A 57,671-nucleotide genomic window follows, 5' to 3' on the forward strand; every position below is an offset into this window, starting at 1 on the left:
ATGCTCTGGGGGTGGATGCTGCTCATCCTGCTGTCGTTCAAGATCAAGACGACGCCGCTCGTCGGCATCGGCGAGCGGGAGCACGTGATCGAGCGGGGCGAGCGGCGCCGGCGGGTGCCGTGACGGCGGGTCACCGCATGGGGCGGCTGCTCGCCTCGGCCGAGATGGCCAGGGCCTTCACGATCGCGGTGTTGGCCGCCGTGTTCTCGGCGTTCACGATCGAGCGGATGTCGTCGCCGGTGACCCAGGCGACGATCCTCGCCGTGCTGTGCGCGATCGGCGCGGCCATCCTCTGGGTGCGAAGGGAGGAGCTGTCGCTGCTGCGACTCGCCCCCACCTCCCTTCTCGTCTTCCTCGCCTGGGCGCTCGTCAGCGTCGTCTGGACCACCGACCGGTCCGACACGCTGTTCGGCTGGATGGCGCTGTTCGGATACGGCTTCCTCGCCATCACGGTCGGGCATATCAGGGACACCCTGCAGACCGTGCGGGCGCTCGGAGACACGCTGCGCGTGCTGCTCCTCATCTCGCTCGGGCTGGAGATCCTGTCGGGCGTCCTTCTCGACATCCCGTTCACGTTCCTCGGCATCCAGGGCGACCTCGCCATCGGCGGGCCGGTGCAGGGCATCTTCGGCAGCCGCAACATGCTCGGCTTCGTCACGGTCATCGCCCTGATCACCTTCGTGATCGAATGGCGTTCCCAGTCGCTCACGTCGCGTATCGCGATCCCCTCCATCGCCCTCGCGGCCATGCTGGCCATCCTCTCGGCGTCCCCCACTGTGCTGGTCCTCGCCCTCGCCGTCGGCGTCGTCACCGTCGCGCTCACGATCGTGCGGCACGCCCCCGCAGAGCGACGCAACGTCGTGCAGTGGGTGCTCGGCGTCCTCGTCGCGCTGGCGCTGGCCGCCGCATTCGCGCTGCGGCATCCGATCATCGCGCTGATGGACGCCGGCTCCGACTTCTCCATCAGGGCGACGCTGTGGAACACGATCCTCGACTTCAGCGCGGTGAAGCCGATCCAGGGCTGGGGCTGGTTCGGCTCCTGGGCACGCGGCGAGTACCCCTTCACTTACATCAACTTCCAGCTCGACGACCACCACCAGAGCGCCCTCAACTCCTACTTCGATGTGCTGCTGCAGCTCGGCGCCGCAGGTCTGGTGCTGTTCCTGCTGCTCGGCGGAGTCGCCCTGGTGCGCTCCTGGCTCGTGGCCAGCGTGCGTCGTTCGGTCGTGTACGCCTGGACGCCCCTCATGCTCGTGACTCTGGCGGTCGAGTCCATGTTCGAGAGCTTCACGATCGTCGGGGCCGGCTGGTTCATGCTCGTCCTGTGCGCGCTGCGCGCCGGGCAGTCGCGCTCCTGGCGAGAGAACATCGACGCCGCCCAGACCGGCGTGATCCCCACCCTGCGCGCCGAGGGCTGAGTGCACCGCCGCGCCCTCGGGGGATTCCGAACTGCGCCGGGTAGGCTTGAGGTCGCTCGCGGCGTCCTGCGGGCCGAAAGCTTTCGGAGATCCCACTCGTGACCAACGTCCCCTTCGACCCGGCATCCGCGACGATCGTCATCGTCACGTTCAACCGCTCGCACCTCCTCACCGGCCTGCTCGAGAGCATCATCACGATGGATCCGAAGCCCGGCCACGTCGTGATCATCGACAACGCCTCATCCGATGACACCACCGAGGTCGTCGACTCCTTCCGTCCGCGGCTGGGCACCGAACTGGTCTATCGCCGCCTCGACACCAACACCGGCGGATCCGGCGGATTCAGCGAGGGCATGCGCACGGCGTATGAACTCGGGTCCGAATGGATCTGGATGATGGATGACGACGTCGAGGTCCTGCCGGACGGCCTGGCGAAGATGGGCAAGTGGGCGCCTCGGTTCAAGAGCATCCAGGGACGCCGCTACGACTACGACGGCAGCGAGTTCTACTGGCAGTACCGCATCGCCGAGCGGATGGGCATCCCTATCCCGTTCGCACCCTCCGGATTCGACGGCTCCGGCTTCAAGGAGATGAACAGCGGCTGCTTCGAGGGCATGTTCATCCACCGTTCGATCGTGACGCAGATCGGACTCCCCGACCCCCGGTTCTTCATCTACTGGGATGACCAGATGTACGGCTGGCTCGCTTCCCGCAAGACCACTGCCGTCATCGTCGACGAGTTCGTCCTGCGCCGCACCCGCGAGATCAAGCAGTGGGACATGGGCATCCGCCACATGAACGCCTCGAGCAACGCGTACCGCTTCTACATCATGCGCAACCGCGCATACATCAAGAAGTACTATCGCGTGCACGGCAACTACAACCCCGTGCTCTTCGGTCTCGGCACGTCGATGACGTTCGCGAAGGAGCTCATCCGGCTCTTCTTCGTCGAGCGCACGGTGCGCGGAACCAGCAACCTCTTCCGCGGGTTGAAGGAGGGCGGCCGGCTCAGCCGCGATCGCTCCTGGCAGCCCATGGCACCCCTGGAGGCATGACGATGAGCGAAGAACCGCAGCCCGAGCTCCGCTGGGCGCCGATCCCGCCCAAGCCGTCCCGCAAGGGACGCGTGTGGCTCGTGATCGGCCTCGTCGTCGCCGCTCTCCTGATCGTCGGCGTTCTGCTGTTCTTCCTCCTCCCCCGCGGCGAGAACCCTGAACCGGGTTCCTCCGCTTCTCCGAGCCCGTCGTCGAGCACGACCCCGACCCCGTCCGGATCCCCGACCGCCTCCCCGTCGCCCTCCTCGGAGCCGACGGCCCCGATCGAGACCGTGCCGCCATCGACCGACCCGAGCATCGAGGCCTTCCGCAGCAAGGTGGACGTCTGGCTGGACTCGGCACCGAACGGCCTGGACATCATCTCCCGGTCCAGCGGCCAGGACGCGCTCTCCGTCGTCGATTCCATGCGAGAGGATGCTCAGCGTCTCTCCGATGCACAGGCGCCGTCATCGATCTCGGCCCAGTGGCGGGATGCCGTCGACTCCTACGCCCAGAAGCTCTCCGAACTGCGTTCCGCGATCTCCGCCGACTCGGGCGTCTCCGCAGCGGTGGATGCCGCGCGCAGCGCGGTTCAGAATCTGAACAGCGTCCTCGGCGCCTGACCGAGGCTGCGCTCGTCAGCCGGCGTTGTAGTCCTTGTTGTAACGGTCGAGCACCTCTGCGATGGGCGCATCGAGGACGAGCGCGCCTTTGTCGAGGTAGAGCCCCCTGGTGCAGAAGCGACGCAGATCCCGCTCGTTGTGGCTGACGAAGAAGAGCGTGCGGCCCTCGGCGAGCAGCTCGTCGATGCGCTTGTAGCACTTCTCACGGAACGCCTTGTCGCCGACCGCGAGCACCTCGTCGACGAGGAGGATCGGCTCGTCGAGCTGCGACACCACGGAGAACGCGAGGCGCACCTTCATGCCGTTGGAGAGGTGCTTGTACGGCGTGTCCTCGAAGCCTGCGAGCTCCGCGAACTGGATGATCCCGTCGTACCGACGGGACACCTCATCACGGGACATGCCGTGCAGGCCTGCGGTCAAGCGCACGTTCTCACGGACGCTGAGGTCGCCGACGAAGCCGCCGGTGATCTCGATCAGGGGCGCCACTCCCCCGTTGACCGTGACCGTGCCCTCATCCGACAGGAGGACGCCGGCGACGAGGCGGAGCAGCGTGGACTTGCCCTGGCCGTTGCGGCCGACCACGCCGATCGATTCCCCCGGCTGCACGGAGAACGAGACGCCGCGCAGCGCCCAGAACTCACCGGGGCGCGACCGGCGCGCCGCCCCGGCGAACAGATCCTTGAAGCTGCGACGTCCACGACGGTTCCGTCGGAAGCGGACACCGAGGTCCTGGACTTCGATCGCCGCCGTCATCACAGCTCCTTCAGGACGGGTCGCTCGAGCCGGCGGAACACCCACGCGCCGAGAGCGAGGAACGCCAGGCTCATCCCGACGCTGATGGCGAGGGTGAACGGATTCCACTGCTCGGGGAAGAACGGCATCCGATAGAGCATGAAGATGCCGGCGAGCGGGTTGAAGGCTCCGAGGATCTGGGCGATGCCCGGCAGGTCCGTCACGTTGTAGATGATCGGCGTCGCGTAGAACATCGCACGGAGGATGAGCGCCGTGGTGCGCTCCAGATCCACGTACATGACGCACAGGGGGGCGATGAGAAGGCCGAGTCCGACGAGCAGCACGGTCTGCAGCAGCATCGCCACCGGCACCCAGAGCACGCCCCAGCCGACCTGGACGACCTGGTCGGGGTTCTTCTCCACGAGCAGGTTGACGACGACGAAGAGCACGAGGACGGGCAGCGAGAACAGGTACTCCATGCCCTTGCTCAGCACGATGCGGTTGACCCAGATCGACCGAGGGATGGCCGTCGAGCGCACGAGCCTTGCGTCTTTCTTGAACGCTCTCGTGAAGTCGGAGACGGAGGCGTTGAACCACACCCAGGGCAGCAGCGCGCTGATGAGGAACACGATGTACGGCTCTTCCCCGACATCCCGGTGGAAGACCTGAGTGAACACGAACCAGTAGATGGCGCTCATCACCAGCGGGTCGAGCACCGACCAGAGGTATCCGAGCACGCTGGTGGAGTAGCGGACCTTGAGGTCTCTGGCCGAGAGCAGCCACAGTGAATGCAGGTATCTCCGGGGCGTCCCCGGTGCCCCGACCGCAGTGTGACTCACAGTGTCGAGTCTACGAGAGGGTGTTGTTCCACAGCGACAGCGCCGAGCCGATCGCCATGTGCATGTCGAGGTACTGGTAGGTGCCGAGTCGCCCGCCGAAGTGGACGTCCTGCTCCCCCTTGGCGAGTTCACGGTAAGCCAGCAGTCCCTCGCGATCGCTGGAGGTGTTCACCGGATAGTACGGCTCGTCCTCACGCTCGGCGAAGCGGGAGAACTCCCGCATGATGACCGTCTTGTCCGAGTCGTAGACGTCCTTGCGCTCCGGATGGAAGTGCTTGAACTCGTGGATGCGGGTGTAGGGAACGTCCATGTCGGGATAGTTCATGACGCTCGTGCCCTGGAAGTCCCGGACGTTCAGGACCTCCTGCTCGAAGTCGAGCGTGCGCCAGCTGAGCGCGCCCTCGGCGTAGTCGAAGTAGCGGTCCACCGGCCCGGTGTACACGACCGGGACCTGCCCCACCGTCGCCCTCCTGTTCAGCGGCTGCGACTCGTCGAAGTAGTCGACGCCCAGCTTCACCTCGATGTCGGGGTGATCGGCCATCCGCTCGAGCCAGGCGGTGTAGCCGTCGGTCGGCAGCCCCTCCCAGGTGTCGTTGAAGTAGCGGTTGTCGTACGTGTACCGCACCGGGAGCCGGCTGATGATGTCACCGGAGAGCTTCTGCGGGTCGGTCTGCCACTGCTTGGCCGTGTAGTCGCGGAAGAACGCCTCGAACAGCGGGCGGCCGACGAGGGCGATGCCCTTCTCCTCGAAGTTCGTCGCGGTCTTCGCGTCGAACTCCCCCGCCTGCTCGCGGACGAGCGCGCGGGCCTGGTCGGGCGTGTAGGCCGACTGGAAGAACTGGTTGATCGTGCCGAGGTTCACCGGCATCGGGAACACGGTGCCCTTGTGCGTCGTGTAGACCCGGTGCACGTAGCTCGTGAACGACGTGAAGCGGTTCACGTACTCCCACACGGCGGGATTCGACGTGTGGAAGAGGTGGGCGCCGTAGCGGTGCACCTCGATCCCGGTCTCCGGCTCGGCCTCGCTGTAGGCGTTGCCGCCGATGTGGTGGCGACGGTCGATGACCGTGACCTTGCGGCCGGCTTGTGCGGCGCGCTCGGCGATGGTGAGGCCGAAGAATCCCGAGCCGACGACGAGGAGATCCATCAGTCGTTCTTCTCCGGGAACTCGGGATTGCGCACGGCGATCTGTCGTGCGAGCTGCGTGATCTGGGCGTCCTGAGCGCGACGCTTGCGAACAGTGGACAGCGCGTTCGCGACGAACACGATGAGGAACGCGTAGAGGAGGAGGTCCGTGCCGCGACCGACGCCCACCGTGTGCGCGAGGTCGTCGATCACACCCGGGAAGAGCACGGCGTACACGCCCCCGGCGAGCAGGAGCAGCAGCGTGATGGTGCGGATCGCCTGCGTGCGCGCCGAACCGCCGGGCCGGAGCAGGATGAGGCCGAAGATGACGAAGGCCCCGATCAGCAGGACCTTGATGATGATCTGATCGAACATGACCGTCCTACTTGATGAAGAGTTCGCTGAGGATGTTGACCGAGTTCCAGAGGGACTGGCCCTTCGACCGGGAGTAGTCGGTGTAGACGATGTGGACCGCCTGCTCGGCGTATCGCAGCTTGTGCTCACCGATCTGCGCCACGATCTCGCTCGCATGCGCCATGCGATTCTGGCGGATGTTGAGGGCTCGCGCCGCGACCGCGTTGAACGCACGCAACCCGTTGTGCGCGTCCGTGAGTCGGACGCCGGTGGACATGCGCTCGAACAGCACGGCCATTCGAAGCACCAGCTTCTTCAGCGCGCTGGCATTGGTGCGGTCATCGAGGAACCGCGAGCCGACGATGATGTCGTACGGCTCGGATCTCAGCCTCTCGACCATCGCGAGAGCATCCGACACCTGGTGCTGTCCGTCGGAGTCGAATGTGACGAAGTACTCGGCGCCCTTCTGGCTTCTCGCGAACTCGATGCCCGTCTGAAGGGCGGCACCCTGACCGAGATTGATCGGATGCCGCAGCACGACTGCACCGCCTGCGAGCGCCTCCGAGACCGAATCGTCCGTGCTCCCGTCGTCGATGCACACGATGTGAGGGAAGGTGGCTCGCCCCTCCTGGATGACATCGCGAACGACGGTCGCCTCGTTGTAGAGCGGGATGATCAGCCACGTATCCGCGTTGTCTGACTTTTCGAGCATGTTCCTGTCAACGTCCATTCGAATCGATTGATTCTAGCGAGGGTTCCTGGACCGGTCCCGGAGGACGCGTCCGGCAAGATCCGCATACTGCGTGGCACGCACCGACCAGTGCCAGTCGTCCATGGGCAGAGCGGTCCACCCCTGGTCGAGGAGCGCTCCTGCCGCCTCGGCCAATGCCTCGGGGGTCTTCTGCTCGACGAGTCGAACGGGCTGGCCGGCTTCGCGAAGAGTGCGCACGCCAGGCAGATCGTAGGAGACGACGCTGCCTCCCACCTCGAGCGCTTCCAGGAGAGTGATCTGAAAGCCCTCTGCAAGGATCGACGGATTGATGAGGACCGAACCGGCGAGCGCGCTGCTCACTTCGTCGACGTCCACTCGTCCGCGAAGAACCACTCGGTCCCCGAGGCCGGCTCGCGTCACGGCCTCCTCCACCGCGGGTCGGCTCACTCCGTCGCCGAGGATCTCGGCGGTGACATCCCGACCTTCGCCCCGGAGCCGGGCGACGGTCTCCACGAACACCTCGGCGCCCTTGCCGGGGACCAGGCGACCGACGAAGACGACACGGCTGCGCTGCGTGCGTTCGATCTCGGCAGACGCCGGGTCGATGGCGTTGTAGAAGACGTGAGCGTCGGCTCGGCCGGAGAGCCGCTCGACGAAGGCGACCACGTTCTCCGACACACCGAGCACCTCGTCGGCCGCCCGGAGCACCGCCTTGCCGAAGGTGTGATCCACCAGACGACTCGCGACCGTGACGACGGCACTCGACGAGACGACGTGGTCGCTCCCGTGCTCCGTGTGCAGGACTGCGGCGCCCGCACGCTTCGCCGCACGCAGCCCTACCCAGCTCATGGGGAAGAACCGCGTGTGGATCGAGACGACATCCACGTGACGCTCACGCAGAAGCCGAGCGATCCGTCGCGTCGCTCCGGGCGAAGGGAAACCGAGGATGCCCCCGACCCGCAGGTGCTCCGCCATGCGGATCACCTCGATGCCGTCCTCGTCGGCGATCCCCGTGCTCTCCGACAGCGTCACGATCAGCACATCGTGCCCCTGCTCGTGCAGTCGCCTGGCGAGGTTGCGCACGTGCAGCTCGACGCCACCGACTCGCGGTGGATAGTTGTTGACGACGAATGCGAATCTCATCTGTCCCCCTGGATGCGTCCTGATCTCGACGGCGCGAACGATGCCGCTCGTGACGGAGTCGACGCCCCCTCAGCCGCTCTCAGGGACGAGGACGGACGCCCGGATACTATGTAGAGCGTATCCGATGTGGCCGCGCTCACTCGGTCATGTCCGATCCGACCAGGAGGCGCCTTGCTGCGAGAGTCCACGAGCGCGACGGCGAGCCGTGCGCCCCTCATCGACGATCCGCGTCGTCGAGGCGACCGCTGATGGCTCTCAGTCCCGTCCTCATCCGCGCTGCGCAGTCCACGACAGGGATGGCCATACAGGGCATCGCCCGTTTCGGCTACACCCTCGTCATCGGCCGGCTCGCGGGTCCGGAGACGATGGGCGAGATCACCGCCGTCCTCTCCCTCGCGGTGTACCTGGGCCTGGTGTGGCCGGCCGGAGCCGCCACGGCCGCGACCCGTTACTACGCGACGCCCGAGCTGGCAGGTCCGGCAGCGCGTTCCATCCGACGCGCGTGGCTCCTGGGAACCGTCGCTCTGTCCGCGCTCATCGTGCCGATGACGTTGTGGGTGACCGGTGATGTCGCGCTCGGGATCTCAAGCGCCGTACTGATGTTCTCCTACAGCGCGTACATGTTCACCCGCGGCGAGCTCACCGGAGAAGACCGACTGGGGTGGGCGGTCATCGCGGATACGCTGTCATCCGTCCTCGCGATCACCGCGCTCCTGGTGACCATGCTCTTCCACCTCTCCTGGGCACTGCTCCTGCCTCTGTCGCTGGGATACCTTCTCTTCGCGGTCCTGAGCCGCTCGCGGACGAAGAGCGAGCCGTCATCGCCCGCGATCCGCTCGCAGATCTTCACGTTCACGTGGCGCACCAGCGTGGGCATGCTGGTGGGCGGAGGCCTGCTTCCGATCACCATCGTGTTCGTTCGCGGATTCGAGTCCCCTCACACGGCCGGTCTCTTCGCTGCCGCGTTGACGCTCGCCACCCCTGCGAGCATGGTCTCCCTCGCGCTGAATCAGGTCCTGATCCCGCACTTCGCTCGGCTCGATGACGTGACCCGGCGGGCGTCCCACCGCCAGATCTTCCTCCTCACCCTCGGTCTCTTCACGCTGGTCTTCGGGGCGCTCGCAGCGGCGTCGCCGTGGATCGTGGACGTGTTCTACGGAGAGAAGTACGTCGGAGCCGACGTGCCCATGCGCGCGCTCATCATCGGCGTCTTCCTCTTCTCCATCGCCGCGGTGCCCTCCGCACTGCTGCTGGCAGACGGACGCGAGCGCGCGTACGCCCGCATCTGGCTGGTATCTTTTGTCGTCGGAATGCTTCTCATGGTGACTCTGTCACCGACGCTGGGTCAATGGGGTGCGCTCATGGGTTATCTCGTGGGTGGAGGAGGCGGCGCGATCGCGATCTGCGTCTGCGCCTTCTGGCCGGTCTCCGCCCCCAGTGCCGAACGAAAGGACACGCTCGTACCATGAGCCGACCGAAACAGATCATCGGAACAATCGTCGCCGGTCTGGCGCTCATGCTCACGCTCAGCATGTGGGCGTTCTCCTCCCCGGTCGGCGCGAGCCCCGACGAGGACTTCCACCTCGCCAGCGCCTGGTGCGGAAACGGCGAACGCGAAGGTCTCTGCGAGGCCGGCCATGAGGACGAGACGAGACTCGTCCCCGACAAGGCTCTCGAAGCCAACTGCTACGCCTTCCAGCCTCAGACCAGCGCGGCATGCCAGGGGAAGGATTTCCTCGATGAGGGCTTCTCCCTCATCGAGTCCGATCGCGTCAACTCGGAGGGCCAGTACCCTTCGGGCTTCTACTTCGTGTCCTCTCTCTTCACGAGCGACAACATCGCGGTGTCCACGATCGCGATCCGGCTCGCCCACTCGGCGATCTTCACCGTGCTGGTCATGGTCACCTGGTGGCTCCTGCCCCGCAGGCTCAGGTTCACGATGTCCGCAAGCGTCCTGCTGACTCTGGTTCCTCTCGGCCTCTTCGTCATCGCATCGCCGAATCCGAGCAGCTGGGCTGTGCTGTCCACTGCAGTGCTCTTCCCCGCGCTGCTCGGCTACTTCACGACACGGGGAGCGCAGCGTGTGGGACTCGCCGTCATCTCGGCCATAGCGGCGCTCATCGGATTCTCCTCGCGAGGAGACAGCGCAGCATACGCGGCGGTCGCGATCGCGGCAGCGATGGTGCTCGCCTTCCGCCCCTCCAAGGCCTACGTTCTGCGGGCGATCGTCCCGGCCGCACTCATCGCCGCCGCAGGGATCGCGTTCCTGGCCGCCGGTCAGACCGGGCGTGCCCTCGAGGGATGGACCGATGACGCACCGGGGTCAGGCGGCCTCATGTCGATCGTGAACAATTTCCTTGCTCTCCCGAGCCTGTGGACCGGAGCGCTCGGAATGGGCTGGGGACTCGGCTGGCTCGACACCGGCATGCCCGCGATCCTCTGGGCGGCCACGCTCTTCTGCTTTGTCGGGGTGCTGTTCGCAGCCCTGCGCTGGCAGGGATGGCGCAAGCTCATCGCCCTCATCGGCACGGGCGCGTCCGTCATCGTCATTCCCCTCTACATCCTCTACACCGGCAATGCCATGGTGGGCGAGAACGTCCAGCCCCGCTACCTCCTGCCGCTTCTCACGCTCTTTCTGGCGACCGCACTGGCGCCGAGCATCCATGGCGAGACCGTTTCGGAGAACCGCCCGCCTCATGGGCCCGTCCGCCTCAACGGGATGCAGCTCTGGGTGATCGTCGCCCTGATCAGCGGCGCTCAGGCACTGGCGATCTACACGAACACCAAGCGGTACTCCGGGTCGGGAATCCTCGCCGGCAAGACGGCCTGGTGGTGGGATGCCGGACCCACTCCGCTTGCAGTGTGCGTCGTCGGTGCGCTCGCCTTCGCCGTTCTTGCGGTGCTCTGGGCCGTCGACCACACCAGAGACGGTGTCGACGCGGTTGCACCGAACACGCCCTCGCCCGCCACGTCGGTGGACGCTGCACCGACGTCACTTGTCGAAGAGCACGCCACCGTCGAGGATGGGATCGACACCTCGACGCGACCCTCGCAGCCTTCACAGGCCTGACGCATCCGCCGGAACGCACGCAGCAAGGAGACCCATGCACGTCCTCGTCACCGGCGGAGCCGGCTACATCGGATCCCACACCGTCGTCACGCTGCTGGAGGGCGGCCACGATGTCACGGTGGTGGACAACTTCTCGAACAGCTCCCCGGAGGTCTTCGACCGGATCGAGAAGATCACCGGGCGTCGCCCGGCTGCGCACACCGCAGATCTGCGGGACCAGGACGCGCTCCGCACGATCCTCACGACAGCCCGGCCGGATGCCGTCATCCACTTCGCCGGCCTCAAGGCCGTCGGTGAGAGCGTCGCACAGCCTCTGCACTACTACGCGCACAACCTCGACACCACGTTCTCGCTGCTGAGCGCGATGGACGCCGCTGACGTGCACCGCCTCGTCTTCTCCTCCTCGGCCACCGTGTACGGCGACGGGCAGGAGCCGCCGTACACAGAGGACGGCGGTCCCTTGGACTCGACGAATCCGTACGGTCAGTCCAAGGTGATGCTTGAGCGGATCCTGACGGATGTCGCGTCAGCGGATCCGCGCTGGAGCATCGCGCTCCTCCGCTACTTCAACCCGATCGGCGCGCATCCGAGCGGCCTGATCGGCGAGGACCCTCAGGGGCCGCCCAACAACCTCGCGCCCTACATCTCGCAGGTGGCCGTCGGTCGGCGGTCTCACGTGACCGTCTTCGGCGACGACTACGACACCGCGGACGGCACCGGCGAACGCGACTACATCCACGTCGTCGATCTTGCCGAGGGTCACGCAGCAGCCCTCGCGGAGATCGCGGGCAGGACCGGTGTGCGCGCGTGGAACCTGGGCACCGGAACCCCGACGTCCGTGTTCGCTCTGATCACGGCGTTCGAGAACGCCGTCGGAGAAGCCATCCCGTACGAGGTCGGGCCGCGCCGCCAAGGGGACCTCCCCCGTGCCTGGGCCGACACGTCCCGTGCCCTCGATGAGCTCGGATGGCGAGCGACGCGCTCCGTCGCCGACATGGCGCGCGACGCATGGAACTGGCAGTCGAGCAACCCCACGGGATACGGTCAGAACCCGGATCGCTGACTCAACGTCGCCGGTGGACGGTGACGTTGTATACCTGGATCTCCAGCAGTCGCTGAAGATGGAGCGCGCGACAGATCACGCGCTGCCAGATGCTCAACTGCCGCACACGCGTGCGGACCGCCCGCCGGTCATCCTCGAGACGACGGAGCTCGTCGGCCGTGCCGGCCGCTCTGCGTTCGAAACGGAGAGCGGTCATCCCGGTGTACGCCCGAGCGGGAAGCACCCCGAGACGGATCGCCACGTCGAAGGACTGCGCGTGCGCATGGACGATGTCCGAGTAGTATGCCGCGCTGCGAAGCGCATGCGACACGCTGTCTCCGCGCTGCAGCCAGTAGTAGAGCGCATCCTCGCAGGACACCACCGATGACATGCGCTCGTAGAGCGTCATGGCCACAGCGACGTCCTGTGCGTACCGCCCCGCAGGGAAGCGCACGCCGTCGAACAGGTGAGCGCGGTACATCTTGCCCCAGTTCGCCTCGCTGAAGTAGCGCAGCTCGACGCGGAGGAGCTTTCGATGCGCGAGAGAGAACACGGTCTGATACGCCCGTGCCGGATCATCGAACACCTCATACGCGCCGAACGGATCATCGGCGTGCTTGCGCATCTCGGCGACACCCTGACTCGCGCCGACGTTCTTCCATCGGCAGCAGCTCATGTCGGCTCCCGTCGACTCGATCAGCTCGACGAGCCGCTCCAGCATCCGCGGCGCCATGAGGTCGTCGTTGTCGCAGAAGGTGATCAGGTCCCCGCTGGCGGCATCCAACCCGGCGTTCTGCGCGACGGCGATGCCGCCGTTCTCCTGATGGATGACGCGGATGCGGACATCCTGCGCCGCAAGCCGATCGCACACCTCTCCCGATCCGTCCGTGGAGCCGTCGTCGACGAGTATCAGTTCCAGAGCCGAGTGCGTCTGCTCGAGAATGGAGCGGATACAGGGCTCGAGATGCTCCCCCGCGTCGTAGACCGGGACGATGATCGAGACGAGCGGGCCTGCGCCCGTCATACGATCCGCACGGATGTCGCGACAGGTCCGACGGACGTCGTGTCGCCGAGCACCTCGAACTCCGCGGCGTTCATGAGACCGTGAGATGTGGGCTCGCTGATTCCCGAGGCGTTGACGTTCACCGAGTAGTGGCCCGGGCTCAGACCATCGGTCGTGAACGTGATCTCCACGGTTCGCGACGCGTTCAAGGGGGCGAGCACGATGTCCAGGAGGTCCGTGTTCGAGGCGAGGGCGATCTGCCCGAGCGATGAGTCCACGCTGAATCCGATCGCCCACCGCTCGATGGGCCGGAGCATGTCGACCTGGACGCGGAGCGTCACGTCTTCTCCCGCCCGAAGCTCCTCGATATGACCGCCATCGCCGTCGAGGAGCTCGACCGACCGGATCTCCAGCGCCCGCGAGATCTGGTCAGGACGCGCCTGTCCGACGGTGTTCTCCGAGAGCAGCTTCCGGAACCGCTCGATGGCGGTCACGGGGATGCCGTCGTAGACGAGCTTGCCCTTGTCCATCACCACGACGCGGTCGCACAGCGATTGGATCTGATCCAGCGCGTGGCTCACGATGATGATCGTCCGCCCCTCGGCCTGGAACTCCTTGATCTTGGCGAGGCACTTCTCCTGGAACTGCTCGTCACCGACCGCGAGTACCTCGTCGACGAGAAGGATGTCGGGGTCGGTGTGCACCGCGATCGCGAAGGCGAGTCGCACGTACATGCCCGAGGAGTAGAACTTCACCTGAGTGTCGATGAAGTCGCCGACCCCGGAGAAGTCGAGGATCGCAGTGAACTGCTCATCGACCTCTTCCTTGCTGAGGCCGAGAACCGAGCCGTTGAGGTACACGTTCTCCCGACCGGTGAGGTCCGGGTGGAAACCTGCCCCCAGTTCGAGGAGAGCCGCCACCCGACCGCGCTGCTCGACGGTGCCCTCCGTGGGCTGGATGATCCCGCCCAGTACCTTGAGGAGTGTGCTCTTGCCGGAACCGTTGTGACCGATGAGTCCGATCGTGGTCCCCGCGTTGATGCCGAGACTGACGTCGCTGAGACCCCAGAAATCCTGGCGATGCTGGCGTCCCGCACGTCCCAGGGTCACGACGCGCTCCTTGAGCGAGGAGTCCTTCCGCACGGTGAACCGCTTGGAGACGTGTTCGACCCTGACCACCTCGGGCGCAGCGACCTCGATCTCAGCCATGTTGTTTCCCGTCATGCTCACAGCTCCTGCGCGAAATTGCCCTGCAGCCGCAGGAAGACCCGGTGGCTCACGAAGAGCAGCACGAGGCCGATGGCCAGCGCGACCAACATCCTCAGCATCAGATTGTCCGGCCATGCCACGGCGTCGCCGGACACCCAGAACGCGCGCTGGAATCCCAGGACGGCGAGGGTGAGGGGGTTGTTCGTGTACGCCTCGAGAAGCCACGGCACCTTCACGAGCTGTGCGACCATCTGCCAGGCGTACACGACAGGCGATGCCCAGAAGAGGATCATCGTCAGAACGTCGACCAGGTACTGCGTGTCGCGCAGGTAGACGTTGATCGCACCGCACAGAAGCGCCAGCGCGAGTCCGAACACGACGATGAGAGCCAGCGCCGGGAGGAAGTAGATGAGACCGCTGTGCAGCGGCGGCTTACCGATGGCGATGGTCGCGATCACGAGCACCACGAGCTGGACCCCGAAGTTGAACAGGGCGGCGCCCGTGCTCGCCAGCGGGAACACCTCCCGCGGGACGTACACCTTCTTCACGAGGCCGGAGTTCGCGAGGATGGAACCGGTCCCCCCCACCAGGATCTCCTGGAACAGCCCCATCGCGGTCAGTCCTGCGAACACGTAGATCGCGAAGTCGGGGATGCCGCGGGCCGCCCCGAGGAAATGCCCCAGCACGACGAAGTAGATCGCGAGCTGCATCAGCGGCCGCGCAAGCACCCAGAGGAAGCCGAGCGCCGAATCCTTGTACCTCGCCTTGAGGTCTCGTTTCACCAGGAGCGAGAGCATTTCACGGTGATCGACGAGCTCTCGGAAAGGTGCGAAGAACCCTCCTGAAGCCCCCTTCCCCACCGCTCCGATGCTCCGCATCGGTAGCGTGGCGATCCGCGCGAACCTCGCGCTGGCCGCCGACGGCGTTGCCTCAGTCATTCGTTTCATGCTCCCTTGCTGCCGGGTGTCGGCAAGAGTCTGCGCAGGATCCGCGAGGGGCGCAGTCTTCCGAGACGGCGTCGCCACGGTGCGACTCTCTCGAAGACGGCGCGGAAGCGCGGTTCCAGTTCGGGTCTGTTCATCCGCGCGTACATGTACGCGAAGTCCTCGAGACGTCCCTCGCCGAAGTCGCCGGCCGCGCGCATCCGCTCGATCTGCTGCATCGTCGTGTCCATCATCGTGCTCGACATCTGGTCGAGGTTGTACTCCAGCGCCGTGTAGCTTCTGGCGAGGTATCCGGGCGTCGCAATCGTCCGCGTGTGGTACCCGAGCTCTCCCGCGGCATACGAGGGCATGCGCTCGAGGACATGCGCCAGGCCGCCGTCCTTGTACGCGTCGGCCCCGCCGAACTCGTCATAGCTCCACTCGTGCTCGAGGAGCAGTCGCAGCGCCTCCGGGCGAGCGAAGTACATCGACCCGAATGGCGCCAACGGGGAGAGCTGATCGATCGGAACCCGGATGCCCAGCTCGGCCGCCACCTCGACGAAGCGCGGGCGGTTGTCCCACCAGGCGTGTCCCATGGTTCCGTACCCGATGTGCACCATCGGCGGATAGGCCAGGCCCAGGCCAGGCTCGCGCTGGAACAGAGCGACGACATTCGCCACGTGTCCTTCGCCGGCGAGCAGATTCTCGAACTGCTGACGCGCGAAGAGACGCCCGGGGTTGAACTCGTCCTGTGGAGTCTTCTTGGAGTGGATCTTGACGATCAGCTCGTACTCGCCGCTCAGGAGCTCTGCACGGCACGCGATGAGGAACGCGCTCTGGTCCCGGCCGTCGTTGGAGTCCACGACGCGCACATCCACGCTGCCTCGGGGCGTCCGCTCGGCCAGCGCCTGACGGATCTGCGATGCACGTCCTTCGTCGGCGGTCGTCACGATCAGGTCATAGGGGCCTGGAAGCCGGTCCAGACCGTCCAGCATCTCCGAAGCGAGCTCCGGATAGTAGATGTGCGCCACCGCGAGCGTACGCAATGGCGATGTGGGGTCGTAGGCCCTGTCGTGCTCAGAGATCACGTCGAGGAGCGCGGCATCCGCGTTCAGCGTTCGCGGCTCGACGTTGCGAGCCAGATCCTGCATGAGCATCGGCATCGGGTAGCCGTATCGTGCCGCGGCTTCCAGCGTCCACCGTCCGACGACCGCGAGTCGGTCGAGATAGGGCGGCCATTGAAAGAACGGCCGCCGCTTCAGTGTCGGGCATCCGGCGTCGAGCAGCTGCTCGGCGTAGAGGACGGCATGGTTCTCGATCTTGTCGGTGATCGTGGGGAACGCCACCTCCCCCACGAAGCCGTGAGACGTGAACTTCTCGGTGAAGACAGCCTCGTGCTTCACCACCGCATCCTCGTATCCGTTCATCACGGGGAGGTTCGCCCAGTAGTCGATCCACTCCGTGCTGGAGAAGAGCTCCTTGCGGGCGACGAGCCAGTAGGACTGCAGGTGGTACGCGAGGTAGTCGCGTCCGGTGAACGGGTTCGGCTCGACCCGCAGGTGATCGGTCATGCCCCAGAAGTGCAGCTCCTGACCGTCCATGCGCTCGAACACCGGGTCGAACGGCCGTACGGGACCGAACCAGGTGTCGTTGGCGAGGATCACCTCATCGAACTCGCCGATGCCGTCCGCGACGTGATCGATCCCGTGCTTGTAACCCCAGATGTCGAACCCGGAGTTCTCCCGCTCGAGCACCTCGTCGGCAACGCCCTCGAGAGTCGCACGTCCGGCCGCGGTGAGCGCGCCGTTGGAGATCACCAGGATGCGATCGCAGAAGCGCCGGAGATCTGTGAGCGCGTACGGAACGTAGTCCTCGACCTCTCCGCGACGATCGTAGACGACGTAGATCAGCAGCCGTCGTCCCCCGGGGGGGAAGACCCCCGCCGCACGGGCAGGGTAGGTCGTGAGCTCGGCGGTCCTCATCAGAACCCTCCCCGGTAGTTGCTGATCCGACGGCGGGCGTAGCGCACGGCACGCCTGCCGAGCTTCGCGACATGGATCGCCAGATAGGCGGCCTTGTAGGCCGGGCTCGCGATGGCTGCGAGCACGGGGTGGTTCAGCGTGAGGTACATCCTGGAGAGGCCGAAGATGCCGCTTCCGCTCATCCTTCCGGCCCTCTGGATCAACTGGATCGCATCCACGGGATACCCGCGAGTCGTGGAGAAGAGCTGGTCGACCTTGTAGTCGATCGCGGTGTGACTGATCGCGGCGTGCTCAGGGGTGAGCACGGTCTGGGCGTAGAAGCCCGCGTCCCCGGCGACGTGCGCGACGACGCGCTCCTGCACGCGGGCGAAATCCTTGATGGGTCCGCTCGACGTGTAGTCGCGATAGCTCAACCGCTTCTCGGCGAGCGAGGCGAGCGCCTCGGGGCGGCACATCCACATGCCTCCGAAAGGAGCCAGGGGCGACAGGTCCTCGAGAGGAACCTGCACACCGATCCTCCGGAGGAATCGGGATGCCGTCAGACGATAGCGTCCGCCTCCCCACCCGGTGCCGATGATCGAGTATCCGATGTGCATCATCGGCGGGAAGACGACTCCCAGGTGCGGTTTGGCCGCGAACATGCCCAGGACGTTCTCGACGTAGTGAGGTGACGCGAGGAGATTCTCCGTCTGGTAGCGCGTGAAGTAGCGCACCACGTTGAGCGTCTTCTTCGCGTGCTTGCGGGCGTGGACCTTGATGAGCACGTCGTACTCGCGCTCGAGCAGGAGATCATGGCATCCGACGAAGAAGTCGGCCATGTCCCTCCCCTTGCGCGACGGCGTGACCCGAACGTCGAGACGTGCGTTGCCGAGTCTCCTCGCCTCCACGAAGCGCTCGATCCGTGCGGCCTTTCGCCCGTCGGTGGTCGTGACGACGAGGTCGAAACCCGCCGGGATGTGGGCGAGCTGATCGCACAGCTGCTCGAAGACAGGAAGGTCGCGCGCGTACACGACCGCGGCGACGCGAAGGCCCTTCACGGGAGTGCCCGGTACGACGCTCTGCTGCGGGAGTATCTCCAGCAGGCCGGCGTTCGCATTGAGGGTCCTCGGCTGCACTGTGCGCGCAAGGGCGCTGAGCGCGGCGTCGCGGTCGAGACCGTGCTTCTCCGCGATGTCGAGGATGTCGCTTCCGATGATCCCGTGGCGGTCCAGATACGAGGGGTACCAGCCGAACACGCCTCGATCCAGGAACGGATAGCCGTCCTGGATCAGGAGATCCGGCACGTGCGCGGGGGCGTTCTTCGTGGGGTACGACGACGCGGGAAAGGCGAACTCGATCCGGTGCCCTGACCCGGCGAGCACGGGGGCGATCAGCCGCTCATGCTCGGCCTCGCGAGGACGCTTCGGAAGCTCCTCCCAGAATCGCTTCCAGTCTGCGCTCTCGAAGAGCGACCGACGCGCGACGAACCACGCCCAGGGCATGGCCAGGAGCGGATGTCCCTGGTCGTCGAACGAGGCGTCGAGCTCCCCGGAGATCTCTGCGGCCTGCCAGCCGTCCCCCGGGAGGCCGTCCATGCGCTCGATCATCGCGTCGAACGAGTCGAGCGGGCCGAACCACCCGTCACCGGTGAGCACGATCTCGTCGATCTCGTCCTCGAAGGGCGCCAGCGCGTGGAGCCCCTCACGGTAGTTCCTCGGAGCGAAGCGAGGCGTCTCGACGGGCACGAGTCGGGCATCGAGGTGAGCGAGTGCCGACGCCGCGTCCACCACGCCTGGAGGCACGGTCACGATCACCGTGCTCGCGAGGGCGCGGAGCTCCTCGAGTGCAGAGACCGTTGTCGCCTCGAGAGAACGAGAGTCACCGCTGAGCGCGAAGACAACAGCTCTACGAGGAGCTGCGAGCACGCCGTTCGTCACCACTCAGCGTCCCTGGGCGAGCGCTTTGAGCAGGTACTCGCCGTACCCGCTCTTGCGAAGCGGCTCGGCACGCTCGCGGAGCTCCTCGTCGGTGAGGAAGCCCATACGCCACGCCACCTCCTCAGGACAGCCGATGGAGAGCCCCTGGCGCTTCTCGACCGTGCGGATGAAGTCGGTCGCCTCGGCGAGGGAGTCGAACGTCCCTGTGTCCAGCCACGCCGTGCCGCGCGTCAGAAGCTGCACCTTGAGCTTGCCGCGCTCGAGGTACTCGCGGTTGACATCGGTGATCTCGAGCTCTCCGCGAGGCGATGGCTTGAGGTTCTTCGCGATCTCGATCACATCGTTGTCGTAGAAGTAGAGCCCGGGCACCGCGTAGTTGCTCTTCGGCCGCTCGGGCTTCTCCTCCAAGGAGACCACCTTGCCGGCCTTGTCGAACTCCACGACGCCATAGGCCGTCGCATCATCGACCCAGTATCCGAAGACGACGCCGCCATCGAGCTCGGTGTACTGGCGGAGCTGGGTACCCATGCCCTGGCCGTAGAAGATGTTGTCGCCGAGAACGAGCGCGGCGGAGTCGGAACCGATGTGCTCCTCCCCGAGGACGAACGCCTGGGCGAGGCCGTCCGGAGAGGGCTGCGTCTTGTAGGTGATCGACACGCCGAACTTCGACCCGTCGCCGAGCAGACGCTGGAACGCCTCGGCGTCGTGCGGCGTCGTGATCATCAGGATGTCGCGGATTCCCGCGAGGATCAGCGTCGACAGCGGATAGTAGATCATCGGCTTGTCGTAAACCGGAACCAGCTGCTTTGATACGCCAAGGGTGATCGGATGCAGCCGGGAGCCTGTGCCGCCGGCGAGAATGATGCCACGCATGTTGACTAGTCTCCCTGATCGTCCCCACCTGAACAAACGCTCCGAGTCTTGCGACACGCTCCCGCTACGCTGGATCCCATGCAGAAACTGCTCGTCACCGGCGGTGCCGGATTCATCGGCTCGAACTTCGTGCACCACGTCATCGAGAACACCGACGCCCATGTCACTGTCCTCGACAAGCTGACGTACGCGGGCAACCGCGCCTCGCTCGACGGACTTCCAGACGACCGTCTGCGCTTCGTCGAAGGCGACATCGCCGATGCCGAGCTGGTCGACGGCCTGTTCGCCGATGTCGATGCGGTCGTGCACTACGCCGCGGAGTCGCACAACGACAACTCGCTGCACGACCCGAGGCCCTTCCTCGACACGAACATCATCGGCACGTACACGCTCCTGGAGGCTGCACGTCGTCACGATCGCCGCTTCCACCACATCTCGACCGATGAGGTGTACGGCGATCTCGAACTCGACGACCCCGAGCGGTTCACCGAGTCGACCCCGTACAACCCCTCATCCCCGTATTCGTCGACCAAGGCGGGCAGCGACCTCCTCGTCCGGGCGTGGGTCCGCTCCTTCGGCGTGCGGGCGACGATCTCGAACTGCTCGAACAACTACGGGCCCTACCAGCACGTCGAGAAGTTCATCCCGCGTCAGATCACCAACGTGATCCGCGGCATCCGCCCCAAGCTGTACGGCGCGGGGCTCAACGTGCGCGACTGGATCCACGCGGACGACCACTCCTCCGCGGTGCTGACCATCCTCGACCGGGGCGAGATCGGTGAGACGTACCTGATCGGCGCCGACGGCGAGAAGGACAACAAGTCCGTCGTCGAGCTCATCCTCACCGAGATGGGGCAGCCCGCCGACGCCTACGACCACGTCACCGATCGTGCGGGCCACGACCTCCGCTACGCGATCGACTCCACCAAGCTGCGCACGGAGCTCGGCTGGACGCCGACGTTCGGTGACTTCGAGTCCGGTCTCGCGTCGACCATCGCGTGGTACCGCGACAACGAGGCCTGGTGGGCCCCGTCGAAGGACGCGACCGAATCGTTCTACGCGTCCAAGGGCCAGTGATGACCGAGTTCGGCAAGTCGCTCTCCTTCACGGAGACGACGATCCCCGGGCTGCTCATCGCCGAGCTCCCTGTTCACGGCGACTCCCGCGGCTGGTTCAAGGAGAACTGGCAGCGCGAGAAGATGGTCGCCGCCGGCCTTCCCGACTTCGGTCCTGTCCAGAACAACATCTCGTTCAACGATGAGATCGGCACCACCCGCGGAATCCACGCGGAACCCTGGGACAAGTGGGTGTCGGTCGCGACCGGTCGCATCTTCGGCGCCTGGGTGGACCTCCGTGAGGGACCGACGTTCGGCGCGGTGTTCACCGCCGAGATCGACCCCTCTCGCGCGATCTTCGTGCCCAGAGGCGTCGGCAACTCCTACCAGACCCTCGAATCGGATACGGCGTACGCCTACCTCGTGAACGACCACTGGTCGGCGGATGCCGAGTACTCCTTCCTCAACCTCGCCGACGAGACGGCCGCCATCCAGTGGCCGATTCCGCTCTCCGAGGTGGAGATCTCCGCGAAGGATCTCGCTCATCCGCGCCTGGCCGATGTGACCCCGATCCCTCCGAAGAAGACCCTCATCGTCGGAGCGAACGGCCAGCTGGGCCTCGCCCTGCGTGACCTCTTCGGAGACTCTCCCCGTTACGACTACGCGGGACGCGACTCCATCGACCTGGCCGATCCCGCGTTCCTCTCCTCCCGGCGCTGGCGCGACTACGACACCATCGTGAATGCCGCGGCCTACACGGCTGTGGACCTCGCGGAGACGCCCGATGGCCGTGAGGACGCCTGGGCCTCGAACGTCACCGGCGTCGCCGCGCTCGCCCGTGTCGCCGCTGCGCACGGCATCACCCTCGTGCACGTCTCGAGCGACTACGTCTTCGACGGCACGAAGGACGGGGCCTATGTCGAGGACGACGCGCTACGACCACTCGGTGTCTACGGTCAGACCAAGGCCGCTGGCGACGCGATCGTGAGCACCGTTCCCCGTCACTACATCCTCCGCACGTCCTGGGTGATCGGCGAGGGAAAGAACTTCGTGAGCACCATGGCCTCGCTTGCAGAACGCGGGATCGATCCGAAGGTGGTCGACGATCAGGTGGGCCGGCTGACGTTCACGGACGACATCGCCCGTGCCGTGTCTCACCTTCTGGGCGCAGGTGCGGCCTACGGGGTCTACAACGTCACCGGATCAGGAGAGCCCCTCTCCTGGGCCGATGTCGCGCGGCGCGTCTACGCGCTCGTCGGCAGCGATCCCTCGCGGGTCACCGGGGTGAGCACCGAGGACTACTTCGCGTCCGCGACCACGCCGATCGCTCCCCGTCCACGCAACAGCACGCTGGACCTCACGAAGCTCGGGGCGACGGGGTACGTCACGGAAGACGTCGTCGACGGTCTCGAACGATATCTCGCCCGCGGCTGAGCATCGAACACTCTCTCGCGGCAGACCGGCTTCATGCCGAACGGCCGGAGGATCGTGTTCTGCGCTCCTCCGGCCGTCGCTATTTGACGACGACGGACCGGCAACCGAGAAGCGTGTGTGAACCCGCCCCGTTGTTGATTCCGAACACGCACACCTGGTGTGTGCCAGGGCTCATGTCGATCTTCTGAGAGAAGCCGTGCCGGGTACCGGTTCCGGGATAGGCCGCAGCGACATCCGCACGCTCCAGGTCGGCGACGTACGGGACCCCGACCCCGTCGACGTACATGTGCACGGCGATGGGATCAGTCGTGTCCGGGTCGAGGGTCCAGCCCGCCACGATCGCCGATCCCTGGCCGCCGATGAGCGCCTCGAAGTTGCCGATGGGAGCGCGTCCGAGATCTCCGGAGGGCGAGCCGACCGTCACGTCACGGCACCCGAGCAGAGTGTGAGGTCCCGGCCCCGTGTTGATCGCGTAGGCGCAGACCGTGCTCTTTCCCTGAGGGAGGGTCGCGGTGATATCGAAGCCGTGCGCGGCCCCGTACGCGGGGAAAGCCCCCGCGATGTCGGAGCGAGTCCTGTCCGCGACGTAGGCCGTACCGGAGGAGCCGACGTACACGTGCACCGGGATCGATGCCTTGGTGTCGGGGTCCAGTGCCCAACCGGCCAGGTTGACCGTGTTCGACGTCACGCGGAAGAGCTCCAGGGACCCCACGGGAGAACGCCCGAGCTCGGGCAGCGGCGGCACGACATTCACGTCACGGCATCCCAGAAGGGTATGCACCGATCCCTTGGTGTTGATCGCGTAGATGCAGAGGGACGACTTCCCTGTGGGAAGTTTGATCGTCTCATCGAATCCATGGTTGTCGCCGTAGCCCGGATACCCGCTGCCGACATCCGTTCTCTTCTTGTCAGCCGTGTACTCCGTGCCACTCGCGCCGACATATGCATGAACCTTGATGGGCTTGCGGGTGTCAGGGTCGAGAGCCCAGCCGCCGATGCGAGCCGTGTCGCCGTCGACCTGCACGCTCTCCAGCGATCCGATCGGCGTGCGGCCCTTCTCGGGCATGTCGGCGACTGCGACGTCTCGGCACCCGAGAGACGTGTTGCCGCCCTGGGCGTTGTTCATGGCGTACGCGCAGACCGTGGCGTTGTCGGTGCTCACCACGAAGGTCGCATCGAATCCGTGCTTGTCCCCGTATCCCGGGAAAGCACTGGCGATGTCCTGACGCGACTTGTTCGCGTCGAATGCCTGTCCCACTCCGGCGACGTAGAAGTGGACCTTGATCGGATCGGCGGTGTCGGGATCGAGAGCCCACCCCGCCGCGGTCACCGTTCCGTCCTTCGACGTGAGCGCTTCGAAGGAGCCGACGGGGGGCCGCCCCTTCTCCTCGATCACCGCGCCCTTCACCTCGACCGTCCGACATCCGAGGACGGTCGTGCTCCCCGGACCGAGATTCATGGCGTAGACGCAGACCTCATGACTGCCCTTGGTCGCGGGCACAGAAAGACTGAAGCCGTGCTTGGAACCGTTTCTCGGGTAGGCGTTCCCGATATCCGCCCGTTCGCGGTCCGCCTTCGTCGCCTGGCCGACGCCGTCCACGTACACATGAACGTCGATCGGCTCGGCCGTGTCGGGGTCCAGCGCCCATCCGGCGACGTCGATGCTCGACACCTGGGGTGAGACCTGTTCCAACGCGCCTATGGGCGGCCCCGTCAGAGCGACCATTCGTTTGCAGCCCATCGTGCGGTTCTTGCCGGCACCGATGTTGATGGCATAGACGCACACGTCGTACTCACCCGCAGAAGGTGGCTTCACCTCCGCCATGAATCCGTGTCTGCTGCCGAAGTTCGGATAGATCCGTCCGATATCCGCGCGCTCGAGGTTCGCCTGGAACGGGAACCCGGCGGCTCCGACGTAGACGTGGATCGCGACCGGGTCCGTCGAGTTGGGGTCGATCGCCCAACCGGCAGCGACGATCACTCCGGGTCTGGTCTCGAAGATCTCGAGTCCCCCGAAGGGGTCGTCTTTCGATACCCCCTGCGTCGAACCGAACCAGTCGGTGAAGTAGTTGTAGAAATTCCGGTTACCGTAGGCGGAGCATCCGTCGCCTTCGCCGTAGCCGGCGCGGAGGGCGGCCGCGTTGGGCTGATACGGGGTGTAGTAGTACAGCGCCGATGTCGCCTTGTTCGCGACGAAGACCGGTGCGCTGCCGCAGTTCCTCTCCGGGTACGGGCTGAAGAGGATGTTCCACGTCTTGCCCGGGGCGTAGTACGTGAAGTATCTGCCTTCCATGTAGATCTGCATCTGACGGGCCGCCCCGTAGATCTGGTGGAAGAAACCGACGAACTTCGGGTCACACGGGATGCCGCCGTCAGGGCAGCCCTGTCCGAGCGCAGCTCGGAACCTCTTCCCGCTCGGCCATGTGTGCGTGACCAGGCCCTGTTCCTTCTGGAGCATCACGATGAGAACCTGCGGGTTGATCCCGCAGCTCTGAGAAACGCGGTAGATGATCGTCGCCGCGCTCTCGTTCGGCGCACCGGTGTAGCCCGAGCAGTAGGAATCGGCCGGCCGATTGACGGTGGACATCCTGAAGTCCTTGAGGCAGACGATCGGCTGCCCCTCCTCATCGATCCCTCCGAGGCAGCGACTGACCTTGCTGTTGAAGAACGACTGGATCTGCGCCTCGGTCATGGCGTTCTTGTCGGTGAACACGGCATCGCTGATCAGATTGCCCGGATCGAACCCGTCGAGAGTCATCGGCTTGATACCCGACAGCGCCCCTGTCGTCGGGACGGAAGCGGATGGCGCTGCGACCGCGGCCCCTGTGGGGACGAGCACTCCGAGCACGAGAGCGGCGACGGCGATGAGACTCGCCATGGTTCGTCGGGGCACGAAGAAGCGATGCGGACGCGGGGCCTGTCCAGTCATGCGCTCAAGTCTGACGGAAGATTCCCAGGAAAGGGCATCTGACACGCATGATCACGCGGAACAGCGGCCCTCAGAGATCGGCGTGCAGTCCCCACACACGCTCGGCCGAACTCGCCCAGGAGAAGGATCGGGATCGGTCGGCGCCGAGCACGCTGAGCCGCCTCGCACCCGAGCCGAGTGCATCTGCGACGGCCTCCGGGATCTCCGACTCGGCGACGACCGCTCCCCCGTCGGCGATCACGTCGCGGTGCACGCCGCTGGCCACGGCGATGACGGGCACGCCGAGCGTCATCGCCTCGACGACGCGCCAGGGCCAGGCGGTCTCGTCGGCGGTCGCGACGAAGGCAGCGGCACCCGCGAAGATCGCGGCTCGGTCCTCCACTGCGAGGGCTCCACGGATGTGGGCGCGGGACTCGGACAGTCCTGCCGCGGCAGCAAGCTCCGCGAGACGCGGCTCTGAACCCTCTGGCACGTCGAGCACCACGGCGTCCGCATCGACGGCGGCCGCCGCGGCGAACCCCGCCGTCAGCGACGAGGCCGTCCCCGTGAGCACGATGTACCGGGCGGGGAGCGAGAGCGCTGCGCGCCGTGCCGACGCATCGAGCGGGACGACGAGCGCCCGTGGGGCGGCTCCGGGGATGACCCTGATGCGATCACCGAGCTTGCTGAGCGCCGCGAGCCGCTCGGCGACCGCGTGCGAGGGGACGACGACGGCGTCCGCGTGCTTCACGGCCCTGCGCAGCATCCCGCGCTGCCAGACGACCGTCGACTTCGACAGCGTCTCGGGCGCCTCCCAGGCACGCAGGTCCCACAGCGTCACCGTGGTCTGGTCGTTGTCGTGCACGCGATCGTGCCGGACGAGCGGAGCCATGAGGGATGCCGAGTGGATGAGGCCTCCGCCGACGCCGGGCGCGAGTCCCATCTGCCACGACGCCGCGAGTTCGCGGCGCGCGAGGCCGAGCGTGCGCACGTCGGCCATGCCGGCGATGGACACGGTCGATCCCGACGGCACGATCGCCTCCACCCCGCACCCGGAGGGCGCGGTCTCGACCAGACCGGCCGCGAGATCGAGCGCCGCGGAGGCGTGGTCGGCATCGGCGACGTGCACGAGTTGATCCAGAACCACACGCAGCCGAGCACCCATGCCCCCAGGGTAATCGCGGTGCCGCCGGGAACCTGGGAGCCCGGCCCGCATGGCCGCCGATTCCCGGCATCCGCTCACGCGCACAGGCGCCTTCGTGCTTGAATGCTCGCATGAGCGACGGGCGTCTTCCGGTACGTCGCCGGTGGCTCCGTTGGACCATCGGCGTTCTCGTGACCCTCCTCCTCCTGGCCGTCGGCTGGGTGACCGTGCGGGGAATCGGGGCCGTGAACGACCTGCAGCAGGTCGCCGCCTCATCCGGTCAGCTGAAGAAGGCGATCGGCGACGGCGACCTCGAGAAGGCGGCGACCGTCTCCCAGCGCATCGCCCACCACGCCGGGTCCGCCCACGACCTCACCTCCGACCCGGTCTGGCATGCCTTCGGATTCGTCCCGTGGATCGGCCCCAACTTCACCGCGGTGAGCGACGTCGCGGAGATCGCCGATGACATCGCGACAGACGCGCTGAACCCCGTGCTGAAAGCGGCAGGGGATCTCGATCTCGCGAGCCTGGGGTTCTCGAACGGGACCATCGATCTGACGCCATTCGCCAAGATCGAGCCGTCGCTCGCGGATGCCGACGCGACGCTCGCCTCGGCCGTGACGAGGGCACGCCAGATCGACGCCGACGCGACGCTCCCTCCCCTCGCGGACGCGGTCCGCAAGCTGCGCACCACCGTCACGCAGGCGGCGACCGTCGTGGGGTCGCTGCACGGCGCGTCAGCGCTCCTGCCGAGCATGCTCGGCGGTGAAGGACCGCGCAACTATGTGATCGCGATGCAGAACAACGCCGAGGTCCGCTCCTCCGGCGGCATCATCGGCGCCATCGCGCTCCTGCACGCCGAGGGCGGGAGGATCACCCTGAGCCAGCAGGCGTCGACGCGCGACTTCCCCGCGCTCGATGCCTCGCTCTCCCTCAGCGAGTCGACCGTCGCACTGTTCGAGGATCGCCCGGGGCGCTACCTGCAGAACATCACCAACATCCCCGACTTCACCGAGGCCGCGCCGCTCATCGCCGCCCGCTGGCAGGGACGCTTCGGCACCACGGTGGACGGGGTGATCGCGGTCGACGCCGTGATGACGAAGAACCTCCTCGCCGTGACCGGCCCGATCGCGTTCGGGCCCTTCACCGCCGACAAGGACAACGTCGTCAGCCTGCTGCTCTCCGAGATCTACGCCGCCGTGCCGGACCCCGCCGTGCAGGACGAGGTGTTCGCCCAGGCCGCGACCGCGCTGTTCGGCGCGACGCTCTCGGGAGCGGCTCCGAAGGATCTCGTCGGAGCTCTCGCCACCTCCGCCGACCAGGGCCGCATCCGCGTGTGGAGCGCCCACGAGGACGAGGAGAGGATCCTCGCCTCGTCGTCGCTGGGCGGTGCGCTCCCGGTCGACGGCCCCAACGGGACATACGTCGGGGTGCTCTTCAACGACACCACCGGCGGCAAGATGGACTACTACACGGATGCCGAGATCACCACGTCGATCGGCTCGTGCCAGGGGCGTCCGACCACACGCGTGCAGGTGACGTGGACCAACGGCGCGCCAGCGGATGCGGCGACAGCGCTGCCTCCCTATGTGACGGCGGACGGCTTCTACGGCGTCGCCGCAGGATCGGTGCGGACGCTGATCACCGTCTACGGGCCCGAGGGGGCGACACCGTCGCGCATCCACCGCGACGGCAAGGAGGACCCCGTGCAGACCGCCACCCTCGGCACACGGTCCGCCGTGCAGCACGAGGTGCTCCTCGCACCCGGCGAGTCGACGACGATCACGGTCGAGTTCCAGGGCGACGGCGCGGGCGCGCGCCTCACCGAGGTGACCCACACCCCTCTCGTGAGGGACCCCGCGATCCATCGTGAGGAACTGCGCTGCGCCTCGTGACATTGCCATGCAGATGATGTAGTGTCGTCTGCACTGGGGAATATCTGGGCCCTATCATCCTGTCGTGGGGACAGGAAGGGCCCACGCAGTCGAATGCAGGGGTGTGTTCGGTTGCGATTCCGCGTGAATTTCTGGGGAGAATCATGCTGAAGAAACTGGCTGCCATCAGCCTTACCGTTGGCGCACTCGTGCTCACCGCACCGGTCGCCGCCAATGCCGCAACGGCCGCGTCCGATTCGTACGCGAAGCCGCCGAGCGTGAGCGTCGACGATCCGATCGTCGACATCTGCGAGGTCTCGACCATCGTCTTCGGCGCCGGCTACTTCCAGCCGTCCGAGCACGTGGGCGTGTCGGTGTCCGGACTCAACGCCGCCGATTCGGCGGTCTCGGGCAACACCGCTGCCGCAGACGGCAGCCTCGTCCTGACGTTCCGTCCGCCGTCCAACGGCGAGGGCTCCTACGGAGTCTCGTTCTCCGGCTCGCGCTCGTACACCGCGACCATCACGGTCTCGCACGGGCACGATGCCGCAACGAGCTGCGACCACGATCCGACGGTCGCATCCGCCGGCAGCGAGCTTCCGCTCACCGGTGGTATGGAGCTCGCTCTGACGGGCGGCAGCGTGTCGCCGTGGATCCTCGGCGGCGGAGCAGCAGCTCTCGTCGCAGGTGGAGCGCTCGTCGCCGTGGGAGTCTCCCGCCGCAAGAGCGCCTAGATCTGATCGCCGCCCTGTGCGGTGATCGACTGGACGACGGTGATCCCTCCCCCTCCGATCACCGTCGTCTGGTAAATCCGGTGGTTCACCGGAGGCCCACGACCGCCCCCTTCACTCTCAGGTGGCGGCCGTGGGCTTTTTCATGCCCGCGTTGCACGAGATGACCCGCCGGTATCAGCTCGGGCCGCAGCCCGCGTCTCATGGGGTCGGCGTCGGAGTCTCCGTCGGCGGGTGCAGCGCATCCTGGATCATCTGGTGGATGGAACCGAAGTCGATGCCCTTCTCAGGCACGCCGTTGTCAGGAGTCAGCTCGATCGTCCTGACCTGCTGCTCCTTCGCCTTCGTCATGAGATCGAAGAACTCGGGCAGCTTGTCCTGGGGCAGGTCGGTGTGCACCAGGGCGGTACCCGCCGCCGCGACCTCATTGAAGCGCGTGAGCACGGTCTGCGGCGTGAACTGCGCCAGAATCGCCTCCTGCAGCTGTCGCTGCCGGAGCATGCGGTCCCAGTCGCTCGTCGTGTACCGCGAGCGGGCGTACCACTGGGCCGTATCGCCGTCCATGGTCTGCTCGCCCGGCTCGATCCAGCCGATCGCCCAGGAGTCCACGTCGTGGGCGCCGGAACCGGGGGGCGGCCCGCCCTTCGGTAGACGCTCGGCGACGGTGATCTTCACTCCACCCAGCGCATCCACGAGGTTCGCGAACCCCTTCATGTCGAGGAAGACGTAGTACGGGATCTTGATGCCGAGGATGCCCTCAGCGGCATCCTTCGTCGCCTCGATCTCGGGGTTGGAACCCTGCGCCGTCGCGTTCGGGTAGAGGCTCGCGCCCTCGTCCTTGCGGCACACCTGCACGGCGTTCGTGAGCTGGTTGATGCCAGGACCCCATCCGCACTTCGAGTCGTTGTGCCCCTCGAAGTAGTTGCGGTAGTCGAAGCCGACGAGCTCCGGATCACGCATCGGGCTGTCTTCGGCGAACGGGAAGTTCGGCATGTCTCGCGGGATGCCGGTGATGGTCACCGCACCGGTGGTCGCGTTCACCGAGACGACCGAGATGCTGTCGAAGCGCATCGAGTCGCGTCCTTCGCCGCTGTCGGCGCCGAGCAGGAGGATGTTGTAGTAGCCGTCGCTGGCGGGGAGACTCGGGCCGCTGCTGCCGAAGATGGTCGAGATCGTGCTGCGCACCGTGCCCACATAGGAGGCGGCCACACCGGTGACCGAACCGACGAGCCCGAGCAGCAGCAGCGTGACGACAGGAAGCGCGAACTTCGACAGCCCCGGGATCTTCACGAGCCGCACGAGTCTCAGCGTGTCGAAGGTGAGGACGATCCACAGGATGACGTAGCCGACGAGCAGCACCTGCACCACGGTCAGGACGACAGCGGAGAACCATCCGGCGCCGATCGTGAGCCACAGCAGCGTGGGCCGCGCGAAGAGCGCGAGGCCCGCCGCGACGATGACCAGGAACCAGGCAGTGAGAGTGGCCCCCAGACCGAAGCGGCCCAGTCGTCGGCTACCCGCCAGGAGCTGGGCGGACCCGGGCAGCAGGACGTTGAGAGCGACGAGCCACCAGCCGCGCTTGATCATGGTCCCGGAGTCGGACACGTCGGGATGCCGCAGCGGGCGCGTCTCGATCAGCGGACGCCCGGCTGCACGCGGCGCGGCCAGCGTCACAGAGACTCCTTCAGCCGTTCGTTCTTGTCCTCGACCTGCGACTCGAGGTCCCGCGCATAGGCCTCGACCCGATCCGCGAGGTCAGCATCAGACGTGCCGAGGATGCGGGCGGCGAGCAGCCCCGCGTTCTTCGCCCCTCCGATGGACACCGTGGCGACGGGGATGCCCGCCGGCATCTGCACGATCGACAGCAGCGAGTCCATGCCGTCGAGATAGGCGAGAGGCACGGGCACCCCGACCACGGGCAGCGGCGTCATCGAGGCGAGCATCCCTGGCAGATGGGCGGCTCCCCCGGCTCCCGCGATGATGACGCGGAGACCACGGCCGCGGGCCTCTCGCGCGTAGGACATGAGCTTGTCGGGGGTCCGGTGGGCGGAGACCACCTCCACCTCGTGCGGGATCCCGAAGTCGGTGAGCGCCTGAGAGGCGTCGCTCATCACCCGCCAGTCGGAGTCGGAGCCCATGACGACGCCGACGAGAGGAGCGGTGGAGGAGTGCAGTGGCTCAGTCACCAGATCAGGCTAAGGTCTCGCGCTGTGAGAACCCCCCAGCGGCACACCTCGACGCGCACTGTCGTCGAGCGGGCGACCGCTCAGACGAAGTGCGCCGCTGCGGCGCGGGCCACATAGACCGCGTCGTCGAGATCGTCACCCGACACGTTCACGTGACCCACCTTGCGCCCAGGGCGGGGCGCCTTGCCGTAGGTGTGGATCTTCGCCGACGGATGCTCTGTCATGGCGGCGGCGAACCGCTCGTCGAGCGTCCCCTCGGAAGGGCCCCCGAGGATGTTCACCATGACCGACCAGGCGGCCCGCGGCGAGGTATCGCCGAGCGGCAGGTCGGCGACGGCACGCAGGTGCTGTTCGAACTGCCCGGTGACGGCGCCGTCCTGGCTCCAGTGTCCGCTGTTGTGCGGACGCATCGCGAGCTCGTTCACGAGGATGCGCTCGTCGTCGGTCTCGAACAGCTCGACGGCGAGCATCCCGGTCACTCCGAGGCCTTCGGCGATCGCACGCCCGATCTCCTCCGCGACCTGGACGAGCCTGTCGGGTGCGGCAGGCGCCGGAGCGATGACCTCGGCGCAGACGCCGTCGCGCTGCACCGTCTCGACGACCGGGTACGCGACGATCTGCCCGCCGGGTCGCCGAGCGACCTGCTGCGCGAGTTCGCGGACGAAGCCGACGAGCTCCTCGACCAGCAGCGCCTCCCCCTCTGCCAGCGCATCGAACCAGTCCTGCGCCTCGTCGGCGGCGCGCACCACTCGTACGCCCTTGCCGTCGTAGCCGCCGCGCGGGGTCTTCACGACCCCCTTACCGTCGTGGGAATCGAGGAAGGTCTTCAGCTCATCGGCATCCCGCACGGCTGCCCATTCGGGCTGCGGCACGCCGAGCTCTGCCAGACGCGCCCGCATGACGAGCTTGTCCTGGGCGAACTGGAGGGCATCGGGACCCGGGTGCACGGAGACGCCCTCCGCCACGAGCGCGCGCAGCACATCCTGCGGGACGTGTTCATGGTCGAAGGTGATCACATCGACGTCCTTCGCGAAGGCCCGCACCGCGTCCAGATCACGGTAGTCGCCCACCGCTGTCGCGGCGAGCTGGGCGGACATGCCGTCGCCCTCTGCGAGCACCCGCAGGTCGAGCCCGAGCTCGACCGCCGGAGCGATCATCATCCTGGCCAGCTGGCCTCCACCGATCACGCCTACACGCAGCGCCATGTGCCGCCTCCATTCGTCATGACCATTCTCCCGCACCGGTGCGGGAGCGGGTGACACGGTCTCTCAACCGACCGAGACTGCACGGCTTCGTCGGCGGCAGAGACGACTCAGATGCCGAAGGGCGTCTCGGCGCCGGACTGCGCGTCTCTGTGGGCGAGGATCTGACTGACCTCGATCTGGTCGGCCAGGGTCTCGTGGACCAGCGTGACGTTGGGCACGTTCGCCAGACGCAGCGGAGCGTCGACGCCGTTGGTGAGCGTGATCGTCCCTGCGCCCCACATGCGCTGCAGCACCCCGCGCCGAACGCCGATCGAGTATCCGCGTGCATGAGACATCTCGCGCCGGTTCCTGGACCCCACGCCGTTGTTGACGATCACCCTGCGCGTGGTCATCGTGACGGTCCGCGAGTGCCAGATCACGTAGGGAACGATGACCAGAAGAACGATGAGCAGCCCGGCCGCCGTCAGCAGCATCCAGTCCTCGAAGGGCGCAGGGAGATTCCCGTAGAAGTACGCCGTGGCGCCGCACGTCGCGATCAGGACCAGCGCCGACCAGAACAGCCGTCGCGCCTGACCACGGAACTTCGCGATGAGGAGCTCTTCCGTGGGCACGCCGGGAGGCGGCATCGTCGGGCGGCCTCCGAGAGTCACGGGCTGGGTCACCCCTCCATTGTGCATGCACCGACCGACAACGGCGCCCGCACTCCGGGCGTGTCAGTCTCGGGCGGGGCGGACGTGGACGACGTCACCGGCCGAGACGGCGTGCTCGACGCCGTCCGCCAGGACCATGAGGCGCCCGTCGTCGTCAAGCGAGAGCGCGGTGCCCTGGAGCGTCCTGTCGCCGGGCAGCGACACCGTCACCTCAGCGCCGATGGTCGCACAGCGAGCGCTCGCGGCGGAGTGGAGTCCGCTGGAGACGGCGTCTCCCGCGTCGATCAGCGCCGTCAGGAGCCGGTCGAGGCCGCGCAGATAGTCGGCGATCAGCCGATCGGCATCGGCCTCCGCGCCGAGCACCGCGAACGACGTCGCGGTGGGGACGGGGAGGTCGGACGCTGCCATCCCCGTGTTGACACCGGTTCCGACGATCACCGCTTCGGTCACGGCTTCGGCGAGGATGCCGCAGATCTTGCCTCCGTCGACCAGGATGTCGTTCGGCCACTTCACGGCGACGTCGTGTCCGGGCAACTGCGCGGCGATCGCATCTGACATCGCCACCCCCGCCGCCAGAGGAATCCATCCCCTCGCCTCGGGACGCTGCGGAAGCTCGCGAAGAAGCACGGAGACGGCGATCGCCGCGCCGGGAGGGGCGATCCAGCTGCGGTCGAGGCGGCCCCTGCCGGCGGTCTGGTTGTCGGTCGCGATCGCGGAGAGATGAGGCCAGCCTCCGGCATCCGCGGACTGAGCCCTCAGGTCGGCGTTCGTCGACCCCGTCTCGGAGAGGACACGCAGCCGCGAGGCGACGGCTTCGGTGAGCGGGAGCTGCACGCTCATTCGTCCACGTCGTCTTCGTCGCCCTCTTCGTCGTCATCGTCCTCATCGGGGCGGACCGCGCCCATCTCGTGGGCGTGCCAGCGCTCCCACTTCTGCATGAGCTGCTCGACGGCGGCGTGGAACTTCTCCGTGGCGACTCCCTGGGTGGTATCGCCGAAGTAGTGCTGCACCCACATGCGCAGACGCGCGATCGCCGCCTCGTCGGCATGGACGCGCTCGACCTCGGCGACGATGTCTCGCGCGGCATCCGCGGTCAGCCACTCGCAGTCGGAGAGGTAGCCGTTCGTGTCCACGGACGCCTGCTCGTCGACCGGACGGGTGATCATGAGGGGCTTGCCCACAGCGAGGCGGTCGTAGACCATGGCGGAGATGTCGACGATCGCGACGTCGGCGGCCGCGAGCTGCCAGCCGAGCTCCGGGCCGTCGTCGTACACGTGCTGGGCTGTCGCGTCGGCGGCATTGGCCGCCGCGATCGCTGCGACGATGCGACGATGCGCGGCGCCGTACCCGTCGTCGATGACGCCGCTCCGCGGGTGGGGGCGGTAGAGCACGCGATGACGGCCGGTGGCGAGCAGCGCGCCGACGAGAGCCTCACCGTGCGACGCGATCGAGCCGTAGTGCGCACTCGGGCGGTCGCCCTCCCAGGTCGGCGCGTAGAGCACGACGGTGCGCTCATCGGGCGTGTACGGCAGTGCCCCGGAGTAGTGATCCGCCTGCGGGCGCCCGATCTCGATCGTGCGCCGGTCGATGTCGTAGTCCCACAGCGTCCGGCTGAGTCGGTCTCTCGCCGCCTGCCCCGCGACGAACGCGTAGTCGTACGCCTTGTACTGATTCGTCGTCATGTACATCTTGTCGGACTCGCCGTGGTTGATGAAGACGTGCCAGCGCCGGCCGTAGCGGAACATCTGGAAGTTGCGCGTGTTCTGATTCACGTACAGCACGATCCGGATGTCCTGATCGGCGATGTACCTCTCGAGGTCTCGCACCGTCGGCACGAAGGCGACGGGAGGAGCGTCCTCGTCGAGGAGCTTCTCGGCGCCCGTGGCGACCCGGGACAGCACGACGACGGGCCAGCGCTTCGCGAGCTCGGCCAGCGGACGGTACCACTGACGCATCTGGTACATGTTCACGGCGCCGTCTGCGAAGTACACGGCGACCTTGAAGTGCCCGGAAGGGTGCGGGCCGTCCTCTGCGAGGCGTCGACGCACGCGCTGCACGGCCGAGCGTGAGCGGAGTGCGCGTCTGAGCAGTCGGTAGGCCTTCTTCGCGTCGGACACTGCACCCATCCCTCCAGAGTACCGAGTCGGGGTCGCGCGCTCGGCTCCTCGGCGGCTCCCGAGAGGGATAGAGATGGTTCCGTTATCCGAGAATCCGGTTCCATGTCGATCCGCGGACGCGCCGACGTCACCGCCGCCCTCGGTCAGCGAACCCCCGATCGCGTCATGACATGATCATCATGTGCCTGACCACGTAACCACCGAGCATCCCGACGGGGTGTCCTTCGTCATGCCGGTGCTCAACGAGCGGGCCTACCTCGAGCACGCCGTGGCCTCCGTCCTGCAGCAGCGGCTCGACATCCCCGCCGAGCTCGTGCTCGCGCTCGGCCCCTCCACCGACGGGACGACGGAGCTCGCGCAGCGGCTCGCGAGTGAGGACTCCCGCATCCGTCTCGTCGAGAACCCGGCAGCGCACATCCCGGTGGGACTGAATGCGGCCATCCGGGCCAGCAGGTACGCGACGATCATCAGAGTCGACGCGCACTCCGAGCTCTCCCCCGGCTATGCCGCCCGCGCCATCGACACGCTGGATCGCACCGACTCCGCGAACGTCGGCGGCGTCATGCACGCCGAGGGGCGCACGCCCTTCCAGAGGTCCGTGGCCCGCCTCTACAACTCCCCCGTCGGCCTCGGCGGCGGCGCCTATCACGGCGGATCCCAGGAGGGCGAAGCCGAATCCGCGTATCTCGGCGTCATGCGGCGATCGGTGCTCGAGGAGGTCGGCCTCTTCGACGAGTCGATCAGGCGGGGCGAGGACTGGGAGCTCAACCTCCGCATCCGCCAGGCCGGACACCGCGTGTGGTTCGATCCCGAGCTGTCGGTGACATACTGGCCGCGCGAGAACTGGCTGCGACTGGCCCGGCAGTTCCGCGCCACCGGTGCGTGGCGCGGCGAGCTCGTGCGCAGGTTCGGTCGGCGCAACGGCATCCGCTTCTTCGCTCCGCCTGCGCTGGTGCTGCTCGTCGCTCTCGCCCTCATCGTCGGCGTGCTGCAGGCGACCGGCGTCCTCTCCGGCGTGGTGTCGCTCGTCGCATCCCTCGTCTACCTGCCGCTCGCGATCTACATCCTGCTCGACGTCGCGGTCGCCCTCGCTCCCGGAGGCGGCGGCATCCGACAGCGGCTCTGGACGCTGCTCGTCATGCCGACCATGCACCTCTCGTGGGGGCTCGGCTTCCTCGGCGGCGTGCTGCGCGGTGCGGGCGACACCGTGGACGCGTCACGGCTGGGCACGAGGAACACCCCGCTGCCCTGACACGGATCAGCGGGTGACGTAGCCCTGGTCGAGGATGCGCGACACGACGCGCTCGGCGGCGTGGCCGTCATCCCTGGTGTTGAACTGGGCACGCCAGGCCGCGTAGCGCTCCGCGTAGGCGGACTCGTGCCCCTGGTCGGCGAGGGCGGCGGCCAGCTCCTCCTGGGTGTGGACCAGCGGCCCCGGCGCCCTCTCCTCGAGATCGAAGTAGAACCCCCGGAGCTGACCCCGGTAATGGTCGAGGTCGGGAACCAGGAAGTACATCGGCTTGCCCGTGACGCTGAAGTCGAACATGACCGAGGAGTAGTCGGTGATCAGCGCGTCAGCGGCGAGGAGGAGCTGCGACGTCTCGGGGAATCCGGTCACGTCGATGACCCGCGCTCCGGCGTGATCGCGTCCGGTGTCGATGGTGCGCGAGTGCCCTCGGACGAGCACGACGGCATCCGCCTGGGCGGCGAGGGCCTCGGGGTCGATGAAGTCGACCATCTCCCGGCGGTCATCCCGCCAGGTGGGCGCGTAGAGGAGCACGCGTTCCCCCTCGGCGATGCCGAGGGCCGTGCGCACGAGCGCAGGATCGCCGGAGACGAGCGCGTCATTGCGGGGGTAGCCCTCCACCCAGATCGGCCGACCGAAGAACGCGTAGGCCTTGCGGAGGATCCGCTCGGAGTAAGTGTTCTGAGCGAGCAGCACGTCCCAGCGGCGCGACTCCTTCACCACGGCCGCCATGCGCCGAGGGTCGAACCCGGGGCGATGCAGCGCCAGCCTCTTCAGCGGGGTGCCGTGCCATGTCTGGAGGACTCGCTGGCCCGCCTTACGGGCGAAGCGCCGACGCAGCCAGTCGTTCACCACCAGCAGACGTGCGGCCGCCCTGGCTCTCCACCACTCCGGGCTGCCTTCGACGACGGCGATGGCGCCGTCGGGAACGGCGACGGAGAGATCGACGACGCTCCAGTACCGGGTGACCCCCGGCGCCAGCGCGGCGAGCGCCCTGTCGATCGCCTGCGGGTTGCAGCCGACCGTCTTGCCGTAGAAGCTCTCGAAGAACACCGCGTTCTCGGTGCCACCCGCCTGCGCCACGTAGCGCTCCTCGAGGGTCGACTGCCCTTCCGCGGTCTCGTAAACCGGATCGATCGGAGCGCCGATCACCACTGCGCCCGCGTGCACCGCGATCCGGAGCCCCGCGAGCAGGGTCGACGGTATCTCCACGGCACCGAGGTCAGCGCCGTCGATCCGCAGCTCGTACTCACCGGCCGGGAGCGGCAGAGGCGCGCCACCCCATCTCGATGCGCGCAGCGGGAAGACCGCCTTCCAGGTCTTGCCGCCGCCGGTGAGGCGCGCGTCGACGCGCGCACGGGCGCCGAGGAGCGTCGCGCTCGCCGGGCGAGCGCCTGCACCCGAGATGATCAGCTCTTCGGCCGACTCATCGATCCGGGCCGTGGTCATACTGCTCCCTTCGGCGCGGGGACTCCCCGCGCGCGGATCACGTCGTAGACCCGCTGTGTGTTGCGTCCGTCGCGGAACGCATGCATCTGAGCGCTGAGCGTAGCGGAACGCGCGGACCTCTCGGCGAACACGCCCTCGTCAGACAGCAGCGGCTCCAGCTGCGCGATCAGCTCATCCCAGCTGCGTGCGAAGTCCTTCCCTGCGACCTCGGCGAACCCTCCGTAGAACCCTCGGGTCCGTGCGTACTCCTCGGCATCCGGCCCGAGGAAGAGCACCGGGGTCGCGAGCAGCCCCACGTCGTAGGCGAGGGACGAGTAGTCGGTCACGAGCACGTCGACCGCGGGGAGTGCGGGGGTGACGTCGGCGAGGACGCCGGCCCCCAGCATCCGCACTCTCCTGCTGGGCAGAGGCGACGCGTACCCGCCCTCCCCGAGCGGATGCGAGCGCACCAGCAGCACGGAGTCGGTTCTCTCGAGAGTCCTGATGATGTCGATCCACTGCGCGGCGCTCGGCACCGCCGGATCTGCCGCGCCGTCGCGCCAGGTCGGGGCGTACAGGATGGTCCTGGCTCCGTCGGGCAGCTCGCCGACGGCGCTCACGAGCAGCGCGGATGCCGCGGCTCGACGCTCGTCGGCGGTCCCTATGGAGAGCACGTCCACCCGGGGCTCGCCGGTGACGACGACCCGGGCGTCACCGATCCCGAACGCGGACTCCAGCCGACCGCGCGAGCGGTGCGAGGCGGCGGGCAGCACGCGGATGCGCTGAGCGGCGCCGCGGTAGAGGAGACCGACCACCCGGCGCAGCAACGACGCTCCAGGGATGTTCGGCACCTGGGTCGTGGCCGGCGAGTCGAGCCCGATGCGCTTGAGCGGGATGCCGTGCCACAGCTGCACGACGAACGCGCCGGCGTTCGCGTAGCGGTTCACGTCGCCGAGGCCGTGGGTGACCACGAGCACCCCGGCCCGCGCGGTGGCCCACCATCCGCGGAGTCCGCCCTTGGGGACCGTGCGGATGCCGAGCGCTGCCGCCTCGCGCTCCTCGCGCTCGGACGAGGTCAGCCACAGCGTGTCGTGCCCGTTCGCCTGCGCCAGCCGCTGCAGAGCCAGCGCGCCGTCGCCGATCCCGGCTCCGCAGCCGAAGACCCAGCGCCGACCGCGCGGCACGATCAGTGTGCCGATGCGGCCGGCGGCGTACAGCGGGATCCGGAGCAGCTTGGCCGCATTGCCGGAGCCGAAAGAGAAGGACGCCACCCCGCGAGCCTATCGCGCGGGTGGCGTCCTTCTCTGTGAGGCGGGGTGCTACTTGGAGAGCGTGCCGAGCGTGACGTCGGCCTCGTACTCCTTGCCTCCGCGGACGTAGGTGACCTTCGCGTCGCTGCCGGCCGCCGCGGCCCGCACCTGGGCGGTGAGGTCGCTGGCGTTCGTGATCGGCACGCCGTTGAACGCGGTGACGATGTCATCGGCCTTCAGCCCCGCGGCACCCGCGGCGCCGCCGTCGGTGACCTCGGCGATGTAGGCGCCCGCCTGAGTGGAGCCCTCGACCGATGCCGCGTCGCGGACCGACGCGCCGAGGAGCCCGTGGGTCGCACTGCCGTCCGCGATGATCTCCTTCGAGACGCGCTCGGCGATGTTCGACGGGATGGCGAAGCCGATGCCGATGGAACCGGACTCCTCGGAGCTGCCGGAGCTCGCGATCGCCACGTTGATGCCGATCAGCTGGCCCTTGCTGTTCACCAGCGCACCGCCCGAGTTGCCGTGGTTGATCGCGGCATCCGTCTGGATCACGGCGATCGAGATCGACTCGGACGTCTGCTGGTTGGTGTTGCCCGGCAGGTCGAACTGGAACGGGCTCGACTGGCCGTCCTGAGGCGTCTGCTGATCCTGCGGCGCATCCTGCGACGACGAGTCCGGCAGAGCCGAGGACGCGATCTGGATGCTGCGGTTCAGCGCGCTGACGATGCCGGTCGTGACCGAGTTCGACAGCCCGAGCGGGGCGCCGAGCGCGACCGCGGTGTCTCCGACGTTGAGCTTCGACGAGTCGGCGAACGTGATGGGCGTGAGACCCTTGGCGTCCTTCAGCTTCACGACCGCGAGGTCGTAGATGGGGTCGGTGCCGACGACGGTGGCGTCGTAGATGCGGCCGTCCGACGTCGTGACCCTGATCGTCGGGTCGGCGACGGCCCCGCCCAGGGTGACCACGTGCGTGTTCGTCAGGACGTAGCCGTCGTCGCTGATGATGACGCCGGAGCCGCTGCCGGCCTCCTTGGAGCCGGCGACCTCGATCGTGACCACGGAGGGCAGCGCCTCGGTGGCGACGGCCGTGGTCTCGTTGACGGATCCGGGGTTGTTCACCGTGACGGTCTGCGGTCCCTCGGCCGATCCGGTCGAGGGGGTGCTGCCGAGCCCGGTGAAGATCGCGCCGCCTCCGAAGCCGGCGACGCCTCCCACGAGGGCGGCGGCCACGACGATCGCCGCGAACTTCACGCCGCTGCGCGGCTTCTGGTCCTTGGTCTTGGCGGCACCGGTGGGGTCGCCCGTCGTGAACGCCTGCGGGGCGCCGAGGGGGACGGTCGGCTGGGTGCCGTCGTGGATGCCGAACGCGGCTCCGGGCGAGGTCGCCGCGATCTGCGGCTGCGCCTGCTGGCCTCCGTAGAACTGGGGAGCCGTGGATGCTGCGGGGGCGTAGGGTCCTGCCTGCGCCGCCTGGCCGAACGGGGTCGGGGCCGACACCGCGGGGGCGACCGGGGCCGACGGAGCGACGGGAGCCGTCTGCGCCGAGGTGAACGTCGACGGGACCTCGTGTCCCTGTGCGACGGGTGCCGCCGGGGCATCCACGACGGGCGTGGAGGCGACAGCGGGCGTGTCAGCTGCGGCATCCGACGTCGAACGGTCGACGAACGGGGCGGCATCGGTGGTCGGCACGGCGTCGTTCGACGGGAGTGCCGGGTTGTCCTGGGTGTTGTCTTCGTTCATGGTGTCTGCTCCTTCAGCAACGCCCCTTCAGAGTGCCGCCCGTGTCTGTGCGTTTCTTATGTCGAAGGTGAGTTTCACCTATGGCCTTAGCCTGTTCTTCATGAGTGTCATTCCCGGCGCATGGAGGCGCACGGCAGCGGGCGCAGGACTGCTCGCATCCGACGGAGGCGTCGCGCCCACCATCTTCGCAGAGATGTCTGGACTCGCGGCGAGAACAGGGGCCATCAACCTGGGCCAGGGCTTCCCCGATGAGGACGGCCCCGCCGAGGTCCTGGAGGCTGCGAGAGCCGCGATCGCGAACGGCGCCAACCAGTATCCGCCCGGTCGCGGTGTGCCCGATCTGCTCGCGGCGATCAGCGAGCACCAGGAGCGCTTCTACGGGCTTCACGTGGACCCCGCCACCGAGGTGATCGTGACGGCGGGTGCGACGGAGGCGCTCACCGCGACCCTCCTCGCCCTCATCGACGGTCCCGGCGATGAGGTCGTCGTCTTCGAGCCGTACTACGACTCCTATGCGGCCGCTGCGGCCCTCGCCGGGGCGAAGCTCGTGACGGTGCCGCTGCGGGCGCCGGACTTCCAGCCCGATCGGGATCAGCTGGCCGCAGCGGTCTCGGATCGCACGCGGATCATCCTCGTGAACGACCCGCACAACCCCACCGGGGCGGTCTTCGGCCCCGACGTGCTCGCCGACATCGTGCGTCTGGCGCACCGGCACGACGCGATCATCGTGACCGACGAGGTGTACGAGCATCTCTCGTTCCGCTCCCCGCACACCCCGATCGCGACGCTGCCGGGAGCGGCAGAGCGCACGCTCACGATCTCCTCGGCGGGCAAGACCTTCTCGACGACGGGATGGAAGATCGGCTGGGTGCACGGCCCCGCCGCGCTCATCACGGCCGTCCTCACCGTCAAGCAGTACCTCACCTACGTGAACGGATCGCCGTTCCAGCCCGCTGTGGCCGTCGGGCTCCGTCTGCCCGACTCCTCCTTCACCGAGGCCGCGGCTGCCCTCGAGCGCAAGCACGCGATCCTCGGCGACGGTCTTCGTGCCGCCGGCTTCACGGTGCACGCGCCGCAGGGAGGCTACTTCACGGTGGCCGACGCGACGGCGCTGGGGGGAACCGATGCCGCGGCGTTCTGCCGTGCGCTTCCGGAGCGGGCGGGAGTCGCCGCCATCCCCCTCTCCGCGTTCGTCTCCGAGGGGCGCCGTGGGGACTACACGGGCCTGGTCCGCTTCGCCGCGTGCAAGCGGGTCGAGGTGCTGGAAGAGGCCGCGAGGCGGCTTTCTGCGCTCGACGCCTGAGTCAGCGCGGCACCACCCGGTAGCGCCGGACCCGCAGTGCCGGGTTCGCCGCCCGCACGCGGTCGATGGCGGAGCGCTCCACCGGGGCGACCGCGATCCCCTCCACGACGCCGATGCCCGCGAGCACCACACCCTGGGGATCGATGATCTGCGAGTGTCCGACGCCGATCGGCGCAGGGTGGTCGGCGGCGATCACGTAGGCGGTGTTCTCGATCGCCCTCGCCGCGAGCAGCGTCGTCCAGTGGTGCTCCTTGAGCGGGCCGCGCACCCACTCGGCCGGGACCACGATCGCGTCGACGCCTGCGTCCATGAGCGTCCGCGCCACCTCGGGGAAGCGCAGGTCGTAGCAGGTCATCAGCCCGAAGCGGATGCCGGCGACCTCGAACGTCGCCGCCTCCCCCACGTCACCGGCCTCCACCCAGTCCGACTCGGTCTGGCCGAAGGCATCGTAGAGATGCTGCTTGCGGTACGTCGCGAGGACGCCGTCTCCGCGGACCGCGACGACCGTGTTGCGCACTCGCCCCTCATCCGAGGCCCGCTCCGCAAAGCCCGCCACGATCGCCACGCCGTGGTCGGCGGCGAGAGCGGTGAGCGTCGAGACGAACTCCCCGTCGAGCTGCTCCGCGTTCTCCGCCAGCGAGATGTCCATCGGCTCGACGAAGTAGCCGGAGTACTCGGGGAACACGACCAGCGCCGCTCCGCGGCGCGCGGCGTCCGCCGTCATCCGTGCGATCCGCTCGAGATTCTCTTCACGGACAGCCGTGGGCGCGAACTGGCATACGGCGACGGGCACGGCTGCGGTCTCGGACATGCACCCATCCTCCCGCATCCCGGGCCGAACGGCCGGAAAAGGCGAAGGCCCCCTGATCAGATTTCCCTGATCAGGGGGCCTTCTCTTGTTGCGGGGACAGGATTTGAACCTGCGACCTCCGGGTTATGAGCCCGGCGAGCTACCGAACTGCTCCACCCCGCGGCACAAGGGATAGCCTAACACGGATTCTGAGGGTGCGCGAATCGAGGCCGCGAACACTCCCCCGAGACGCGAATGGGCGCCCCTCGCGGAGCGCCCATTCGTTCATCGGATCGGTGTCACTTGCCCGTGTCGCCGTCCAGGGCGAGCAGGGTGTTGACGGCGTCCGTCAGCCTCTTGTCGGCCTCGGCGAACGCGGTGAGGTCGCCGGCCTTCAGCGCGGCCTCACGGTCGGCGAGGGCCTGAGCTGCTGCCGAGAGAGCCTGGGCTTCCGCGTCCGACGGAGGAGGCGTCGTTCCGCCCTCGTCGGGAGGAGTCGTGCCCCCTTCCTCCGGAGTGGTCGGCGTGACCTGCCCGTCACCACCCGCCGCCCCGGCCTCGCCGCCGAACAGGGCATCCAGCGCCGCTGTCAGCGTGTCCTCGAAGGCGACGTTGCCGCCGAAGGCGACCAGCACCTTCCGGAGCTTCGGAACCTGGGTGTTGTCGGCGGACTGCACGTAGACCGGCTGCACGTACAGCAGGCCGCCCCCGACCGGCAGCGTCAGCAGGTTGCCGTACGCGACCTCCGACTTTCCGATCGTCAGGACGTTCAGCTTCTCGGCGACGACCGGGTCGGAGTCGAAGGTGTTCTGCACCTGGCCAGGACCGGGCACGGTGGTGTCGTCGGTGATCTCGAGCAATCGCAGAGTGCCGTAGCCGTCCGCCCTCTTGCCCTTGTCGCCGCCGGCATCCGAGTCGACCGCCAGATAGCCCATCAGCACGTCTCGCGAGCTGCTCGACCCCGAGGAGGCGGGGATGAACGTGGAGAACATCGAGAACCGCGGCGAATCCTGCCCCGGCATCTTCATGCTCAGGTAGTACGGCGGCTGGAGCATCTCCTTGCTCCGCGGGTCCTTCGGAGTCTGCCAGCGGTTGTCGAGCTGCGCGAAGGAGCCTGCGTCGTCGATGTGGTAGATCCCGAGGATGTCGCGCTGCACCTTGAACAGATCGGTCGGGTAGCGCACGTGGCTCATCAGGTCGCCGGACATCTCGCTGATCGGCTTCAGCGTGGACGGGTAGACCTTCTGCCAGGTCTGCAGCACCGGATCGCTCTTGTCCCACGCGTAGAGGGTCACGTGACCGTCGTACGCGTCGACCGTGGCCTTGACCGAGTTGCGGATGTAGTTGATCTCGTCGATCGCGAGCGACGGCGTCGGCGTGCTCGAGTCCGCGATCGCCTTGGAGAGGCTCACGCTGGTCGAGTACGGGTACGAGGCGCTGGTCGTGTAGCCGTCGACGATCCACACCACGCGTCCGTCCACGACGCTCGGGTACGGGTCGCTGTCGAGCTCGAGGTAGGGGGCGACCTTCTGCACGCGGGTCTTCGGGTCGCGGTCGTAGAGGATCTGAGACTTCTCGTTGACGAGGTTCGAGAACAGGATCTGCTCGGACTGGAACTTCAGCGCGTACAGCAGCTTCGTGAACGTGTCGCCGATCGCCGGCCCCCCGTTCCCGTCGAAGGTCGTCGTCGTGTTGGCATCGCCCTCCGCACCACGCGGGTAGTCGATCTCGACCGGGTCGGTGCCCTTGGGGGCGCCGACGATCGAGTACTCCGGCGAGTTCTCACCGAAGTAGATCCGCGGCTCGTACTTCTCCGAGTCGGTGAGGTCTCCCGAGGTGGGCATGCCGCGCTCGATGAACACCGGCTCGCCCGACGCGGTGCGCTGGTTGCCCGCCATCGCGAGCAGCCCGTAGCCGTGGGTGTACACCGCGACGCGGTTGTTCCAGGTGTCGCTGTCGCCGAGGTTCGCCATGTCGAGATCGCGGACGGCGACCACCGTGTCCTGGGCGACGCCGTTGACCTGGTACCGGTCGACGTCGAGCGTCTGCGGGAACTGGTAGTAGTCGCGCGCCTGGTCCTGCTGGCGGATGACGTCGTTGACGATCTTCGGGTCGATGATGCGGATGGAGGCGGTGGTGTCGGCGTCCTCGCGGAGCTGGCCGGCCTCGGCATCCGTCTTCGCGGTGAAGGGGGTCACCTCGACGTCCGCGACGCCGTAGGCCTCCTTCGTGCCGTCGATGTTGCGCTGGTAGAACTGCGACTGGTACGCGTTCTGATTCGGCTTGACCTGGAACGTCGTGACGATCCACGGGTATCCGACGCCCACGACGAGAGACGCGACGAGCAGCAGCGCGGTACCGGCGAGCGGGAAGCGCCAGCGTCCGATGATGGCGGTGACGAAGAACAGCACGGACACCACAGCCGCGACCACCGCGAGGATGGCGAGTCCGGGGATCGTCGCGTTGACGCCCGTGTAGGCCGCTCCGGTGATGCGGTCGTCAGGAGCGACGAGGGTCTTGTACCGGTCGAGCCAGAGGCTCGCCGCCTGCACGAGCAGGTAGAGGCCCGCGATGACGGCGAGCTGGATGCGCGCGGGCTTGGAGATGCGCAGCTCGCCCTGACCGATGCGCACGGAGCCGTAGAGGTACGACACCAGCGCGGTGACCAGGAGGCAGAGCAGGAGGACGGCCGAGACGAACGCGAGGAGGATCGTGTAGAACGGCATCGCGAACATGTAGAAGCCGGTGTCGAGGCCGAACTGCGGGTCGACCGCGTCGGTCGCCACGCCGTTCGCCCACAGCCACACGGTCTTCCACTGGCTGGCGGCGGAGAAGCCGGCGAACAGGCCGAAGAAGATCGGCATGCCCCACATCGCGAGGCGCCGGAGCGGCTCGATGACCTCCTGGTAGCGGTCGAGCTGAGAGCTCAGCCGCACGTAGACCGGTCGCAGCCGGTAGGCGAGCTGGATCGCGACGAACAGGGGCGCCGCCATGCCCAGGAAGCCGATGACGAACATGAGCACGGTGGCGAACCACTGCGTCGTCAGCACGGTCGTGAATCCCAGCTGGTCGAACCAGAGGAACTCGGTGTACAGCGACGCGAAGACGAAGAAGCCCGCGATCAGCGCGGCGATGATCACCAGCGAGATCCCGACGATTCGTCGTGAGGTTCGAGGCGTGGCCGGATTCGGAGAAGAGGTCGAGGTCACCGTCCCATCCTAGGCATGCCTTACTATGCGGCGGCTCTCTGTCCGATCACGGAGAGGTCACGGGCGCTGCGCGATCATTTCGTGCAGGTGGGCAGGGCGTCGACGTCTCCCCCGTCGGCGATGACCTCGAGAGCACTCAGGGACTCCTCCAGCGTCGAGGTGCTGATCACGGTCAGCCCCGACGGCACGTGGCCCACCACGTCGGCACAGTTCGACTCGGGAGCCAGGAAGTAGTCGGCGCCGGCATCCCGCGCTCCGTAGAGCTTCTGGCGGATGCCACCGATCGGACCGACCGTGCCGGCGGCGTCGATCGTGCCCGTGCCGGCGACGTCCTTGCCGCCGTTGAGCTCGCCGGGGGTGAGCGTGTCGATGATCCCGAGCGCGAACATCATTCCGGCGCTCGGCCCTCCGACGTTGTCGAGCTGGATCGTCACGTCGATCGGGAAGTGGTACTCGGTGCGCAGCGAGACACCGATCAGCCAGGTCGTGACGTCGCCCTCGGTGTGCTTCTGCGGAGTGACCTCCACCTGCTTCTCCTCGCCGCCTCTGAGCACGGTCAAGGAGACGGGGGCACCGGCGGCATCCTGCACGGCCTTGCGCAGCTGCGTGATCGAGGTCACCTCGACGCCGCCGATGGCGCTGATCACGTCGTCGGCCTGGAGCACTCCGTCGGCGGGCGAGTCCGCCGCGGGCTCGACCACGGTCACCTGCGCGCCCGTGTCGTAGCCCAGCTCGCCGAGAGCCGCCGCCGTCGCCTCGTGCTGCGAATCGACCATCATCGCGGAGTTGCGCTCATCGCGCTGCTCGGTCGTGACGCCCTCGGGGAAGACGGAGTCGAGGGGCACGACCGCGCGCGAGGAGTCCGACCAGGCGAGCGCGAGCTCGAACCAGCTGGGCGTGCGCTCGCGGTTGCCGACGACCTGGACGGTCGTGAGGTCCAGGCTGCCGGCGGTCTCGAAGGTCTCCGCGCCCTTGACGCTGATGAGCGGCACCTTCTCGCCGTCGGCCCCTGCGGCGGTCCCCAGCGTGTTGTACACAGGACCGGGTCGCTGGATCACGTACGGCGAGGGCAGGAACGTGAGCACGGCGAGGGAGATCAGTGCGACGATCAGCGCCCATACGCCCAGTCCGAGCTTCACAGACCGGGTTCGATCCACAGCAATCCTCCGTCGTTCGCGAGCGGCGTACAGCGAACGGGACCGTGCACCTGTCTCGGTGACTAGCGTAGATCCCACGGCTATAGGCGTGCTGAGAGGGCGAGCGAGATGTCAGACAACGATCCGACCCCAGAGGACTTCCAGGAGTTCCTCCGAAGAATGATGTCCGGCCAGGGCGGTGGAGACATCGACCCTGAGGAGCTGCGCAACGCCCTCGGCGGCATGGAGGGTCTTCAGCTCGACCCGGCGATGATGCAGACGATCATGTCCCAGCTGCAGGGCGCCTTCAACGGCGACCCCTGGGAGAACGCGCTGCGTCAGGCCCTGCACATCGCGAACCGCGACGGCCTCGGCATCACCGACGGCTCCCGCACGTCTCTCGTCGACTCGTTCGCCCTGGCGAACCTGTGGCTCGGCGAGGTCACGACGATCTCCGAGCTGTCGGAGGCCCCCAAGGCCATGACCCGCGGTGAGTGGGTCGAGGCGACCCTGCCCGTGTGGAAGGAGATCGCCGACCCCGTGTCGACGAGCATCGCCGATGCGCTGACCGGCGCCCTCGACACCCAGGTCCCCGAGGAGATGCGCGGCATCGTGCAGGGCGCGGGAAAGCTCATGCGGGGTCTCGGCGGCTCGGTGTTCGCCGCGCAGTTCGGTCAGGTGCTGGGCAACCTGTCGCTCGAGGTCGTCTCCGGAGGGGACGTCGGCATCCCCGTGCTCCCTGCGGGGACGGCGGCGGTCATCCCGCAGAACCTCACCGCCTTCGGCGAGGGCCTGGAGATCCCCGAGGATCAGATCGCCCTGTACCTCGCCACGCGCGAGCTCGCCTACGCCCGCCTGTACCGGCACGCGAAGTGGCTGCACCTGCACGTCATGGCGCAGATCACCGATTTCGCCCGCGGAGTGTCCGTCGACATGGACGCCCTCGAAGACGTCGCCAGCCGCCTGGACCCGTCCAACCCCGAGGAGCTGCGGGCCGCCATCGAGGGCGGCGCCCTGCTGCCCGCGCAGACGGAGGCGCAGCGCGAGGCTCTGGCCCGCCTGGAGAACCTCGTGGCGACGATCGACGGATGGGTCGACGTCGTCACGGCGCAGGCGACCTCCCGGCTGCCCGACGGCGCACGCATCGCCGAGGCTGCGCGGCGACGTCGCGCGGTGGGCGGTCCCGCCGAAGACGCTCTCGGCGCCCTGGTCGGGCTCAAGCTCCGTCCGCGCCGCCTTCGCGAGGCCTCCGCCATGTGGCAGGCGGTGACGGATGCCGTCGGGACGGCCGCCCGCGACGCGCTGTGGGACTACCCGGACCTCATGCCGACCGCCGAGGACATCGACGACCCGAGCGCCCTCGTGTCACGACTGCAGGCGCTCGCCCGTGGCGAGCAGCCAGAGGCCGACGAGTTCGACGAGGCGCTCGCACGCCTCCTCGACGGCGATGACTTCTCCGACAGCGGGCCGGACGCCGGTGCGGAAGACGACGAGCCCGGCCCCGGAGACGAACGACCCGTCTGACCGCCGGCGGATGCCTCCGCCACCCTCCACGGACGAGTTGTCCACCGATGAGTCCGGCCCGCCCCACGGCGGCGCCGGACTCTTCAGAATCGGGGCATGCCTCCGCTGACCTCGAAGACGATCACCCGCCTCGACCCCGCGCTGCCGCTGCTGTGGCGCGACGGGGAGACCCTGCAGTTCGGCGTCGACGGGGACGTCAGGGTGCGAGTCGACGCCCCCTGGGTCGAGCTGCTTCTGGCGCGTATGGCGAACGGCTTCCGGCGCGTGTCGTTCGACGTCATCGCCCACGGTGCCGGTGCTCCCCACCGGCAGGCCAGAGCGCTGCTGGCGCGGGTGGAACCGTTGCTCGTCGACGAGGAGGTCTCGTTCCGAGCGGCATGGGTGGAGAGCATCGATCACGTCGACGGACGCTCCGAGTACCGGATGAGGGAGGCTCTCGCCGACGAGGGCGTCTCCCTGGGGCGCCGCGAGAGCCGTGAGGATGTCGGCGTGATCCTCGTGCAGGGTGCCGCCGCTGCGCTCCAGTTCGCCCGCTACCTGCGCGAGGACACGACGCACCTGCCGGTCGCGTTCGAGCGCGGCAGGACGACGGTGGGGCCCCTCGTGATCCCGGGACGGTCGGCCTGCCTGGCCTGTCGAGACGGCCACGAGCGCGATCGTGACCCCGCGTGGCCGCGGCTGCACACCCAGCTGATCGGTCGCGGCGCCGGCCCGATCTCCGCCGCGCGCGTCGCGGAGGCCGCGACGCTGGCCGCCCGCCTGCTCTCCGACGCGGCGGAGGTGGGGACGTACGCGGAGGTCAGCGCGACGCGCGGCCGATCGTGGCGCTCGGTGTCGTTTCACGAAGATTGCCGGTGCCGCGTGCCGTCGTCCCGATCTCTGCGAGGAACCTCGACGGCGCCCGTTCGCCTCGGCCGGCCGAGCGAGACCAGGACAGCGACAGCGTTCGCGCGGCCCGCGTGACGCCGACGTACGCGAGTCGGCGCTCCTCGTCGATCGCCTCGAAGCCCGTCGCATACGAGATCGGCAGCGATCCCTCGGCCCAGCCCGCGAGGTGCACGTGGGGCCATTCGAGGCCCTTCGCGGCGTGCAGGGTCGACAGCGTCACCGTGCGCATGGTCGGCTCGTGCTGGTCCTTGGCCCTGGCCATCAGCGCGTCGCTGAAGCCGCGCAGCGTCGCGTCGGGGCCCGCCTCTTCCGCAAGACGGAGGATCGCGCGCCTGGCCTCCCAGCCGTCGCGCTGCGCACCGCCCGCCGCGGGCGGCTCCTCCGTGAGGCCGAGCTCGCGGAGCACCCGCTGCACCCCGGCGAGGAAGGAGTGCTCGGTCGGGGCCACAGCGGCAGCCCGGAGTGCGAGGATCGCCTGACGCACTTCGGGCATGTTGAAGAAGCGGGTGCCGCCGAGCACGCTCGTCGCGATGCCCTCCGCGGCGAGCGCCTGTTGGAGCACGGCGGACTGCGCGTGTGCGCGGTAGAGCACGGCGATGTCGGCGGGGGAAGCCCCCGCCTCGATCCGCGCGGAGATCGCCGCGGCGATGCCCGCCGCCTCCTCCCCCTCCGTGTCGAAGGCCGTGACCGTCGGCGGATCCGCGCTGAACGAATCGCGCGCGGGGACCAGCTCGAGTGCGCCAGGACGCCCGTGCATGAGGGCGTTTGCTGCTTCGAGGATGGGCGCCTGCGATCGGTAGTTCGTCTCCAGGCGCACGACGGTGGCATCGGGATGACGGCGCTCGAACTCCAGGAGGAACCGCTGCTCGGCGCCAGCGAACGAGTAGATCGTCTGGCTCGCGTCGCCGACGACGCAGATGTCGCGCCGGTCTCCGAGCCACAGCTCCAGCAGCCGGTTCTGCAGGGGCGACACGTCCTGGTACTCGTCGACGGTGAAGTGCCGGTACTGCTCGTGCACGGACGCCGCGACCCGCGGCTCGGCCTCGAGCATGCCCGCACAGGCGAGGAGCACGTCCTCGAAGTCGAGCTGGTGACGTTCGTCCTTCAGCGCCTCGTAGGCCCGTTGCAGCTCGACCAGCTGCGTGGCGTCGACGCCGCTCACCGTGCGGCCGAGCGCGGCATGCTGGTCGATCGAGAGCATCGAGACCTTGCGCCACTCGATCTCCGACGCGATGTCCCTGAGCGTCGCCGTGCTGGGGCGCAGCCGCATGGCGTCGGCCGCCTGTCCGAGCATCCGGACCTTGTTGTCGATGATGCCCGGCGCGGGCGCTCCGGCGAGCGTGGGCCAGAAGAAGTTGAGCTGCGCGAGCGCGGCGGCGTGGAAGGTGCGCGCCGCGACGCCCTCGACGCCGAGGGCCCGCAGTCGGCCCCGCAGCTCGCCGGCGGCCTTCGCGGTGAAGGTCACGGCCATCACCCGCGAGGGCGAGTACGCCCCGGTGTCGACGCCGTGCGCGATGCGGTGCGTGATCACGCGGGTCTTTCCCGTGCCGGCCCCGGCGAGCACCGCGACAGGCCCCCGCAGGACGGATGCCGCCTGCCTCTGCCTTTCGTCGAGTGCCTCCAGCGCGCTCACGCGCGCTCCTCGTACCAGGCGATGATCAGCGCGCGGGCGATGGAGGCCGGCCCCGGCAGACCCACCGGGCCCTCTCCGGCGAGCGCGGAGCCGATCTCTGCGCGGGAGAACCAGCGCACGTCGATGATCTCCTCGCCGTCTGGGCGCGCCTCGTTCTCGTCCACCACGACGGCGCGGAAGCCGAGCATGAGGGAACGAGGGAACGGCCACGGCTGCGAGGAGACGTAGCGCAGCGACGACAGCCGCACGCCGGACTCCTCCTCGATCTCCCGATGAACGGTGGACTCCAGCGACTCCCCCGCCTCGGTGAACCCCGCGAAGCAGGAGTACATGCGTCCGGCCCAGTTGGCGTTGGCGCCCAGCAGCAGGCGCTCGCCGTCAGCGCTCTCGACCGCGACGATCACGGCCGGATCGGTGCGCGGGAAGTGCTCGCGTCCGCACTGCAGGCACCGGCGGGACCAGCCCGCCTGACTCAGCTCGGTGCCTCCACCGCACGCGGGGCAGAACGGCGCGTCGCGCAGCCACCCGCCGAGGGCGAGCGCCTCGATGAGGAGTTCGGTGTCGTCGGCGCCGAGACTCGCACCGAGATCGCGGAGTCCCAGCCAGGTCTCGTCCGGCGCCGCGTCGATCGTGTCGGCCTCAGGCCCGAGAGCCGCGAGCAGGATGGCGGCGCCCTCAGAGCTGCGCCCCAGGAGAGCCCAGGTCGCATCCGCGATCGTCGACGGTGCGACGAGGAGCAGACCGTCGCGGTCGACGCGCACCCGCCCCTCACGCACGGCGACCACCCGGGTCGTCTCCTCCGCACGCAGTCTCTCGATGACGTCCGGCTCCGCGCGGAGATCGGCTGCGCGGTCGATGGGCGTGTGCGGAATGGTCATCGACTCCCTCTCTCACGGGCGTGGCGGGGGCGGAACAGCCCCTGAGCCGACCTACCCTGGGGGTATGGGACGCTCTCCTTTCACTCTAGCCGCGGCAGTGACGGCCGCACTGCCCGGAGCGGAGGTGACGGGCGCACGCGCTCTGACCGCCGATGGCGACGGACGGTTCGACTCCGCGGTCGCCTCGCTGCGCGACGGCCGTGAGCTCGCGATCCGGGTCGCCGACGACGACGAGGCCGCGACGGAGCTGGCCGCCGAAGCCCTCGCACTGCGCGCGCTGACCGCCGGCGCCCGCGCGATGCTGCCGTTCCGCGCCCCCGAGTACATCGGCGAGACCCGTCTCGACGATGCCAGGGCGCTGGTGACCGAACTCCTCCCGGGTTTCCAGATCGAAGCAGCGCACGTCCCCGCCGGGCGCGGCGCTGCGGAGTCGATGGGCGCCGCGATCGCCGCAGTGCACGCCATGCCGACCTCGGTCGTGCGCGGCGCCGGCCTCCTCACCCGCACCTCTCAGGAGAGCCGCGACGAGATCGAACGGCTCGTCGATGCGGCGGCGGCGACCGGCCGTGTACCCGCGCGGCTGACGGTCCGCTGGCGTGAGGCTGTCGCCGACGACGATCTCTGGCGCTTCGAGTCCACCGTGACCCTCGGCGGCGTGCAGTCCACCTCCTTCCTCTTCGACGACGATGCGGAGCGGGGCCCCGAGGTCTCCGGCATCGTGGGGTGGCATGCCCTGTCCGTCGGAGACCCTGCCGTCGACCTGGCATGGCTCTCGACGGCGCCCGATGCCGCGGCCGATGTGCAGGCCGCATACGCCCGCGCGGCCGACCGGACGCCGGATGCCGCACTCGAGGTCAGAGGGCGACTGCTCGCAGAACTGGAGTTCGCCCGCTGGCTCGTGCACGGCGACTCCCTGCGCCGCCCCGACATCGTCGACGACGCGGCCGCTCTTCTCGAGGCTCTGGCCGACGGCCTGCACGCCGATGACCTCACGGTGATCACGGCCCGCAACGAGGGCGTCGACTCCGCCATGGACGCGCTGGACCGCGTGCCCGAGAGCACGGTCGCCGCGGTCGACACCTCGATGCAGACCGATGCCTACAACCCCGACGAGCTCTGGCGCGATGAGGACCTCGACTCCGAGACATCGGAGGCCGCGCACCGTGCCGAGGTAGGCAGCCTGGAGACCGAGGACCTCTCCGCCGTGCGTTCGGTCTCGGCGCAGGCGGACGACGAAGGACGAACCTCCACCGCCCCGCACGACTCCGACGTGCAGCGCGAGCGCGCCGCGACCGAGGGTGAGCCGGAGGACGAGGCTCAGCGTGCTGCGCGCGCCGCACTCCAGCGCTGGAAGAGCTCCGACTCCGAGTAGACGCGGTCGCCCCTGATCACCAGGTCGTCCGCCACGTAATAGAGCGCGACGTCGATCTCCTCCAGAGGCACGCCGAATCGGCGATGGTAGGCCAGCCGGTACAGGGCGAGCTGCAGCATCCGCTCCTCGCGCTCCTCCGCCGTGCGCGGCGCCTTGCCCGTCTTCCAGTCGACGATCTCGATGCGGCCACCGCGATCCTCGCGCCGGTACACCGCGTCGAGCTTGCAGATGACAATATGTCGTGGTTCTGCCAGGGTCGCCGACGCCGAACCGGCGCCCGAGCCCAGCGCGAAGTCGATCTCGATCTCGACGGCGATGGGCTGCAGCGCACCCCATTCGCTGCGTTCGAAGGTCTCCTGCAACGCCGTCAGATCGGCAGCATCCGCTGACGACACGTCTCCGGGCCCCGCCGCGGCATCGTCCTCATCCAGCTCCCAGAGCGCCTCATCGACCCGCGTCCCGATCCCGACCAGCTCGCTCCGATGCTCGACCCACGCGTGGAACAGGGTGCCGAGACGCGTCTGCCGGTACGGCCGTTCGGGCATCGGCCTCACGATCGACGACAGCGTGCCCCCGAAGTCCGTCACGTAGTCCTTGAACTTCGACGCCGGCACGCGCGTCGGAGGCGCGGCATCCGTTCCGCGCAGTCGAGCGGCACGCTCCGCGAGCAGCCGCGCCAGTTCGGGCGTGGGCTCCGGGTCGCTCCCCGCGGCCGCGTGCACCGCGGTCGACGCGGCCTCGACGACCGGCCTCCTCGCTCCGAGGGGATCCAGCGGCCACGTGAGGGTGGCGCCCGGACCGTCGTATGGGTTGTCCTCGGGGTCGACGGGCTCGATCGGATCGGTTCCCAGCACCTCCATGGCCTCGAGCAGGTAGGGGCTCGGATCACGCGGCTTCTTCTGCCCCGCCCAGTGCGCACCGGTGAGCAGCAGATCGGTGCGCGCGCGGGTCACCGCCACGTAGGCGAGACGCCGTTCCTCCTGTTGCTGGTAGTCGCGGTACGCCGCCTTGAACACCGTGAGCGCTCCGGGGGCGTTCTTGCTGGCGCTGGTAAGCGAGGCGACGCCTGCCTTGAGCCTCTTCGCCGGATCGTCCTCGCCGGCGACGGCCTCGTCCGGATCCCAGGTGAAGCGCGGCAGCGCGTCACGGTCGCCGCGCAGCGCGAACGGAACGACCCCGAAGCCGAACCACCCCGAGGTGTCGGTCGGCCGGCTGGGCAGCTCGTCGGCGACCAGCCGCACGACCGCGACGGCATCCCACTCCAGTCCCTTGGAGCCGTGGATCGTGAGCAGCTGCACCACACCGGGTTCCGGCGGCTCCGGCCGCGGCATCAGCTCGTCCGTGCTCTCGGCCTTGTCCAACCAGGCCAGCAGGCTCCCGATGGTCCCCCGCTCGTCGGCCGCGAGGAACGCCCGCACCTCGTCGGCGAAGGCGCGCAGCTGCGTCGCCGCGACTCGAGCCGGTCCTCTGGTCTCGTTCGCGGCGAGCTCGATGTCGAGCCGCAGCTCGAGCTCGATGAGTCTGATCAACTCGGAGATCGGCTGCGATGACGCCCGGCGCAGCCGCTCGAGCATCTCCCCCGCCGCCCGGATGCGTGAGCGGCCCTCGGCGCTGATGCCGTCCAGCATCCGGTAGTCGTCACGCACGGCCCGCACGACGTCGACCGCGTCGATGATCGAGATCGCCTCGTCGGCGCCGCGCGATGAGCGCAGACGGATGCGGACCTCCTCCGGGAGCGGCCCCATCGCGGTGTCGGTCTCCGAGAGACGACGACCGAGGTCGTAGAGGGCGGCCATGTCGGCGACTCCGACGCCGAACCGCGGCCCGGTGAGCAGGCGGATCAGCGCCGAACCCGCGGTCGGGTCGTGCACCACGCGAAGGGTCGAGACGACGTCGACGACCTCGGGGGTCGAGAGCAGACCGCCGAGCCCGAGGATGCGATGCGGGATGCCGCGCGCCGCGAGAGCCGCGGCGAAGGTCTGCATGTGCTTCTTCGAGCGGAACAGGATCGCCCCGGTGTGCGGGCGCCCGGCGGCATCCTGATCGTGCGCGGCCCGGCGGTCGGCGAACCACGCGGCGACGTCGTCCGCCTCGTCGTCGACCGTGAACGCGAAGCGCACCTCGGCCCTGCCGTCTCCGGCGCCGGGGCGCGGGTCGAGCGGCGGGACGTCGAGCCCCGGGCGCTGCAGCGGCACCAGCACCTCGTTCGCGATGTCGAGGATCCGTCTGTCGTTGCGCCAGCTCGTCATCAGGCTGTAGGTCTGCGCGCCGTGACCGCCGGAGAAGGCCCCGGAGAACGCGTACAGGTTGTCGGCGCTGGCGCCGCGCCATCCGTAGATCGACTGGTGCGGGTCGCCCACCGCCATGACGGCGGAGTCCCGGAACAGCTCGGCGAGGAATCTGGTCTGGATCACCGAGGTGTCCTGATACTCGTCGAGCAGGACGACGCGGTGCTGCTCGCGGAGCTCCTCCCGTACGTCGGGCGCCGACTCGACGATGTCGTACGCGCCGCCGACCTGATCGGCGAAGTCCAGCACGCCGCGGCGCTCCTTCTCGGCGATGTAGTCGCGCACCAGACTGGCGAGCGTCGACAGGCTGAGCAGATTGGCCGTGGCCTTCCCGATGACGTCGTTGCTCGTGTAGGGCTCGAACGCACGAGCCTGTGCGACCGCGATGCGCACGGCCTCGTCGAGATCGACCCGATGATCGAGAACGTCGCCGGCGAGGCGCTGGACGGCGTCGATCACAGTGCCGACGGCGAACTCGATCTCCTCGAGCTCGGCCAGGTCGCTGCGCAGCACGACTTCGCGCGCCAGCATCCAGGATGCCGCCTGGCTGAGCATCGCGACGTCGGAGTCCCGACCGATGCGCGCGGCGTGCTCGCGCACGATGCCGTCGGCGAAGGCGTTGTACGTCGACACGCGAGGGCGGATCATCAGCTCCTCGGCTGTGCGCGGGGTGGCAGGGTCCCACCCCGTGCCGTACGACTCCGCGAGCTCGTCGAGCACGTGCCGGCGCACGAGCTCGCGCTGGCGACCAGCGACCGCCTCGTCGACGCGGCGGAGCGCGCCCGATGAGACGATCTCGGGGAGATGGGGCAGGAGACCCCGACGACCGTACTCGTCGATCACCGCGAGCCTGACGCCGATCCGCTCGGCGAGCTCTCCCGCCGCCTTGCGCGTGAACGTCAGCCCGAGGATCTCATCCCGGCGCACGTGACCGTTCGCGACGAGCCAGACGACGCGTCCCGACATGGTCTCGGTCTTGCCGCTGCCCGCGCCGGCGACGACGAGCGCGGGAGCGGGCGGCGCCTCGATCACGCGCTGCTGCGCCGCGGTGGGCGGTGGCTGCCCGAGCGCCGCAGCGATGTCGGTGGCGGAGAGGCCGAGGGTTCCGGGCCAGATCGGGGTCATGCGCTCACCGCCGGAACGGTGTGGATGCGGCAGGGCTTGACCCTGTTGCCCTGCGTGTCGGCGCAGTGCGCTTCGACCTGAGCCGTGAAACTCGACGCCGACATGCCGCGCGCGGCCTCGGACACCCGCAGGAGGAACGCCTCTCGTCCCTCGTCGTCGAGGGTGTGCTGATGCGCGATGCGGTAGTCGCTCTTGGCCAGCGTCTTCGACACGATGACGAGTCGCGCGCCGGCGAGCGCCGTGGGGTCGGCCCCGTCGATGAGTCCCTGTTGCACCGCGATCTGATAGGCCGCGAGCTGGGCGTGGGCGAGCACTCCGGAGTCGGACTCCGGGTCGTTCTTGCCGGTCTTGAGGTCGACGACGACCACCCTCTCGTTCTCCGCAGCAGCGGTGATCGGCGCCGAACCGCGCCCTCGGGCATGACTGTGGTCTCCGGAGCCGACGGGGTACGCCTCGACCCTGTCGATGAAGCCGTGGATGATCGCCTGCCCGCTCCGATCCTCCCCGACCTCGTGCACGGCGTGCTCGCCGTCGACGTCGACGGCGAAGCGGAACTC

Annotated in this window: 45 protein-coding genes and 1 tRNA gene (2 of these 46 only partly in view); 15 read left to right on the plus strand and 31 right to left on the minus strand. The window is 68.2% G+C overall.

Translation table 11 applies throughout. The features are described 5' to 3' along the window. The 4 genes from MRBLWH10_RS09710 to MRBLWH10_RS09725 form a co-directional block, all read left to right on the plus strand. Positions 1 to 123: the 3' portion of an O-antigen ligase family protein gene (locus MRBLWH10_RS09710; RefSeq protein ID WP_341942530.1), read on the plus strand. 1,293 nt of this gene lie to the left of the window's left edge; 123 of the gene's 1,416 nt are visible here — the last part of the coding sequence; the start codon falls outside the window, past its left edge; its stop codon occupies positions 121 to 123. Then, complete coding sequence (locus MRBLWH10_RS09715) at positions 120 to 1,418, plus strand: O-antigen ligase family protein (RefSeq protein ID WP_341942531.1); 1,299 nt, start codon at positions 120 to 122, stop codon at positions 1,416 to 1,418. Before MRBLWH10_RS09710 ends, MRBLWH10_RS09715 begins: the two co-directional genes overlap by 4 nt. A 98-nt stretch (positions 1,419 to 1,516) precedes the next feature. After that, positions 1,517 to 2,473 carry a glycosyltransferase family 2 protein gene (locus MRBLWH10_RS09720; RefSeq protein ID WP_105672480.1) on the plus strand — a complete coding sequence of 319 codons (957 nt, stop codon included), beginning with the start codon at positions 1,517 to 1,519 and terminating at the stop codon, positions 2,471 to 2,473. 2 nt (positions 2,474 to 2,475) lie between these two features. After that, positions 2,476 to 3,075 (plus strand): hypothetical protein, encoded by a 600-nt coding sequence (locus MRBLWH10_RS09725; RefSeq protein ID WP_341942532.1) that lies wholly within the window; start codon positions 2,476 to 2,478, stop codon positions 3,073 to 3,075. 15 nt (positions 3,076 to 3,090) lie between these two features. On the opposite strand, the gene MRBLWH10_RS09730 is transcribed toward MRBLWH10_RS09725, so the two are convergent. The 6 genes from MRBLWH10_RS09730 to MRBLWH10_RS09755 are packed head-to-tail and all read right to left on the minus strand — an operon-like array spanning position 3,091 to position 7,980. After that, positions 3,091 to 3,828, minus strand: coding sequence for an ABC transporter ATP-binding protein (locus MRBLWH10_RS09730; protein ID WP_341942533.1), 738 nt, complete (start codon positions 3,826 to 3,828; stop codon positions 3,091 to 3,093). Next, entirely contained in the window at positions 3,828 to 4,646 is an 819-nt protein-coding gene (locus MRBLWH10_RS09735; protein WP_341942534.1) for an ABC transporter permease, read from the minus strand. The genes MRBLWH10_RS09730 and MRBLWH10_RS09735 overlap by 1 nt, the downstream gene beginning before the upstream one ends. Positions 4,647 to 4,656: 10 nt before the next feature. Then, the gene (glf, locus tag MRBLWH10_RS09740) at positions 4,657 to 5,793 is read right to left on the minus strand and encodes a UDP-galactopyranose mutase (protein WP_341942535.1); all 1,137 of its coding nucleotides are present in this window, start codon (positions 5,791 to 5,793) and stop codon (positions 4,657 to 4,659) included. Next, positions 5,793 to 6,146 (minus strand): DUF2304 domain-containing protein, encoded by a 354-nt coding sequence (locus MRBLWH10_RS09745; protein WP_341942536.1) that lies wholly within the window; start codon positions 6,144 to 6,146, stop codon positions 5,793 to 5,795. The genes glf and MRBLWH10_RS09745 overlap by 1 nt, the downstream gene beginning before the upstream one ends. A gap of 7 nt (positions 6,147 to 6,153) precedes the next feature. Then, the gene (locus MRBLWH10_RS09750; protein ID WP_341942537.1) at positions 6,154 to 6,837 is read right to left on the minus strand and encodes a glycosyltransferase family 2 protein; all 684 of its coding nucleotides are present in this window, start codon (positions 6,835 to 6,837) and stop codon (positions 6,154 to 6,156) included. 33 nt (positions 6,838 to 6,870) lie between these two features. Then, entirely contained in the window at positions 6,871 to 7,980 is a 1,110-nt protein-coding gene (locus tag MRBLWH10_RS09755) for a glycosyltransferase family 4 protein (RefSeq protein ID WP_341942538.1), read from the minus strand. Between the two features lie 248 nt (positions 7,981 to 8,228). Here MRBLWH10_RS09755 and MRBLWH10_RS09760 point away from each other — a divergent pair, with 248 nt between their 5' ends. Genes MRBLWH10_RS09760 through galE form a run of 3 tightly spaced genes read left to right on the plus strand, consistent with a single transcriptional unit; the run spans position 8,229 to position 12,113 of the window. Beyond that, positions 8,229 to 9,449 (plus strand): hypothetical protein, encoded by a 1,221-nt coding sequence (locus tag MRBLWH10_RS09760; RefSeq protein WP_341942539.1) that lies wholly within the window; start codon positions 8,229 to 8,231, stop codon positions 9,447 to 9,449. Further along, positions 9,446 to 11,050, plus strand: a complete 1,605-nt coding sequence (locus MRBLWH10_RS09765; RefSeq protein ID WP_341942540.1) for a DUF2142 domain-containing protein — start codon at positions 9,446 to 9,448, stop codon at positions 11,048 to 11,050. The genes MRBLWH10_RS09760 and MRBLWH10_RS09765 overlap by 4 nt, the downstream gene beginning before the upstream one ends. A gap of 34 nt (positions 11,051 to 11,084) precedes the next feature. Then, entirely contained in the window at positions 11,085 to 12,113 is a 1,029-nt protein-coding gene (galE, locus tag MRBLWH10_RS09770; protein WP_341942541.1) for a UDP-glucose 4-epimerase GalE, read from the plus strand. 1 nt (position 12,114) lies between these two features. Here the strand turns inward: galE and MRBLWH10_RS09775 are convergent, their stop codons facing one another. The 6 genes from MRBLWH10_RS09775 to rfbA form a co-directional block, all read right to left on the minus strand. Next, positions 12,115 to 13,116 (minus strand): glycosyltransferase, encoded by a 1,002-nt coding sequence (locus tag MRBLWH10_RS09775; RefSeq protein WP_341942542.1) that lies wholly within the window; start codon positions 13,114 to 13,116, stop codon positions 12,115 to 12,117. Further along, positions 13,113 to 14,318: an ABC transporter ATP-binding protein gene (locus tag MRBLWH10_RS09780; protein ID WP_341942543.1), complete on the minus strand. Its 1,206-nt coding sequence runs from the start codon at positions 14,316 to 14,318 to the stop codon at positions 13,113 to 13,115. Before MRBLWH10_RS09780 ends, MRBLWH10_RS09775 begins: the two co-directional genes overlap by 4 nt. A gap of 2 nt (positions 14,319 to 14,320) precedes the next feature. Further along, positions 14,321 to 15,100, minus strand: coding sequence for an ABC transporter permease (locus tag MRBLWH10_RS09785; RefSeq protein WP_341942544.1), 780 nt, complete (start codon positions 15,098 to 15,100; stop codon positions 14,321 to 14,323). A 146-nt stretch (positions 15,101 to 15,246) separates the two neighbouring features. After that, positions 15,247 to 17,208 carry a rhamnan synthesis F family protein gene (locus MRBLWH10_RS09790; RefSeq protein WP_341942545.1) on the minus strand — a complete coding sequence of 654 codons (1,962 nt, stop codon included), beginning with the start codon at positions 17,206 to 17,208 and terminating at the stop codon, positions 15,247 to 15,249. Continuing rightward, entirely contained in the window at positions 17,208 to 18,995 is a 1,788-nt protein-coding gene (locus MRBLWH10_RS09795) for a rhamnan synthesis F family protein (protein WP_341942546.1), read from the minus strand. Before MRBLWH10_RS09795 ends, MRBLWH10_RS09790 begins: the two co-directional genes overlap by 1 nt. A gap of 132 nt (positions 18,996 to 19,127) precedes the next feature. Beyond that, complete coding sequence (rfbA, locus tag MRBLWH10_RS09800; RefSeq protein ID WP_341942547.1) at positions 19,128 to 19,997, minus strand: glucose-1-phosphate thymidylyltransferase RfbA; 870 nt, start codon at positions 19,995 to 19,997, stop codon at positions 19,128 to 19,130. Positions 19,998 to 20,075: 78 nt separating this feature from the next. Here rfbA and rfbB point away from each other — a divergent pair, with 78 nt between their 5' ends. Then, positions 20,076 to 21,074, plus strand: coding sequence for a dTDP-glucose 4,6-dehydratase (rfbB, locus tag MRBLWH10_RS09805; protein WP_341942548.1), 999 nt, complete (start codon positions 20,076 to 20,078; stop codon positions 21,072 to 21,074). Continuing rightward, the gene (locus MRBLWH10_RS09810; RefSeq protein ID WP_341942549.1) at positions 21,074 to 22,486 is read left to right on the plus strand and encodes a bifunctional dTDP-4-dehydrorhamnose 3,5-epimerase family protein/NAD(P)-dependent oxidoreductase; all 1,413 of its coding nucleotides are present in this window, start codon (positions 21,074 to 21,076) and stop codon (positions 22,484 to 22,486) included. Before rfbB ends, MRBLWH10_RS09810 begins: the two co-directional genes overlap by 1 nt. A 79-nt stretch (positions 22,487 to 22,565) precedes the next feature. Here the strand turns inward: MRBLWH10_RS09810 and MRBLWH10_RS09815 are convergent, their stop codons facing one another. Next, entirely contained in the window at positions 22,566 to 25,415 is a 2,850-nt protein-coding gene (locus tag MRBLWH10_RS09815) for a hypothetical protein (RefSeq protein WP_341942550.1), read from the minus strand. A gap of 70 nt (positions 25,416 to 25,485) precedes the next feature. Further along, on the minus strand, positions 25,486 to 26,559 hold the full coding sequence (locus MRBLWH10_RS09820; RefSeq protein ID WP_341942551.1) for a glycosyltransferase: 1,074 nt from the start codon (positions 26,557 to 26,559) through the stop codon (positions 25,486 to 25,488). Positions 26,560 to 26,669: 110 nt separating this feature from the next. Here MRBLWH10_RS09820 and MRBLWH10_RS09825 point away from each other — a divergent pair, with 110 nt between their 5' ends. After that, positions 26,670 to 28,433, plus strand: a complete 1,764-nt coding sequence (locus MRBLWH10_RS09825) for a DUF4012 domain-containing protein (RefSeq protein WP_341942552.1) — start codon at positions 26,670 to 26,672, stop codon at positions 28,431 to 28,433. Positions 28,434 to 28,576: 143 nt separating this feature from the next. Beyond that, positions 28,577 to 29,146, plus strand: a complete 570-nt coding sequence (locus MRBLWH10_RS09830; protein WP_341939710.1) for a hypothetical protein — start codon at positions 28,577 to 28,579, stop codon at positions 29,144 to 29,146. 198 nt (positions 29,147 to 29,344) lie between these two features. Here the strand turns inward: MRBLWH10_RS09830 and MRBLWH10_RS09835 are convergent, their stop codons facing one another. The 6 genes from MRBLWH10_RS09835 to MRBLWH10_RS09860 form a co-directional block, all read right to left on the minus strand. Next, positions 29,345 to 30,817, minus strand: coding sequence for an LCP family protein (locus MRBLWH10_RS09835; RefSeq protein ID WP_341939711.1), 1,473 nt, complete (start codon positions 30,815 to 30,817; stop codon positions 29,345 to 29,347). Then, the gene (gene purE, locus MRBLWH10_RS09840) at positions 30,814 to 31,281 is read right to left on the minus strand and encodes a 5-(carboxyamino)imidazole ribonucleotide mutase (protein WP_341942583.1); all 468 of its coding nucleotides are present in this window, start codon (positions 31,279 to 31,281) and stop codon (positions 30,814 to 30,816) included. The genes MRBLWH10_RS09835 and purE overlap by 4 nt, the downstream gene beginning before the upstream one ends. Positions 31,282 to 31,409: 128 nt before the next feature. After that, positions 31,410 to 32,534 carry a 5-(carboxyamino)imidazole ribonucleotide synthase gene (locus MRBLWH10_RS09845; RefSeq protein ID WP_341939712.1) on the minus strand — a complete coding sequence of 375 codons (1,125 nt, stop codon included), beginning with the start codon at positions 32,532 to 32,534 and terminating at the stop codon, positions 31,410 to 31,412. A gap of 107 nt (positions 32,535 to 32,641) precedes the next feature. After that, complete coding sequence (locus MRBLWH10_RS09850) at positions 32,642 to 33,160, minus strand: PH domain-containing protein (protein WP_341942584.1); 519 nt, start codon at positions 33,158 to 33,160, stop codon at positions 32,642 to 32,644. Positions 33,161 to 33,247: 87 nt separating this feature from the next. Next, positions 33,248 to 34,024 (minus strand): biotin--[acetyl-CoA-carboxylase] ligase, encoded by a 777-nt coding sequence (locus MRBLWH10_RS09855; protein WP_341939713.1) that lies wholly within the window; start codon positions 34,022 to 34,024, stop codon positions 33,248 to 33,250. After that, positions 34,021 to 35,310, minus strand: coding sequence for a CDP-glycerol glycerophosphotransferase family protein (locus MRBLWH10_RS09860; protein WP_341939714.1), 1,290 nt, complete (start codon positions 35,308 to 35,310; stop codon positions 34,021 to 34,023). The genes MRBLWH10_RS09855 and MRBLWH10_RS09860 overlap by 4 nt, the downstream gene beginning before the upstream one ends. Positions 35,311 to 35,482: 172 nt before the next feature. Between MRBLWH10_RS09860 and MRBLWH10_RS09865 the strand changes: the two genes are divergently transcribed. After that, positions 35,483 to 36,553: a glycosyltransferase family 2 protein gene (locus MRBLWH10_RS09865; RefSeq protein WP_341939715.1), complete on the plus strand. Its 1,071-nt coding sequence runs from the start codon at positions 35,483 to 35,485 to the stop codon at positions 36,551 to 36,553. Positions 36,554 to 36,559: 6 nt separating this feature from the next. Here MRBLWH10_RS09865 and MRBLWH10_RS09870 read toward each other — a convergent pair whose 3' ends face one another. Genes MRBLWH10_RS09870 through MRBLWH10_RS09880 form a run of 3 tightly spaced genes read right to left on the minus strand, consistent with a single transcriptional unit; the run spans position 36,560 to position 40,968 of the window. Next, complete coding sequence (locus MRBLWH10_RS09870; protein ID WP_341939716.1) at positions 36,560 to 37,996, minus strand: CDP-glycerol glycerophosphotransferase family protein; 1,437 nt, start codon at positions 37,994 to 37,996, stop codon at positions 36,560 to 36,562. After that, entirely contained in the window at positions 37,993 to 39,246 is a 1,254-nt protein-coding gene (locus MRBLWH10_RS09875; RefSeq protein WP_341939717.1) for a CDP-glycerol glycerophosphotransferase family protein, read from the minus strand. The genes MRBLWH10_RS09870 and MRBLWH10_RS09875 overlap by 4 nt, the downstream gene beginning before the upstream one ends. Before the next feature lie 48 nt (positions 39,247 to 39,294). Further along, positions 39,295 to 40,968, minus strand: coding sequence for a trypsin-like peptidase domain-containing protein (locus MRBLWH10_RS09880; RefSeq protein WP_341939718.1), 1,674 nt, complete (start codon positions 40,966 to 40,968; stop codon positions 39,295 to 39,297). A 100-nt stretch (positions 40,969 to 41,068) separates the two neighbouring features. On the opposite strand from MRBLWH10_RS09880, the gene MRBLWH10_RS09885 reads away from it, so the two are divergent. Continuing rightward, positions 41,069 to 42,271, plus strand: coding sequence for an aminotransferase class I/II-fold pyridoxal phosphate-dependent enzyme (locus MRBLWH10_RS09885; protein ID WP_341939719.1), 1,203 nt, complete (start codon positions 41,069 to 41,071; stop codon positions 42,269 to 42,271). A 1-nt stretch (position 42,272) separates the two neighbouring features. Here the strand turns inward: MRBLWH10_RS09885 and MRBLWH10_RS09890 are convergent, their stop codons facing one another. The 4 genes from MRBLWH10_RS09890 to MRBLWH10_RS09905 all read right to left on the minus strand — a co-directional run bounded on the left by MRBLWH10_RS09890 (position 42,273) and on the right by MRBLWH10_RS09905 (position 47,427). Beyond that, entirely contained in the window at positions 42,273 to 43,082 is an 810-nt protein-coding gene (locus MRBLWH10_RS09890) for a carbon-nitrogen hydrolase family protein (RefSeq protein WP_341939720.1), read from the minus strand. Positions 43,083 to 43,170: 88 nt separating this feature from the next. After that, a tRNA-Met gene (locus MRBLWH10_RS09895) sits at positions 43,171 to 43,244 on the minus strand. Between the two features lie 116 nt (positions 43,245 to 43,360). Beyond that, on the minus strand, positions 43,361 to 46,270 hold the full coding sequence (locus MRBLWH10_RS09900; RefSeq protein ID WP_341939721.1) for a UPF0182 family protein: 2,910 nt from the start codon (positions 46,268 to 46,270) through the stop codon (positions 43,361 to 43,363). A 74-nt stretch (positions 46,271 to 46,344) separates the two neighbouring features. Beyond that, positions 46,345 to 47,427, minus strand: coding sequence for a PDZ domain-containing protein (locus tag MRBLWH10_RS09905; RefSeq protein WP_341939722.1), 1,083 nt, complete (start codon positions 47,425 to 47,427; stop codon positions 46,345 to 46,347). Positions 47,428 to 47,535: 108 nt separating this feature from the next. Between MRBLWH10_RS09905 and MRBLWH10_RS09910 the strand changes: the two genes are divergently transcribed. Further along, on the plus strand, positions 47,536 to 48,930 hold the full coding sequence (locus MRBLWH10_RS09910; protein WP_341939723.1) for a zinc-dependent metalloprotease: 1,395 nt from the start codon (positions 47,536 to 47,538) through the stop codon (positions 48,928 to 48,930). A gap of 799 nt (positions 48,931 to 49,729) precedes the next feature. Here MRBLWH10_RS09910 and MRBLWH10_RS09915 read toward each other — a convergent pair. Together MRBLWH10_RS09915 and nudC are read right to left on the minus strand one after the other, a co-directional pair. Next, positions 49,730 to 51,451 (minus strand): ATP-dependent helicase, encoded by a 1,722-nt coding sequence (locus MRBLWH10_RS09915; protein WP_341939724.1) that lies wholly within the window; start codon positions 51,449 to 51,451, stop codon positions 49,730 to 49,732. Continuing rightward, entirely contained in the window at positions 51,448 to 52,329 is an 882-nt protein-coding gene (nudC, locus tag MRBLWH10_RS09920) for an NAD(+) diphosphatase (protein ID WP_341939725.1), read from the minus strand. The genes MRBLWH10_RS09915 and nudC overlap by 4 nt, the downstream gene beginning before the upstream one ends. 97 nt (positions 52,330 to 52,426) lie before the next feature. Between nudC and MRBLWH10_RS09925 the strand changes: the two genes are divergently transcribed. Then, the gene (locus tag MRBLWH10_RS09925; protein WP_341939726.1) at positions 52,427 to 53,701 is read left to right on the plus strand and encodes a phosphotransferase; all 1,275 of its coding nucleotides are present in this window, start codon (positions 52,427 to 52,429) and stop codon (positions 53,699 to 53,701) included. On the opposite strand, the gene MRBLWH10_RS09930 is transcribed toward MRBLWH10_RS09925, so the two are convergent. Both MRBLWH10_RS09930 and MRBLWH10_RS09935 read right to left on the minus strand, forming a co-directional pair. After that, on the minus strand, positions 53,647 to 57,114 hold the full coding sequence (locus MRBLWH10_RS09930; RefSeq protein ID WP_341939727.1) for an ATP-dependent DNA helicase: 3,468 nt from the start codon (positions 57,112 to 57,114) through the stop codon (positions 53,647 to 53,649). The two genes, MRBLWH10_RS09925 and MRBLWH10_RS09930, sit on opposite strands and share 55 nt — an antisense overlap. Further along, positions 57,111 to 57,671, minus strand: the 3' end of a protein-coding gene (locus tag MRBLWH10_RS09935) for an ATP-dependent DNA helicase (protein ID WP_341939728.1). 2,649 nt of this gene lie beyond the right edge of the window; only the last 561 of its 3,210 coding nucleotides appear in the window; the start codon falls outside the window, past its right edge — the gene reads right to left on this strand; the stop codon is at positions 57,111 to 57,113. Before MRBLWH10_RS09935 ends, MRBLWH10_RS09930 begins: the two co-directional genes overlap by 4 nt.

Source organism: Microbacterium sp. LWH10-1.2 (genome assembly GCF_038397765.1).
GTDB lineage: Bacteria > Actinomycetota > Actinomycetes > Actinomycetales > Microbacteriaceae > Microbacterium > Microbacterium natoriense.

Excerpts from the sequence above, each read along its gene's own strand:
- MRBLWH10_RS09880 (WP_341939718.1), bottom strand. The coding sequence starts at position 40,968 with ATGAACGAAGACAACACCCAGGACAACCCGGCACTCCCGTCGAACGAC.
- MRBLWH10_RS09760 (WP_341942539.1), top strand. The coding sequence starts at position 8,229 with ATGGCTCTCAGTCCCGTCCTCATCCGCGCTGCGCAGTCCACGACAGGG.
- galE (WP_341942541.1), top strand. The coding sequence starts at position 11,085 with ATGCACGTCCTCGTCACCGGCGGAGCCGGCTACATCGGATCCCACACC.
- MRBLWH10_RS09725 (WP_341942532.1), top strand. The coding sequence starts at position 2,476 with ATGAGCGAAGAACCGCAGCCCGAGCTCCGCTGGGCGCCGATCCCGCCC.
- MRBLWH10_RS09855 (WP_341939713.1), bottom strand. The coding sequence starts at position 34,024 with ATGAGCGTGCAGCTCCCGCTCACCGAAGCCGTCGCCTCGCGGCTGCGT.
- MRBLWH10_RS09885 (WP_341939719.1), top strand. The coding sequence starts at position 41,069 with ATGAGTGTCATTCCCGGCGCATGGAGGCGCACGGCAGCGGGCGCAGGA.
- rfbB (WP_341942548.1), top strand. The coding sequence starts at position 20,076 with ATGCAGAAACTGCTCGTCACCGGCGGTGCCGGATTCATCGGCTCGAAC.
- MRBLWH10_RS09765 (WP_341942540.1), top strand. The coding sequence starts at position 9,446 with ATGAGCCGACCGAAACAGATCATCGGAACAATCGTCGCCGGTCTGGCG.
- MRBLWH10_RS09825 (WP_341942552.1), top strand. The coding sequence starts at position 26,670 with ATGAGCGACGGGCGTCTTCCGGTACGTCGCCGGTGGCTCCGTTGGACC.
- MRBLWH10_RS09785 (WP_341942544.1), bottom strand. The coding sequence starts at position 15,100 with ATGCTCTCGCTCCTGGTGAAACGAGACCTCAAGGCGAGGTACAAGGAT.
- rfbA (WP_341942547.1), bottom strand. The coding sequence starts at position 19,997 with ATGCGTGGCATCATTCTCGCCGGCGGCACAGGCTCCCGGCTGCATCCG.
- MRBLWH10_RS09870 (WP_341939716.1), bottom strand. The coding sequence starts at position 37,996 with ATGACCACGGCCCGGATCGATGAGTCGGCCGAAGAGCTGATCATCTCG.
- MRBLWH10_RS09750 (WP_341942537.1), bottom strand. The coding sequence starts at position 6,837 with ATGCTCGAAAAGTCAGACAACGCGGATACGTGGCTGATCATCCCGCTC.
- MRBLWH10_RS09830 (WP_341939710.1), top strand. The coding sequence starts at position 28,577 with ATGCTGAAGAAACTGGCTGCCATCAGCCTTACCGTTGGCGCACTCGTG.
- MRBLWH10_RS09820 (WP_341942551.1), bottom strand. The coding sequence starts at position 26,559 with ATGGGTGCTCGGCTGCGTGTGGTTCTGGATCAACTCGTGCACGTCGCC.
- MRBLWH10_RS09860 (WP_341939714.1), bottom strand. The coding sequence starts at position 35,310 with ATGGGTGCAGTGTCCGACGCGAAGAAGGCCTACCGACTGCTCAGACGC.
- MRBLWH10_RS09730 (WP_341942533.1), bottom strand. The coding sequence starts at position 3,828 with ATGACGGCGGCGATCGAAGTCCAGGACCTCGGTGTCCGCTTCCGACGG.
- MRBLWH10_RS09930 (WP_341939727.1), bottom strand. The coding sequence starts at position 57,114 with ATGACCCCGATCTGGCCCGGAACCCTCGGCCTCTCCGCCACCGACATC.
- MRBLWH10_RS09845 (WP_341939712.1), bottom strand. The coding sequence starts at position 32,534 with ATGGCGCTGCGTGTAGGCGTGATCGGTGGAGGCCAGCTGGCCAGGATG.
- nudC (WP_341939725.1), bottom strand. The coding sequence starts at position 52,329 with ATGACCATTCCGCACACGCCCATCGACCGCGCAGCCGATCTCCGCGCG.
- MRBLWH10_RS09815 (WP_341942550.1), bottom strand. The coding sequence starts at position 25,415 with ATGACTGGACAGGCCCCGCGTCCGCATCGCTTCTTCGTGCCCCGACGA.
- MRBLWH10_RS09745 (WP_341942536.1), bottom strand. The coding sequence starts at position 6,146 with ATGTTCGATCAGATCATCATCAAGGTCCTGCTGATCGGGGCCTTCGTC.
- MRBLWH10_RS09790 (WP_341942545.1), bottom strand. The coding sequence starts at position 17,208 with ATGAGGACCGCCGAGCTCACGACCTACCCTGCCCGTGCGGCGGGGGTC.
- MRBLWH10_RS09775 (WP_341942542.1), bottom strand. The coding sequence starts at position 13,116 with ATGACGGGCGCAGGCCCGCTCGTCTCGATCATCGTCCCGGTCTACGAC.
- glf (WP_341942535.1), bottom strand. The coding sequence starts at position 5,793 with ATGGATCTCCTCGTCGTCGGCTCGGGATTCTTCGGCCTCACCATCGCC.
- MRBLWH10_RS09890 (WP_341939720.1), bottom strand. The coding sequence starts at position 43,082 with ATGTCCGAGACCGCAGCCGTGCCCGTCGCCGTATGCCAGTTCGCGCCC.
- MRBLWH10_RS09850 (WP_341942584.1), bottom strand. The coding sequence starts at position 33,160 with ATGCCGCCTCCCGGCGTGCCCACGGAAGAGCTCCTCATCGCGAAGTTC.
- MRBLWH10_RS09810 (WP_341942549.1), top strand. The coding sequence starts at position 21,074 with ATGACCGAGTTCGGCAAGTCGCTCTCCTTCACGGAGACGACGATCCCC.
- MRBLWH10_RS09755 (WP_341942538.1), bottom strand. The coding sequence starts at position 7,980 with ATGAGATTCGCATTCGTCGTCAACAACTATCCACCGCGAGTCGGTGGC.
- purE (WP_341942583.1), bottom strand. The coding sequence starts at position 31,281 with ATGGGCTCCGACTCCGACTGGCGGGTGATGAGCGACGCCTCTCAGGCG.
- MRBLWH10_RS09780 (WP_341942543.1), bottom strand. The coding sequence starts at position 14,318 with ATGACGGGAAACAACATGGCTGAGATCGAGGTCGCTGCGCCCGAGGTG.
- MRBLWH10_RS09910 (WP_341939723.1), top strand. The coding sequence starts at position 47,536 with ATGTCAGACAACGATCCGACCCCAGAGGACTTCCAGGAGTTCCTCCGA.